This window comes from uncultured Sphingomonas sp., from assembly GCF_964243315.1.
Classification (GTDB): domain Bacteria; phylum Pseudomonadota; class Alphaproteobacteria; order Sphingomonadales; family Sphingomonadaceae; genus Sphingomonas.
Genome location: NZ_CAXTEM010000022.1, coordinates 1 through 48365, shown reverse-complemented (window position 1 = coordinate 48365; position 48365 = coordinate 1). Strand labels below are relative to the sequence as shown.

Here is a 48365-nt window from a genome sequence, read left to right as displayed (position 1 = left end):
CTGGCGCTCGGCTGGTGCACCTATGGCGTCGGCGACCAGATGAGCCATTATGCGGTCAATGCGGGCGTGCCCAAGACGCTGATCCAGTTCCTGATCCGCTGGTGCATCCGCACCGACCAGTACGACCCCGCGACCGACGCGGTGCTGACCGCGATCCTGGCGCAGGAGATATCGCCAGAGCTCGTTCCCGCCGACGCCAGCGGTGCGATGCAGAGTACCGAGACGATGATCGGCCCCTACGCGCTCAACGACTTCTTCGCGCATTACGTGATCCGCCACGGTATGGCGCCGTCGACGATCGCGTTCCTCGCCTGGCACGCGTGGCGCGACGTCGACGCGGGGCGCTGGCCCGAGGACTTCCCCGCCGATGCGCGAGTCGCCTACGACCTGCCGACGATCCGCCACTGGCTCGCCAAATTCATCGTGCGGTTCTTCCAGACCAGCCAATTCAAGCGGTCTGCGCTGCCCAATGGACCCAAGGTTTCGGCAGGCGGCGCGCTGTCGCCGCGGGGCGACTGGCGCGCGCCGTCGGATGGTATCGCGGCCACATGGCTTGATGAATTGACCGTAAACGTCCCGTAATTTCTTGCGTTCGCCAAGGGGTAGGCGCATTGTGAAGTTCTGATGACACCGCCGGCCCGGGATGGCTCACGCGATCGCCGGATCGAGGACCCATCGAATCTGTATCTGATCCACCCCGCCGCCCGCGCGCTGCTGCCGCGAGCGTTGTCGCTTGGACTCTCCGCCAATTCGGTCTCGATTATCGGGCTTTGCTGTGGCGCGATCGCCGCCCTCGCCTATTCCGGATGGGGCAATCCGTGGTTGGCGCTGATCGGTCTGGTCTTCTCGGTGGTCTGGCTGATCGCCGATGGATTGGACGGCATGATCGCGCGGGCGACCGGCACATCGAGCCCGCTCGGTCGCGCGCTCGACGGGATGTGCGATCACGGCGTCTTCGCGCTGCTCTATATCGTGCTGGCGGCGTCGATGGGTACGGTCGAGGCCTGGGCCCTGTCGATCGGCGCGGCGCTTTGCCATGCGGTGCAATCGAGCCTGTACGAGGGCGAACGCGCGCGTTTCCATCGCCGGGTGCGTGGCGAGGCGCTGACCGCGGTGCCGGTGCCCGCGGGCATGGTGCTTGTCCGCCTCTACGACCGCGTCGCGGGTAGCCTCGACCGCATCGCCATGCCGTTCGAGCGTCGGCTCGCGGCGAGCCCCGATCCGGTCGCGCTCGGCGCGCGCTACGGCGTTAGCGCGACGCCGGTGATGCGGCTGCAGTCGCTACTGACCGCCAATGTGCGGGTGTGGATGATCTTCATCGCCTGCCTGGTTGCCGACCCCCGCCTCTTTTGGTGGTTCGAAATCGTACCTCTGACGGTCATTGTCATCGTCGGACTGATGCGCCATCGCGGCGTCGAGCGGGGATTTCTCCGCGCCGAGGCTCCCCTCCCCATCCTATTGTCAAGCGAACAGGGTCATTCATGAAGAGCATCAACATCGCCATCGTCGGCATCGGCAACTGTGCGAGCTCGCTCGTCCAGGGGCTCGAGCATTACCGCGAAGGCGTCAACGATCTCGTCGGGCTGATGCATTGGGAAGTCGGCGGCTATAAGCCATCCGACATCAAGGTCGTCGCCGCGTGGGACGTCGATGCGCGCAAGGTCGGCAAGGACGTCGCCGAGGCGATCTTCGCCAAGCCGAACTGCACCGCGGTATTCGCGGCGAACATCCCCGCGACCGGCACCGTCGTGAAGATGGGCGCGGTGATGGACGGCGTCGCCGACCACATGGCCGATTACAAGGACGACCGGACCTTCATCGTCGCCAATGACTCGCAGCCCAACAAGGCCGATGTCGTCGCCGAACTGAAGCGCACCGGCGCCGACGTGCTGATGAACTATCTGCCGGTCGGCAGCCAGGAAGCGACCGAATTCTACGCCGAATGCGCGCTGGAAGCCGGCGTCGCCTTCGTGAACAACATTCCCGTCTTCATCGCGTCCAACCCGGTCTGGGCGAAGCGGTTCGAGGATGCGGGCGTTGCGATCATCGGCGACGACATCAAGGCGCAGCTCGGCGCGACGATCGTCCACCGGGTGCTTACCGACCTGTTCGCCAAGCGCGGCGTCAAGCTCGACCGGACCTACCAGCTCAACACCGGTGGCAACACCGACTTCCTCAACATGTCGAACCACCGCCGGCTCGAATCGAAGAAGATCTCGAAGACCGAAGCGGTGCAGTCGGTCGCGGCCGAGCGGCTCGACGACGACAACGTCCATATCGGGCCATCGGATTACGTGCCGTGGCAGAACGATAACAAGATCTGCTTCCTGCGCATGGAAGGCCAGCTGTTCGGCGGCGTGCCGATGAACCTCGAGCTGCGCCTCTCGGTTGAGGATTCGCCCAATTCGGCGGGCGTCGCGATCGACATGATCCGCTGCGCGGCCATCGCCAAGGACCGCGGCATCGCGGGCGTCATCGATCCGGCATCGGCCTATTTCTGCAAGCACCCGCGCCACCAGATGACCGACGACCTCGCGCAGGTCGCGGTCGAGGACTTCATCAAGGCCGCGTGATGATCACCACCGGCCTGCTTCTCGCCGCCGGTGAGGGCAGCCGGCTTCGTGACGTCACTCCGTTCAAACCGCTGTGCGCGGTGGCGGGGCGCGCACTGATCGATCATGCCCTGGACGGGATGGCGGCGGCGGGGCTTACGCGTGCGATCGTATCGCTCGGCTACGGCGCCGATGCGATCGCCGCGCACCTGGCGAGCCGCGCGTGGTCGCTGGAGGTGATGACGGTGATGACCGATTATCGCCAGCCCAACGGCGTCAGCGCGCTCGCCGCCCGTGCGCTGGTCGGCACGGAGGGCGCGGTGATGGCGATGTGCGACCACCTCGTCCAGCCGCGCCACTATCGGCGGCTGGCGAAGGCTGGCGCGGGCGAGGGATTGCGCCTCGGCATTGACCGCCGGCTGGGGCATGCCTGGGTCGACCCGCTCGACGTCACCTGCGTCGCCACGAACGGCGACGCCATCATTGCGATCGGCAAAGGGCTGGAGCCGCACGATTGCTACGACACCGGCGTGTTCGCGGTGTCCGAGCGCTTCTTCGCCGCGCTCGCCACGCTGGACAGCCCGTCGATTACCGAGGGCGTCCGGATCCTGGGGGTGGAAGGCCGGGCGAAGATCGTCGATTGCAGCGATCTCGACTGGCTCGACGTCGACGACGCGCCGGCGTTCGCGCATGCCGAAGGCTGGATGACGAAGCTCGCGGCCTGAGCCGTGACGCTGATCCTGTTCAACAAGCCCTATGGCGTGCTCAGCCAGTTCACCGACAAGGGCAGCCCTACAACGCGAGCGACGCTGTCGGAATATATAGAGGTGCCCGGAATCTACCCAGCCGGGCGGCTCGACCGCGACAGCGAGGGGTTGTTGCTGCTCACCGACGATGGCCGCCTCCAGGCTCGGATCGCTGACCCCAAGTTCAAGCTGCCCAAGACCTACTGGGTCCAGGTCGAAGGCGAACCCGACGACGCCGCCCTCGATCGCCTGCGCCGCGGCGTTCGCCTCAACGACGGCGACACCCGCCCCGCGGAAGTGGAGCGCATCGACGCCCCCGCAATCTGGCCGCGCCATCCCCCGATTCGCGTCCGCGCCGCGATCCCGGATCGTTGGCTGAGCCTCACGATACGCGAAGGCCGCAATCGTCAGGTCCGCCGCATGACGGCTGCAGTAGGATTTCCGACGCTACGGCTGATCCGCGCGAGCATCGGAGATTGGATGCTGGGCGATTTGGCGCCGGGGGCGTGGCGGGAGGGATGAATATCAGCCGTGCATCGAGCGGACACCCACTCGCGCCGTACCGAGGCGTGGTGGTCGCTCCCGCTCGGTACGAGCGATCAGCGACGCACCGACCGAACTTACCCGATATAAACGCCGGCAACGCGCCAACTGCCCTCCTCGTACGCTAGCGAGACCGTCTCCACGACGTCGTTCTTATTGGTGAAGCGCGTGCGGAATTTGACAACTTCGTAGCCGTTCGGCGGGGCGGGAAGGCTCTCCTGGCTGGCAAAGGTGCGCGACACCATCTCGCCTAGCGGAACACGCGCCTTTTCGGATGCCGCGGTCCACATCGAGACCGTGTTCAGTTTGCGGAACGAGGCACCCGTCGCTTGGTAGCTCTCGTCCCAGCGCGCCTGATCAACCAGGGTCAGCCATTTACGCGCAGCGTCGACGACCGCCGCGTTCGGGGTCTCGCGAGAGACGGTAGCTGGTTGCGCCGGCGTAGAAGCAACTTGCGGCAGCGCGGCGAGCGCAATCAGAGCGAAGGCAAGCGTCATCGAACAAACTCCTATGGTCCAGGACTGGCGGTGTGCCCGCCCCACGCCGCTATTAGGCGCCGTGCCGTGGTTCCCTCGATGCGGCGCTGCGTCTTCCCTCAATCCTTCGTCTCCAAGTGAATTGGGTGTCGATGGACCGACTTTGCCGCCTTCCGCGTCCAGCAGCATGCGTGCCGCCGCACGGCTGCTCGATACCGTCATCTTCCGCCGTGCATCGCGCAGTCGTTCGTTGATCGTATGAACCGAGACGCCGAGATTGCGCGCACTGGACTTGGCGTCGTGCCCCCGCACGATGAGGCGAAGGGTTTGCTTCTCCTTCTCGGTAAGCCCCCACAGACCTTCGTTGCCCGGCATGTTCATACCTACCGGCACCTATGTCGGAGGCGGTGTGCCGACTACCCCGAAAAATTTGTATCTCCGGGCAAGCACCACCCACCGGTCACTGCGGGTGAGGCGACGCAGGCCTCCCTCCCCCGCTTGACCCTCCCCGCCCGATCACCGACACGGCGCGCGTGATTACCCTCCCTCCCCCGCCGCTCGATCTGCTCCGCGGTGCCGCGCTGTTTCTCGACTTCGATGGGACCCTGGTGGATCTCGTCGCGACACCCGATGCGGCGGTGGTCGATGCCGATCTTGCGGCATTGATGACGCGGCTGGTCGCGGTGCTCGAGGGGCGGGTGGCGATCGTCAGCGGGCGGTCGGTCGATGGCGTGCGGGCGTTGTTCGGGGATGCGGACTTCGCGATCTCCGGCAGTCACGGGCTGGAGATCGCATGGCCCGACGGGCGGCACGATCGGGTGGAACGGCCGATGGCCCTCGACCGTATAGTCACCCGTATGAAAGCCTTCGCAACTGCACAAACCGGGGTGCTGGTCGAGGAGAAGCCGCTGGGCGCGGCGCTTCACTACCGCAACCTTCCCGCCGCCGAATCCGCCAGCACCGATCTCGCGCGTAGCCTGGCGGAAGATTCCGGTCTCCAACTTCAGACGGGCAAGATGATGGTCGAGGTCCGCGTGCCCGGCGCCGACAAGGGCACCGCGATCGCGGCGATGATGGCCGCGCCGACGCTCGCGGGGCACCGCCCGGTGTTCCTCGGCGACGACGACACCGACGAACCGGCGATGGTCGCCGCGGCGGCGCACGAGGGTGCCGGCATCCTGGTGGGCGCGACGCGGGCGACCGCGGCAAGCTACCGACTCGAGTCGGTGGCGGCCACGCGCAAATGGCTGGCAGCGGCGATGGAGCAGATGGCATGACCTCGGTGGACCTCTGGCCGATCGGCAATTGTCAGGTCAGCGCGCTGGTCGATCGCAGCGGACGCTTTACCTGGGCCTGTGTGCCGCGGGTCGATGGCGATCCGCTGTTCTCTGCATTGGTCGGCGGCGCCGAACCGGAGCGCGGTTACTGGGCAATCGACCTGGTCGATTCGGTCAGTGTCGAGCAGCGTTACCTGCGCAACACCGCGATTCTCGTCAGCCTGCATACCGACGCGTCGGGCAATGCGATCGAGGTGATCGATTTCTGCCCGCGGTTCGAGCGTCAGGGGCGAACCTACCGCCCGGTCGCGTTCGCGCGGATCGTCCGCCCGGTCGCGGGATCGCCGCGAATCCGGGTGGCGCTGCGCACGACCTGCGGATGGGGCGATTCTTGCCAGGAGCGTAATGGCGGGTCGAATCATCTGCGCATCGTGCTCGACAAGCTGTCGCTGCGGCTGACCACGACCGCGCCGATCGGGATGCTGCAAGACGAGCGCGCGTTCCGGCTGGAACGGCCGCTGCACTTCTTTTTGGGGCCGGACGAGAGCTTCAGCGGCGATCTCGCGGCTACGGTGGACGCGATGCTCCGCGACACCACGACCGAGTGGCAGGAGTGGGTCCGCGGCTTGGCGATCCCGCTGGAATGGCAGGATGTGGTGATCCGCTCTGCGATCACGCTGAAGCTGTGCCAGCATGAGGAGACCGGCGCGATCGTCGCGGCGCTGACCACCTCGATTCCGGAACATGCGGGATCGGAGCGCAATTGGGACTATCGTTACTGCTGGGTACGCGACGCCTATTACACGGTACAGGCGCTCAATAGGCTCGGCGCGCTCGACGTGCTTGAGGGATATCTCGGCTACCTCCGCAACATCGTCGACGAGGCGCGCGGCGGGCACATCCAGCCGCTGTACGGCGTGCTCGGTGAGGCGACGTTGGAGGAGCGGTTCGCGCCGGACCTTGCGGGCTATCGCGGTATGGGCCCGGTGCGGGTCGGTAACGCCGCATACGAGCAGCATCAATATGACGCGTACGGCCAGATCATCCTGTGCAGCGTCCATGCGTTCTTCGACCAGCGGCTATTCCGGCCGAGCGGTATCGAGGATTTCGAGGCGCTGGAGAAGATCGGCGAGCGGGCGTGGACGCATCACGACCAGCCCGACGCCGGCCTGTGGGAGCTGCGCACCCGGCAGAGCGTGCATACCTATTCCGCGGCGATGTGCTGGGCGGCCTGTGACCGGCTGGCGAATGCGGCCAAGGTGCTCGACCTGCCGAAGCGCTGCGCCTTCTGGCAGGAGCGCGCCGACCATATCCGCAACGTGATCGAGGAACGCGCGTGGCGGCCCGAAACCAACCGGATGTCGGCGACCTTTTCGGGCGACGATCTCGACGCCAGCCTGATCCAGCTGCTCGACCTGCGATTCTTCGAGCCAGACGATCCCCGCTTCCTCGGCACGCTCGCGGCGGTCGAGGCGGGGCTGCGGCGCGGCAGTCACATGCTGCGCTACGACACCGAGGATGATTTCGGGCTGCCCGAGACTGCGTTCAACGTCTGCACCTTCTGGCTGATCGAGGCGCTCCACGTCACCGGCCGCGCCGACGATGCACGCGCACTGTTCGAGGAGATGCTCGGCCGTCGCACTGCGGCGGGGCTGTTGTCGGAGGACATTGATCCCCATACCGGGGAGCTGTGGGGCAATTACCCGCAAACCTATTCGCTGGTCGGGATGATCAACTGCGCGGCGCTCCTGAGCAAGCCGTGGAGTTCGATCCGGTGAGCCGCCTGATCGTCATTTCGAACCGGGTATCGGCGCCGACGGGGTCGCATTCGGGCGCGCAAGGCGGTCTCGCGGTGGCGCTCGCATCGGCGCTGCGCGAATATAAGGGCATCTGGTTCGGCTGGTCGGGCGACCGCGCCGACAGCTTCACCGGCGACATCCATTTCGAACGCAGCGACGGCGTCACCACCGCGACGATCGATCTCGAAGACCAGGACGTCGAGGAATATTACAACGGCTATGCCAACCGGACCTTGTGGCCGCTATTCCACTACCGGGTCGATCTCGCTGAATATGAACGAGAATATGCGGGAGGCTATCGCCGGGTCAACGAGCGGTTCGCGGAGACGGTCTATCCGCTGGTCGAGGACGGCGACGCCATCTGGATCCAGGATTACCATATGTTCCCGCTCGGCGACGAGCTGCGGAAACGTGGGTGCGAGAACCGCATAGGCTTTTTTCTTCACATCCCGTGGCCACCGCGACGGCTGATGTCGATCCTGCCCGAGGCGCAGGCACTGGCGCGATCGCTGTTCGCGTACGACGTGATCGGCTTCCACATCGACGAATGGCTGCAATCCTTCTGCGACTTCGCGCAGCAGGAGCTGGGCGCGGTGCGCGACGGCGAGGATCTGGTGCTCGACGGGCGACGGGTGCGGGTGATGGCGGTGCCCATCGGGATCGACGTGCAGGAGTTCGTCGATCTGGCGGCAGGCACCAAGGCGCGACTGTCCTACCGCCAGATGCGCGACAGCGCGACCGGGCGCGACATGATAGTCGGGGTCGATCGGCTGGATTACTCCAAGGGACTGGAAGAACGCTTCCTCGGCTACGAACGCTTCCTCACCGAGCATCCGGAAGAGCGTAAGGAGGTGTTCCTGCTGCAGATCGCGCCGCCCTCGCGAGAATCGGTTGGGAGCTACCAGAAGATTCGTCGCACGCTCGAGGAGCTGTCGGGGCGGATCAACGGCGAATATGCCGATATCGACTGGGTGCCGATCCGCTACGTCAACCAGGGCTATCCGCGCGACGTGCTCGCCGGGATCTACCGTGCCGCCAAGATCGGCCTCGTCACGCCGCTGCGTGACGGGATGAACCTGGTCGCGAAGGAATATGTCGCCGCACAAGACCCGGCGGATCCGGGCGTGCTGATCCTCTCGCGCTTCGCGGGCGCGGCGACGCAGCTGACCGATGCGCTGCTCGTCAATCCGTACAGCGCCGAAGAGATGTCGGACGCGATCATGCAGGCGCTACGGATGTCGAAGGAGGAACGCATCGGGCGCTGGCAGAAGATGATGGCGGTGATCGAGCATCAGGACATCGGCTGGTGGCTCGACACCTTCACGACGGCGCTGATGACGCCGAAGCCGGTGCCCGCATGAACCGTTCGCGCGGCAGTGCCTCGGGCATGTCGCTGCGGATGAACGCATAGATCGCTTCGCGCACGTCGCAGCGCAGGTCGAACGCGATCGACGCGTCCTTCGCGGTCATCAGCGCGCGGACCTCCATCGTCCCGTCGGGCTTGCTGTCGGTGACTTGGCAGTTGAAGAAACGGCCGTCCCAGCGTGGGCTGGCCCGCACCACCTCCTCCACCTTGGCGCGGATGCGCGCGACGTCGGCAGCGGGATCGAGATACCAGAACACCGATCCCATCAGCGCGCTGGTGTCGCGGGTCCAGTTCTGGAAGCTGTTCTCGAGGAACTTCGACACTGGCACGATCAGCCGCCGATCGTCCCAGATCCGCACCACGACATAGGTCAGGCGGATCTCCTCGATCCGTCCCCATTCATTCTCGATGATGACGACGTCGTCGAGCCGGATGGGCTCGGTGAACGCCATCTGGATACCCGCGATCAGGTTCTTGAGCGCAGGCTGTGCCGCGGCGCCGATCGCGAGCCCGGCGAGGCCGGCGGAGGCGATCAGCGTCACGCCGATGTTGCGGACTGCGGGAATGCTCATCAGCATCAGGCAGAACACCACCAACCCGAGCAGGATCACGCCGATTCGGTAGAGGATGCCGATCCGGGTGCGGCGGCGCCGCGCACGGAGATTGTCGGCGACGGTGATGTCGAACCGCGCCTCGCCGATGTCGCGATAGGCGGTCAGTAGCGCATAGAGCACCCAGCCGAGGATCGCGGGCGAGATCAGCCCGAAGACGCGCTGCCAGATTCGGTCCCAATAAGCAGGAAGATCTAGGCTCGGCCCCGATGCCGCCAGCGCCATGCCGATCAGCAGCCAGAAGGTCGGCCAGCGCAGCCGCGCCACGAGGATGTCGTCGGTCGGCGTCTTGGTGCGCGCGGTGAGCCGCCGCATCACCGCGATCGCGATCGCGTGCGCGACGACGACCGCGAGCAGCAGGACGGCGACGCCGCCGAACCGCGCGAGCCAATCGGGGATGGCCTGTTCCAACGTTTGCATCGCAGCAGAACCCGCCTGCGCGCGGAAGGCTCCCGCGGGTTGCGTGTCACGGGTCGGTCATATGGCGGGGTTAGTGGCTGCATCACCCCTCCCCCGTTCGTTTCGAGCGAAGTCGAGAAACCCTGCCCGCCCGATGAGGCGGTTTCTCGACTTCGCTCGAAACGAACGGAGGGCTGGGGGCGACTACACCAGCTTAGGAACATCGCATGCCCGGCCCCATCTTGACCCGCCGACAGACGCTGACCAGTGTGGGTGCCGCGATGATCCTGCCGATGACGAGAGCGGCGGCGGCGAGCCGCGCGGCCAAGCCGCTGGTATTCGCGCATCGTGGTGCGTCGGCGCTGCGCCCCGAACACACGCTGGCGGCCTATGCGAAGGGGATCGCGGACGGGGCCGACTATATCGAGCCCGATCTGGTGATCACGCGCGACGGCGTGCTGGTGGCGCGGCACGAGAACAACATCGCCGACACCACCGATGTCTCGACCAAGCCGCAATTCGCGGGGCGGCGCACCACCAAGACCGTGGACGGCGAGGCGATCACCGGCTGGTTCGCGGAGGATTTCACGCTCGACGAACTGAAGACGCTGCGCGCGGTCGAACGGCTGGGCGCGGTACGGCCCGAGAGCCGCAGCTATGACGGTCAGTTCCAGCTCGTTACGTTGGACGAGATCATCGACTTCGTCGCCAGCGAGTCCGCGGCGCGCGGGCGCGTGATCGGCATCGTGCCCGAAATCAAGCATTCGACCTATTTCCGTTCGATCGGTCGCGGGTTCGAGGATGCGTTCGTCGAGCGGCTCGGCGCGCACGCCTATACCCGCACCGCGCCGGTGGAGATCCAGTCGTTCGAGACCGCCAATCTGCGCGCGCTCCGCAAGAAGCTGGGGAAGCCCGCCAATGTCCGGTTGATGCAGCTGGTCGGAGATCCCGGGATGCAGCCGGCCGACATCGCCGCGACGGGCGGCTCGCTGACCTATGGCGCGATGGCAGCGCCCGCGGGACTGCGCGAGATCGCGCGCTATGCCGATGTGGTCGCGCCGAACATTCGGGGGATCATCCCGGTCGGGGCGGACAAGCGGCTCGGTCGGCCGACGAGCTTCGTCGACGACGCGCATGCGGCGGGGCTGCTGGTGCGGACCTGGACCTTTCGGCCGGAGAACCGCTTCCTGCCCGCCGATCTGCAAGGCCCGGGCGATCCGGACGCGCGCTATCCCGCCGGGTCGATCGAGGAGATGCGGCGCTGCATCGCTTGCGGGCTCGACGGGTTCTTCACCGACGACCCGGCACTCGGGCGGGTGGCGGTCGACGGGTAGCGGGGATTTGTGCTCCTGCGGGGGCAGGAGCACGAGCGTTGCCGGTTGTGGCCCTGGGTTCCTGCGTTCGCAGGAACACCGGGTGGAGTCATCAGGTGCTAATCCACGCGGTAGTGGATCGGCTTGAAGCTGCCGTTGTTCGATTGCAGCGCGGAGCAGGCGGTCAACCCGATCACCAGGTCCATCTTCGCTTCCAGCACGATCGTGTCGCCCGCCTTGCTGAGCGGCGCCTCGACGGTGAAGGCTCCCGTCGCGCCGTCCACCGGCACGTTCATGAAGCAGTTGAATGCGACCGGGATCTGGTCCGGCAGCACGCCCCAGGGCGCCAGCGCGGCGGCGAGGTTACCGAAACAGCCGCGGTGCGGGTCGGTGTCGCCATAGATGATGCGGAACGTATCCGCCGAGCACGGCGTCAGCAGGAAATCATGCCGCCCGACATCGTCGTGGACGATCTCCAGCATCGGCGTCGAGCGGTTCGAATAGAGCAGGTCGCCGGTCGTCAGGTAGATCCGGTTGGCGTAATCGAGGGTCCGGCCGCTGGAGATCACTTCGGCGGTGTCGGCCAGCGAGTATGCCAGCAGATCCGCGACCTGCTCGCCCTGCGGATCGATCACGGTGAGCCGCTGGCCGGCCTTCAGCTCGAAGCCCGCACCGCTGCGGGGGGGGATCTCATGCGTCAATGCCGGGCTCCGTTTCCCGGCGCGCATAGGGGCATGCCCAGCCGGTGTCGATCAGCCGGCCGCTATATTGCTGCGCCTCCGATGCGCTACCGTGCCGCGCGAGCATCGGGTTCGCCGACCCGGCCAGCGCGATGTCGCGCGCGATGATCGAATCGCGGAGCTTTTCGTAGCGGCCCTGCGCGCGCAGCTGTTCGAACTGATCGTGCAGGTTGAACACCATCGCCGGGCGCTCGAAGCGGCGCGCGGGCCGGCTGGCATTGGGGTGGAGGCCCACGACGAAAAAGCCCTCGCCGCCGAAGCTCAGCGAAAAATGCGGGTCGTCCGGGTCGCTGCTGACGCGCGCATCGGGTTCCTGGCCGAACCAGGCGTCCTTATCGCTGAGCGACTGGACGCGCTGCCACAATGCACGTTCGAAGACTTCCTCGCTGAGATCGGTCGGGCCCTCGAACAGCACGACGAGCGACTGGAACAGCGCCGGGTCCGCCTTGTAGTCCTGCGCGAGCTGGTAGAGCGCGGGCCACAGGCGAAGATCGTCCCACGCCGATTGCAAGTCGCGTGCGACGACGAAGCGCATCGTGCCCTTGGCCAGCGCCGCCTTCGCGCCCACGCACGGGAAGCCCGAGTCGGTCACGAAATCGCGGAAGCGCTGGGTCAGGGGGTGATCGGTGTCCGCGTAGGCGGTGGGGGAGTCTAGAACAGGCATGGCATCGTCGAACGCTCAACCATGTGCATCGTTTCCGGGCAGCATGCCGCATTAACGTGCATCAATACGATAGCTTACTGCCGCGTTAGCCGTTTGCCGCAGCCGCCCCGGCGGGTAGCAAAGGGCATGATGATCCGACTCGCCATGCTGCTGATGAGCAGCGCCACGCCACTTGCCGCGCAGGATGTTCCCGTGGCGCCGGTGCCCGCCGTGGCTCCGACGCCGGCGCCCTCTCCTGCCCCTGCCCCTGTGGCGCTGGTGAGAGTTGTGCTGACGACCAGCGAAGGACCGATCACGCTCGCGCTGGAAAAGGATCGAGCGCCGATCACCACCGCCAATTTCCTCCGCTATGTCGATAGCAAGCGGCTCGACGGGATCGATTTCTATCGCGCGATGAAGCTCGCGCCGGACAATGGATTGATCCAGGGCGGGGTGCGGGACGGCAAGCTGCTCTACCCGCCGATCAAGCTCGAGCCGACCAGCAAGACGGGGTTGAAGCATGTCGACGGCACGATCTCGATGGCGCGCGCCGCGCCCGACAGTGCCCGGGCCGACTTCTTCATCATCGTCGGGCCGATGCCGTCGCTCGATTCGCAGCCCAACCAGCCCGGCGACAATGCCGGTTTCGCCGCCTTTGGCCAGGTAACGGAGGGAATGGAGATCGTCCGCCGCATCCTCGCTGCGCCGACCTCCCCGACTGAGGGCGAAGGTCCGATGAAGGGCCAGATGCTCGCGCCGAAGATCAAGATACTCACCGCGCGTCGCGCTCGCTGAGCGGGCGCCGCGAATGACGTCAGCGCCGCGAAGGCGGGTGTTCTTCGACGGCGGTTGCCGGCCCAACCCGGGCCCGATCGAGATCGCGCTGGTCGTCGAGGGAGAAAGCCATTTATTTCGCGATGTCGGCCAAGGCGACAACAACGACGCCGAGTGGCTGGCGCTGATCGCGGCGACGCGGCTGGCCGCGGAGATGGGCTTTACCGATGTCGAGTTCGTCGGCGACTCGGCATTCGTCGTCGGGCAGGCGAGCGGCGCCGCCAAGTGTCGCAGCGCCGGCCCGCGAGCGCACCTCGCCGCCTACCGCGACGCGATCGCCGGGTTCGCCAGCGTGCGTGTCCGGCGGGTGCCGCGTGCGAGGAACCTCGCGGGGATCGCGCTTGCGGCGCTCCACCCCCGCTGAGACTAGACCGGGCTGCGCCCGGTGAAGAGCTTGATAAGAACCACGATGACCGCGATCACGAGGATGATGTGGATCAGGCCGCCGGCGACGTTCAGCGAGAAACCCAGGACCCACAGGATCAGCAGGATGACGGCGATGGTCCACAACATGGCATGATCTCCAGCGGGGCGAACCCGACAGGGCCGCTCGCGGGAACAACAACGATGGACGGCGATGCGTTCCGGTCGCGGCCTGCTAATCGCGATCAGTTGGCGGCGAACTGCATTCTCGCGCGGCCGTCGACGGTACGGGCGACATCGACCACGCACATCGTCCCGAACGCGGGGTGTGGCCCGCACGACACGCCCGCGAAGTCGATGTCCTCCGCGAACACCAGCTTGCGATGGCCCCGGTCGGCGACGCCATCGTCGACGATCAGCTGCCGGACGACGTCGGCCGCATCGTCCGAGCCATAGGTGATGACCTCACCGACATAGATGCCGCCGCCGCGCCGCCGCACCCGCGTGCCGGGATCGGAGCCGTCCGCGCCGACATGGCCGAGCGACCCGTCGCTGGCCTGTTCGGCGCAATGGTCGATCGCGGCGGCGCGCAAAAGATCGGCGGCGGCGAGCGGACGGCGGCGGCGTTGCCCCTCGAGGAACCGCACTGCCTCGTCCACAGGAGCGACGCCTTCCTCGGTCAGGTAGCGGACCTTCATCCCCGGCGCGGCGATCATTTTCCCGTCGTAGTAGCGGCGATAGTCGCGTAGATGCGCCGCGTACCCGACGGGATCGTTGCGTACGCGATTAATCTCGATTAGTATTTTTCGTTCGAGTATCGTCTGTGCAAACAGAGGTGACGCCGAGCCGATCGACAATAGTGTTAATAAAACGCTAGCGAATTTGGCTCGCATCTCGACTCTTCCCGAGTCGCCGTTCGTGTCCCTGCGTGATGCAACTAAGACGACGGCGCGGCTTTGCTTCTGCGCGCGCGGATGCTAAGGTAGTTTTCTCGCAAATAGTTAACAACGCGTTGACTCTACTGCTTGAACTAAATGACGGATCGAACGTTGGTTCGATATCGTAACGGTTGGGTCATCAAAGGGGGCGGCATAAGATGAAGGCGGCGCTACTGAGCAAGGCAGCCTTGTGCATCTGCCCCCCGGCCATGCTGGCGACCACCGCAGCCTATGTCCCGCCGGTGCGTAAGGCAGTTCATCACGCGACTCGCCCTGCACCGAAGGCGCCGCCATCGCACACGCGGGCGCAGCGGCCGGCCGCAACTGCCGCAGCGGTGCCCTGCCCGGCTGCCTTCATCAATGCGCCGGTCGTGCCACAAGCCACGTTCGCGTCGGAGGTGCCACCCGATAGCGTCACCAGCAACTATTTCGGCAGTCCCGCGGGCGGCGGTGTCTTGGTCGGCGGTGCCGGCCCGGGCGGCGCGGCGCCGGGTGGCGGCGGCGTTCCGGGCAGTGGCGGACCGGGCGGCAGCGTACCCGGTGGCGGGGTGCCGGGCAGCGGCGCGGGCGAAACTCCCACGCCCGCGATACCCGAACCCTCGACCTGGTCGATGATGTTGCTCGGCTTCGGCCTGCTCGGCGCGGCGCTACGCAGCCGACGTCCGGCCAAGGTGCTCGTCCCTGCCCGCGCTGGCGGCAGCGGCGGTGCACGATCGAGCCGTCGTCGCCGGCGGAGCGCCAGCGTCGCGGGTGGCGGGATCCTGTGGGGCCTGCTCGAACCGGTGCAGGCGATGACCGCCGGTATCGGCGGCGGATCGAAGATGAGCTTGCTGGCGAAGGCCGCGATGTGCGTTTGCCCGCCGGCGCTGATGGTCGCCGCCGTCGCGACGGTGCCGCAGGCGCGCAAGGCGGTGTTCGCGGCGACCGCTCCCAAGGTCCCAGCGGGCGCGCCCTACGCGATCACGCCGCCGTGTGATCCGGGTATACCCGTGGTCACCGGCGTCTAAGGCCGCGGGCCTGCTCCCACTCCCGTCGCGCTTGGAAAGCCGACCTTTACGAATTCGCGCTATCCAGCCTGATCCACCGGGGCGGAGAGGCATGTGTTCGAGCGATTGGGGCGGGCGAGTATCAACAAGGTTGTGGCTGAGCCGGTGAACGATGTCGGGTTCGAAGCCGTCGCTTTCTTGGCGGAGCAGCGACTCGCGGCGACTCCGACCAATTACGAGCTTGCCTATCGCTACCGCATCGATCGCGACAGTGCGCTGGCACGTGCGGTCGACGCGGTGTTGATGGCGGGCGAGCGGCTGACCCAGGTCACTGCGGACCAGATCCGCGTCGCTCATACCCAGGCGCCGGGAGATACCGACGCCGCGCGCCAGGTGCGCCACCAGACGTTGCAGCTCGCCGATCTTGCCGCGGGCGCACTCGCGACCACCGGACAGTTCGGGCGCGACCTCAGCGGCGGGCTCGAAGAGCTCGGCAATGGCGCCGACACGGTCGCGATCGTCACCGCGATGGTCGCCTATTCGCAGACCACCGAGGCCGCCTTGGCCGCCGCGACCCGGCAAATCGAGGCGCTGCGTCAGGAAGTGGAAGCCGCCAAGGGCGATGCCGCACGCGATGCGCTGACCGGGCTGCACAATCGTCGCGGCGTGGAAGAGGAGATTCGCGGCCTGCCCGCGCGTGGACAGGCGGCGCTGGCGATCTGCGACATCGATTTCTTCAAATCGATCAACGATCGCTACGGGCATGTCGTCGGCGATCGTGTGCTCCAGCTCGTCGCGACGTCGCTCAGCAAGAGCTGCGACCCGCATCTGGTGGCCCGCTGGGGCGGCGAAGAATTCATCATCCTGATGAACGGGGTCACCGTGGACGAGGCGGCGGAGCTCGTCGACCGCGCGCGAGTCGACCTCGCGGGACGAATGGTCCGGCTGCGGACCACCGACGAGCCGATGCGGCCGATCACCTTCTCCGCCGGGGTCGCGCCGCTTCACGGCCGCAAGTTCGACGATGCGGTGAGCGACGCCGACCTGCTGCTCTACCGCGCCAAGGAAAGCGGCCGCAACAAGGTGGAGTGCTGATCCCTACCATCGTTCTGGGTCGCTTCCGGGAACAGGATCGCCGCTCGCGCGATTAGCAGCGGCGAGGCGTTACGCCTCGATCCCAGGAGCAGAATCACATGGCCGCAAACCGCCTCGACATCGATAACACCACGATCCTCGACAATGTCGACGAACGACAAGTCGAATTCGCGGGTGAAGTCGATGGCGACGAGTATCAGTTCGCGGTGCAGTACGACCTTCTCGAAGCATTGAGCGGCGATGCGCCCGAGGACGACGCGGTCGATATGTTCAACCGCTTCATCGATCCGATCAGCGATGCCGCACTGAGCGCCCTCGCCCGCGACGAATCGCAGCCGATGATCGTGGTCAGCGAAAACGACCTCGAATAGAGCAGGCCGGCTTCACGCCGCCTGCGCACGATCGCGTTGGAGCAGATCGACGAGCGCGGCGGCGGGGATCGGGCGGCTGATATGATATCCCTGCGCCATGTCGCACCCGGCCTCGCGCAGGAAGGCGAGGCAATCGGCATCTTCGATGCCCTCCGCGACCACCTTCAGTCCGAGATCGTGCGCGAGATCGATCGTCGACCGGACCATGACGCCGTCCTTGTGATTGACATGCGCATGCTGGACGAAGGACCGGTCGATCTTCAGCTCGGATAGCGGCAGCGTGCGCAGATAGGTCAGCGTCGACTGACCGGTGCCGTAATCGTCCATCGATATGCCGATCCCGAGATCGCACAGTGCGACCAACGCCGCGACCGCCGCCTCCGGATCCGCAAGCGTGGCACTCTCGGTCACCTCGAAGATCAGGCGGTCGATCGGCACGATGTCCCGGGCGAGCAGCGCGCGCACGTCGGCGTTGAAGCGGGTTGCGGTGACCAGCTTCGCGGAAATGTTGACCGCCGCGGTCAAGTCGAGTCCGATCGAGCGCCAATGCGCGAGGTCGGCGATCACGCGGTCGAGCACGAACAAGGTCAGCGGCGCGACGCGGCCGGTCTGTTCGGCGAGGGGGATGAACTGGTCGGGGCCGATGAAGCCACGGTCGGGATGACGCCAGCGGACCAGCGCCTCGACACTCGCGATCCGGTTCGGTCCGAGCGCCAGCTTGGGCTGGTAATGGACCTCGATCTGGCCGTTCGCCAGCGCCTCGTCGAGGTCGCCCATTAGCGACAGCCGGCGTTCGAGGGCCGCCAGATCGGCTACCGCCTCGCGCCAGAACACGCCCGACTGCGCGGCTTCCTCGGCCGCCAATGCCGCGCTGGTCAGGCAGGCATCGGCCACGCTCCCCTCGCCATCCGCAACGCCGATCGTCAGCGCGACATCGACCCGCCGCCCGGCGACTTCGACCGGCTGCAGCATGATCGTGCGCAGGCCGGTCAGCGTGTCGTGGATCGACTGATCGCTCCCCAGTTCGAACGCCAGCAGGCGGTCGGTCAGGCGGAAGATCGTGCCATCCGCGCTGGCGAGCCGCAGCCGGTCGACGACGCGCAGCACCAGATCACGCTCGCCGCTATGCCCGAGCACCGCGACCAGGCTCTCCAGATCCGCGATATGCGCAACCGCCAGGCGGAGCGCGGGTCGGCCGGTTAACGCGGAGACCATCGCCTTGCGGTTGCCCAGCCCGGTCTCCTCGTCGACGAGTTGCTGCTGACGAAAGCGCCCGAGAACGTGCTGCGCGTAGCGGCCGGCGAGCGTGCCCAGCAGCAGCAGCAGCCCCGACGCGATCGGGAAGACTATCGACGCGCTACGTTGGGCAACGAGGGCAGCGCCGATCAGGATCGTGATCGTGACGAGCGAAGCCACCGCGATCCGCGCCGGCGTTTTCGCGCGGAGAATGGCGCTCGCGAGCACGAGCGCGAGCAGGATCGCGAAGATTTTGCTCGCGGTCTGTGGCACGCCTGCGATCAGCGTTTCGGCGGCGAGTGCCTGGATGATCACGCCCGGGATCACGCCCCAGCGCGGGGTCGCATAGCGATCGCCCATCTCGACGGCGGTCGCGCCGACGATGACGTTGCGCCCGGCGACCATATGCGGATCGAAGCGACCGTCGCGGACCGCGATGAAGCTCAGCCGCGGGATGGTGCCGGGGTCGATCGAATAGTCGATCGGAAAGCGATCGTCGGCAGCGCCCGACCGACCCGCGACATAGGCCGACAGCGACGGGCGCGGGGTATCGTCAGTGATCGTGCCGAACGGTGCTTCGCGGATCGTGCCGTCCGTATCGGGCGCGATGCTCACCGACTGCAGCGCGACATTGTCGCGCAGGATCGGGATCGGCAGCGAGTCGATCTGGTGATCGGCGCCGGTCTCCGCCGCCTGCGACAGCGTCGCGAGCGCGACGAGGCCCGGTGATCGGCGCAGGGCAGCGGCGAAGGCCTGGTCGCCAGCGGGATCGGAGGGCGAGGAGAAATCGACGTCGAACACCACCGAGGCCGCGCCTGCCGCGCGCAACCGATCGACGAGACGTGCATGATTGTCGCGCGACCAGGGCCAGCGATCGATCGCCGCGATCGAGGCGGCGTCCATCTCGACGACGACCAGCTTGCCACTGGCGGGATGCGACAGAAGCTGGAAGCGGAGCGGATCGAGCCCGCGATCGAGCACGCCCGCGAAGCCGGAAACGCTCGCCACGCTCGCGATCGCCAGCGCGCTCAGCAGGATCAGCGCAGCGTGATGGCGCAAAGGGTTGAACGTCACTCGATTGCTCCGCCGATCATGGGCGCACGATGCCAGGACGGTCCTAAGATGACGTCAAGGGTGGGAGCCGATCAGGTACGGTCCGCTCGCTTGCCGGCGATCGTCGTCGCCGCCGAAATGTCACCGCTCGACAGCGGCTCGACGAAGCGCACGCCGAACCGCTTGTCGGTCTTCCAGGCGACATTAGCCGCACGCGTCCAGCCGCAGCACGCGAGCGCCAGCAGATTGCCGGGCGCGACCTGCGCGAAACCATGGACCAGCGCACCCTTCGGGGACACGTCGAGCACATGGACGCGGGCGGCGTCGCCCCCGCCGTGCAGCGTTGCGGGCTGGAATACCTTCAGCCGTGGCTCACTGCGGCGTGACAGCGTGCGCGTCATCAATCGTCATCCCGTTGGAGCTTGTCGAGGGCAGCCTTGGCGAGCTCGGCGGCAGCGTCGAGTGCGTCCTGAGCGGCTTTTGCGGCAGACTTCGCAGCGTCGTCGGCCGCCTGCCTCGCTTCCTCTGCGGCTCGAGCGGCTTCGTTGGCGGCGTTATTCGCCGCGTCCTTCGCTGCGTCGTCAGCCGCCTGCTTCGCGTCCTCGGCATTCTTGGCGGCTTCGTTGGCAGCCTCCCGCGCCGCATTGTCCGAAGCGTTCTTAGCAGCCTCCCTCGCCGCGTTGTCGGCAGCATTCTTCACGGCTTCCCTCGCCGCATCGTCGGCAGCGTTCTTGGCGGCTTCCCTAGCGGCATTATCTGCAGCGTTCTTGGCAGCTTCCCTCGCCGCATTGTCCGCGGCGATGTTGGCCTCTCTCGCGGCGGCGTCCGCGGCGTTGTTGGCGGCCTGTCTGGCCGCATCGTCTGCGGCACTCTTGGCGGCTTCTCTGGCCGCGTTGTCTGCATTGATCTTGGCATCTTCGGCCGCCTTGGCCGCAACGGCGGATGCATTGTCCGCAGCTTTCTCCGCATCCTTGACCGCGGCGTCTGCATTCGTAGCGGGGGCTTGAGCGAGCTTGTCCGGTTCCTTCGCGAGATCATCGGACACCGTCTTGGCATCGTCGGCGGGTTTGCCGACGATCGCACCGGCCTTGACGCCGGCGTCCGCACCGGAGGGAATTGCGGCAGGAAGCGTCGTCACTGGAGGCGCAGCCGGCGGCATGTCCACCACCGGCGTGGCGGGTGCCGGCGGCTGAGCGGTGGGCGCGGCCGGCGCCGGAGCCGTATTTTCAAGCTTGACCGACGCGACCAGCATCGCCGGGGCTGCGGCGGTGGTGCCCGTCATCATGCCGCCGGTGATCGACGCCAGGTCGATCGGCTTGGACGAAATCGCCTCGCCGATCGTCTGGGCGCCTACCTCGAAGCCGATCGGCTCGGCAGCGCCTGTTTCCGCGGGTACCTCGCTCGGCATCGGCGCCGATGCGACACTCACCGCGGCAGCGGGCGCGACGGCCCCGGTCGCCGCGGGTGCATCGGCCGGGCGTGCGGGCGAGTCGATCGTGCGCGCACCGTCGCCCTGGACCTGGAGCCGGTACAGGTCGGCTGCGCCGATCGTCGCGACCGCTCCCGGGCGGATGAGGTCCTTCGCGCCGCCGTCGAGCGTCGCGACCTCGACCACGCCTTCCACTACCTGGAGCGAGGTGCCGCTGCCATCGACGGTGACCGAGAAGGTGGTGCCCTTCACGACGGCGGCGAGGTACGGCGTCTTGACCGCGAAGTGCGGCACCTTCAGCTTTTCGATCCGGAATATCGCATTGCCGATGTCCTGGACGATCCGGGTGAAGCCGGTCGCCTCCTGCACCAGCGGTACCGAAACGCGGCTGTTCGCGCTGACCGTGACGAAATCGCGATCATGCACCAGCACCGCGCGCGCGCCCGGCCCGGTGACGACCGCATCGCCGGGCGCCAGCACCGCATTGCGTGCGGCCGGCTTGATCTCCGTGCCACGCCGCACCGACACCGCGCCCGCGGTCTCGGAGATGCGCCAGATCTGCGACTGCGCCAGCGCGGCGCTGCTCGTCGTTGCGAGCATCACGGCGGCACACAGGCCCGCGACGGATTTCAGCATAAGACACCCTTCCTTAGGCGTCTGGCTTACGATCTTAGTGCGAACGACTTCTCACCGAAGGTCGTTAACGCGCGCTGAGGTTGATCCAGGTCAACGCACTACCCGCGCGATCAGACGAAGTCGCGGTCGTCGGTCGCTTCAAGCGTCCATTGCCGGTCGTCCTCAAGGCCGAGCGCCGTCAGCCGGCCATAGCGGTGCGCGCCGGTGTCGAGCCCGATGCGATTGGCGCCGAGGCGCACGGCCGGATCGATCGTGTGGCCGTGGACGATGATCTTGGCATGGCGGCGGCGGCTGCCGAGGAAAGGTCGGCGGATCCACAGCAGATCCTCCTCGACCTGCTCGTCGAGCGCCACGCCAGGGCGGATCCCGGCATGGGTGAAGAAATAGTCGTCGAGTTCATAGGACGCGGGCAGCGCGTCGAGCCAGTCTATCATCTCGGGCGCGACGCAGCGGCGCACCGTCGCCAGCAGGCGCGCGGGATCGTCGCTCTCCAGCTCGACCGGATCCGCACCGAGCCCCAGCAGCGTCGCCACGCCTCCGAACCGCAGCCACAGCGCGAGCGCGGCGGTGTCGCCGTGCCAGGCGGCGACCATCGACGCCTCGTGATTGCCCTTCAGGATCACCAGCCGCGGATCGGCGCAGCCGGCGAGCGCCAGCAACAGCCCCGCCGATGCGGGTCCGCGATCGATGAAGTCGCCGAGCAGGACGATCCGGACGTCCGCCTCGTCGCGGGCTGCCGAATCCGCCTCGATCCGGTCTAGCAGCTGCTTGAACAGTCCCGCCTCGCCGTGGATGTCGCCGATCGCGTAGACGCGCCTGCCCGGCCCCAGGCTGGCGGGGCGCGTACGGCGCGCGATTAGGGGCCACTGAATCGACATCGCGCCTCGAATAGGTGCTCGAGGTAAAAATCCAATAGCGCGTTGCGGCGATCAGTCGTGCAGCGAGCGGCGGAAGGTTTCGGGCAGCAGGATCAACCCGACGATCGCGGTGAGCGCGCAGGCGACGATCGGATACCAGAGGCCGTAATAGATGTCGCCGGTGGCCGCGACCATTGCGAAGGCGGTGGTCGGCAGGAAACCGCCGAACCAGCCATTGCCGATATGATAGGGCAGCGACATCGACGTGTAGCGAATCCGGGTTGGGAAGAGCTCGACCAGCAGCGCCGCGATCGGGCCGTAGACCATGGTCACGTAGAGCACCATGATCGCAAGGATCGCGACAACCATCGGCCGGTCGATCCGCGCGGGATCGGCCTTTTCCGGGTAGCCGACTCCGGCGAGCGCGGTGCGTACCGACGTGCCGAAATCCTTGATCTGCGCCGCCTTGGCGGGGCCGGTCACCGTGGCGGGGTCCACCACCGGTATTGTGGTCGCCCCGATGCGGATCTGGGCGACGGCTCCCGCGCGAGCGGCAATGTTGGCGTAGGAGATGCCCGCCTTGGCGAGGAACGACTTGGCGATATCGCACGAGCTGGTGTCGAACTTGTTCTTGCCGACCGGGTCGAACTGCACCGAACATTCGCCCGGGTCGGCGACGACCGCGACCGGCGACGCCGCCTGCGCGGCATAGAGCGCGGGATTGGCGGCACGCGAGAGCGCGTGAAACAGCGGCATGTAGGTCAGCGCCGCCAGCGCGCAGCCCGTCAGGATGATCCACTTGCGCCCGATCCGATCGGACAGCCAGCCGAACAACACGAAGGCGGGCGTGGCGATCAGCAGCGCGATCGCGACCAGGATGTTGGTCGTCGCGCCGTCGACGCGCAGGTTCTTTTCGAGGAAGAACAGCGCGTAGAATTGGCTGGTGTAGAACACCACCCCCTGCCCCACGACCGCGCCGAACAGCGCGATCAGCACGATCTTCAGGTTGCTCCAGTTCGCGAAGGCTTCGGTCAACGGCGCCTTCGACGTCTTGCCCTCGTCCTTCATCTTCTGGAACACCGGGCTCTCTTCGAGCTGCATCCGGATCCACAGCGACACCGCCAGCAAGGCGATTGAGACCAGAAACGGGATGCGCCAGCCCCAGGTGGCGAACGCCTCCTCGCCGACCAGCGTGCGCACGCCGATCACGATCAGCAGCGCCGCGAACAGCCCGAGCGAGGCGGTGGTCTGGATGAAGCTGGTAAACAGACCGCGGCGATGCGCGGGCGCATGTTCGGCGACATAGGTTGCGGCGCCCCCATATTCGCCGCCGAGCGCCAGCCCCTGGAGCAGGCGCAGCACGACCAGCGCGATCGGCGCGGCGACGCCGACCGAGGCGTAGCTCGGCAACAGCCCAACCAGGAAGGTCGACAGACCCATGATCGCCATCGTCACGAGGAAGGTGTTCTTGCGCCCGACGACGTCGCCGATTCGCCCGAAGACCAACGCCCCGAACGGCCGCACCGCGAACCCGGCGGCGAAGGCGGCGAGCGCGAAGATGAAGCCGGTGGTCTCGTTCACGCCCGAAAAGAATTGCGCGGTGATGATCGTCGCGAGCAGGCCGTAGAGATAGAAATCATACCATTCGAACACCGCGCCCAGCGACGAGGCGATGATGATCAGCGGCTGGCTCTGCTTGCCGTGATCGAGCGCGGTGGCGTGCGTGGCGATGATGGCGTCCTCTCGGTTTGTTTGGTCTTAGAGCGGAAGTCGTCGCCGTCCGCTAGCGGACGCAGCGGAGCGGTTCACTTGAAGGCGCGAAGAGGACAGGGTTCGCGTGACCCAATCCTCTGCAGCATTCAATCCGCAAATTACTTATCCCACCTCCAGCACCACCTTCTTCAGGTTCACCGAATCCGGCCCTGCGAGGATGTCGAACAGCCCCGGCTCCACCACCTCTTCCAGATCCACGTTCCACATCCGGAATGCCGCAGGCCCGAGCAGGAACTTCACCGTCCGCCGTTCGCCGGGCTGCAGCGTGACCCGCTCGAACGCTTTCAGCTCCTTCACGGGACGGGCGACCGACGCGACCTGGTCATGGACGTAGAGCTGGACGACCTCGTCCCCTGCCCGTGCGCCGGTGTTGGCGACGTCGACCTCGACGGTGACCGATCCTGCGACGCCGATCTTGGGCGACGACAGCCGCGGCGCGCCGATCTCGAACTTGGTGTAGCTCAGCCCATGACCAAACGGGAACAGCGGCGCGGTGCTGGCGAACAGATAGCCACGGCCGGTGGACGGCTTGGCATTGTAGTACAGCGGCACCTGCCCGACTTCGCGCGCGACCGTCACCGGCAGCTTCGCACCCGGGTTGATCCGGCCGAACAGCGCCTCGGCCATTGCGGTGCCGCCCTCCTGCCCCGGATACCAGCATTCGAGCACCGCGTTGGCGCGCGACACGACGCCCGGCCAGCTCGGCGGGCGGCCGTTGATCGCGGCGACCACGATCGGCTTGCCGGTCGCCTTCAGCGCGTCGAACAGCGCGTTCTGGTCGCCCACGAGATCGAGCTCGGTGCGATCGCCGAGATGGTTCGCCGCGAAGCCTTCACGGCTGGTCTGTTCGGTATCGCCGATCGCGAGGATGACGATGTCGGCGCTTGCCGCCAGCGTCGCGGCTTCGGCGATCATCTGTCGGTTGCGTGCGGGATCGGCGAGGCGGACCTCGTCGTCGGAACGATCGTCGCCCTCGACGATGAGCGCGCCCGGCGCGTGGAGCACCGTCGCGCTATTGCCGACCAGCGCCTTGATCCCGGCAAGCAGGCCGATCGCATGGCGGGGTTCCGACGAATAGCCGCCCAGCCGCGCGATCTCCGCATTCGGCCCGATCACCGCGATACGGCCCGTGGCGGTCAGCGGCAGCGTGCCGTCGTTCGTCAGCAGGCACATCGACTTGCGCGCGGCCTCCAGCGCGAGCGCCTGCGATTCGGCATTGCCGGTCAGCCGCGCCGCGGCGCGTGCGTCGGCGAACGGAGCCTCGAACATGCCGGCGCGGAACTTGAGTGTGAGGATACGTGCGCACGCCTGATCGACTGCGGCTTGCGCCACGGTGCCGGCGCGAACCTGATCCGCGAGCGTGCGGAAGGCGATGCCGTCGGGGAGTTCGCTGTCCACGCCCGCGGCGATCGCGAGGCGCGCGGTGTGACGGCGGTCGGCGGCGATGTGGTGGATGCGCTCCAATTCCTCGACCGCACCGTAATCGCTGACGACGACGCCGTCGAAATGCCATTCGCCGCGCAGCACCTTGCCGAGCAGCCAGCGATTGGCATGCGAGGGCACGCCATCGATCTCGTTGTAGGACGGCATCACCGCCGCGATCCGGGTGCGTTCGACGACCGCGCGGAACGGCGGGAAGAAGGATTCGCGCAGCTCACGCTCGGCGATCGGCGCGGGGGCGATGTTGTTGCCGGCCTGAGGCTGGCCATGCCCGGTCATGTGCTTGAGCGTCGCGAACACCTTGCCCGGCTGCAGCGTCGCGCTTTCGCCCTGCAGGCCCTGGACCGCGGCGACGCCCATCTCGCCGCACAGGAACGGATCCTCGCCGAACGTCTCCTCGATCCGCCCCCAGCGCGGGTCGCGCGCGATGTCGACGACGGGGGATAGCGTCAGGTGGCTGCCGTGCGCGCGGACCTCGCGGCCGACCACCGACTGTACGCGGCGCATCAGATCGGGATCGAAGCTGCCCGCCAGCCCGATCGCCTGCGGGAACATCGTCGCGTCGGGCGCCATATAGCCGTGGAGCGATTCCTCGTGGAAGAGGATCGGGATACCGAGCCGGGTCGAGTCGCGTGCCCAGCGCTGCGCGGCGTTGACGAACGCGATCGTCGAGGCGCCGCCACGCCAGCGCGCGCCGGTGCCGCCGGCCACCTCCGACACCTGGGGACCGCCACGGCGATCCGACGGACGGGTGATCTGCCCGATGCCGTTCGGGTAGGCGGCACTAGCCTTGGCGGGATCGAAGTCGAGGCCGCCGGTGACCATCACCTCCGATTTGGTGCCCCACAGCGCGATCATCTGCGCAACCTTCTCGTCGAGGGTCATCCGCGCCATCAGGTCGCGAACGCGGAGATCGACCGGCGCCCGCGGATCCTTGTAGATCGTCGGCACCCGCGTCGCGGCGGGGAGGAAGGCGAGCATCGACGCGCTCGCAGCCAGCCGCAGCAGATCGCGGCGGCTGGTCGCCCCGCGGCACGTCTTGATGTCGGCCAAACCCTGATCCTCTCTCTCGACGTGGCATTGCTCCTGCCGCCGTCCATATGTTAGCGATATCATGGTTGAGGGACGCCACGGCTGTCAACGCCGTGCTGCCTCACGAGGAGAGTGTATGCGAAAAACGGCTTTGATCGCCAGCCTGTTGCTGGCGTTGGCAAGCGGCACTGCCCATGCCGACGATGGTTACCGCCTGTGGCTTCGCTATGCCGAAACGAAGGCGCCCGGCGATGCGGTCACGGTGCAGGGATCGTCGCCGATGCTCGCTGCCGCCGCCGCGGAAGTGCGACGCGGCCTGCCCGCCGGTGCGGGTCCGGTGCTGCTGGCCACCGCTGCCGATCCACGTGTGGCAGCGTTGCGGCTGCCGGTCACGCGGCTCGGCGAGGAAGGCTATCTGGTCCGTTCGGTGCGGATCGACGGACGCGCCGTGACCCTTGTCACCGGCAACGGCGATCGCGGCATCCTTTACGGCGCCTTCGCGCTCCTCAGGCATCTCGACAGCGGCGGCGCCGCTGGCACGGTCGATCTCGTCTCCGCGCCCAAGATCAAGCTGCGGGTCCTCAATCATTGGGACAATCTCGATGGCCGGGTCGAGCGCGGCTATGCGGGGCAGTCGATCTGGGACTGGTGGAACCTGCCCGACGACCGCGACCCCCGCTATGTCGACTATGCCCGCGCCAATGCCTCGATCGGGCTAAACGGCACTGTCCTGAACAACGTCAATGCAAAGGCGGAGAGCCTGACCCCGCGCTACATCGCCAAAGCGGCGGCGCTTGCGGACATCTTCCGACCCTATGGCATCAAGGTCTATCTGTCGGCGCGCTTCTCCGCGCCGGTCGAGCTCGGCGGGCTGGCGACCGCCAATCCCAAGGACCCGAAGGTCGCCGCGTGGTGGCGCGCCAAGGCGGACGAGATCTACCGCGCGATCCCCGACTTCGGCGGGTTCCTGGTGAAGGCGAACAGCGAAGGCCAGCCCGGCCCGCGCGATTACGGCGCGAGCCACGCCGACGGCGCGAACATGCTCGCCGCCGCGGTGCGCCCGCATGGCGGCATCGTGATGTGGCGCGCCTTCGTCTATGCCGACACCGACCCGAGCGATCGCGCCAAGCAGGCCTATGACGAGTTCAAGCCGCTCGACGGTCAGTTCGCGGACAACGTCATCGTCCAGGTCAAGAACGGCGCGATCGACTTCCAGCCGCGCGAACCGTTCCATCCGCTGTTCGGCGCGATGCCGCGGACGCCGCTGGCGATCGAATTCCAGATCACCAAGGAATATCTCGGCTTCGCGAGCCACCTCGCCTATCTCGCACCGCTGTTCGCCGAGACGTTGGAGGCGGACACACGGGGCCGCGGCGCCCCGCTGACGGTCGCGAAAGTCGTGGAGGGCGCTCCGCAGGGGCATAAACTCAGCGCGATGGCGGGCGTCGCGAACATCGGGAATGCGCGCGATTGGAGCGGCACGACCTTCAACCAGGCCAATTGGTACGCCTTCGGGCGGCTGGCCTGGGATCCGTCGCTAAACTCCGAGGCGATCGCGCGCGAATGGGCGGCGCAGACCTTCGGCGCCGATCCACGCATCGTCGATCCTGCGGTCAAGATGATGATGAAGTCGCGCGAGGCGGTGGTCGATTATACCGGGCCGCTCGGTCTCGCCCATGTGATGGCAACCGGGCATCATTATGGGCCTGGCCCCTGGGTTTCCGAGCTGAAACGGCCGGAATGGAACCCGGTCTACTACCACCGGGCCGATCGTGCCGGAATCGGCTTCGACCGGACCCGCACCGGCAGCAACGCGGTCGCGCAATATGCGCCCGCGGTCGCGCGCCGCTATGCCGATCCGCGCACCACGCCGGAAGCCGAGCTGCTGTGGTTCCACCATCTGCCCTGGACCTACCGGCTCGCGTCGGGCGCGACGCTGTGGGAGGCGATGGTCGCGCATTACGATCGCGGCGTCGCCACCGTCGGCGAGCTGCGGCGCGAATGGGACGGCGTGCGGCCGTTGGTCGACGACGAACGCTGGACCAAGACCGCGGCGATGCTCGCGGTGCAGGAGCGCGAGGCGATCTGGTGGCGCGATGCCAGCCTAGCCTATTGGATGTCGCTGAACGGCCTGCCGTTGCCCGCCGGCGCGCGCGCGCCCGCGCACGACCTCGCCTGGTACAAGGCGCAGAGCTTCCCCGACGCACCGGGCAACCCGCAATGACCGACGACGCTCAGCACACCGGAAGGACGATCATGGAGATTTCGCGGCGCGAGGGATTGGCAATGCTGGCGGGTCTGGCCGCATCGGCCTGTGGTAGCGATGGCAGCGCCAATGCGGCGCCGATCGGCGCGGCGCCGGTTCCGGCACCGAGCCCGACGCCGACCGCCTCGCCGACTTCGGCGGTGCTCGATCCGGCAAGTCTCCAGTCGGTGGCGGCGGCAAAGGGCATGCGGATCGGCTCGTGCTTTGCGTGGAGCGAGCGCAATGCCGATCGCGGTTCGTTCGCGAACCCTGATTATGCGCGATTGCTGACCCGCGATTGCGGCATCCTGGTGCCCGAGAACGAGCTGAAGTGGCAGGCGATCCGCCCCAGCGCGACGAGATTCGACTTCGGCAAGTTCGACGCGATGATCGACTGGGCCGATGCCAACGCGCTGCCGGTCCGCGCGCACAATCTGTTGTGGCACCAGCCGAAGTGGATGCCGGCCTGGGCCGAGTCGTACGACTTCGGCGCCAATCCGCAGCGCGAGGCCGAGCGGCTGCTGGCCGAGCATATCGAGACGGTCTGCAAGCGCTATGGCAGCCGGATCCGCAGCTACGATGTAGTCAACGAGGCGGTGAACCCGGCGGACGGCGCGCTGTACCAGACCGCCTTGTCGCGCGCGCTGGGCGGGGCCGAGCCGACGCTGGACCTGGCGTTCCGAACAGCGCGGGCTGCGGCGCCGGGCGCTCAGCTGGTGTACAACGACTATATGAGCTGGGAGCCGGGCAACGCCAATCACCGCGCCGGCGTGCTGAAACTGCTCGGTGGCTTCAAGAAGCGCGGCGTGCCGGTCGATGCTTTGGGGGTGCAATCGCATCTCGTCACGCAAGGGATCGACGCGCGCGCCACCGCGACTGCGCTGACCGGCGAATGGCGGCGCTTCCTCGATGCGGTGACCGCGATGGGCTATGGCCTGGTGATCACCGAACTCGACGTTCGCGACAATAGGCTGCCTGCCGACGTGGCAGTACGAGACCGGGCGGTTGCAGACTTTACGCAAGCATATCTCGACGTCATGTTCTCCTATCCGGCAGTGCGCGACGTGCTGCTGTGGGGAATGAGCGATCGGTACAGCTGGATCGAAGGCTTCGAACCCCGCAGCGACGGCGTGCGGCGCCGGCCGTGCCCGTACGACGACGCGTTCGTCGCCAAGCCGATGCGCGCGGCAATCGCCGCCGCCGTCGCCGCGGCGCCGGCGCGGAGCTGACCACATTCGCCGGACCGCGCCACAGATGCGCGGCCGGCTTCACAGGAGAGGACGATGAAGACAATCCTGATCGCTGGCGCGATGCTGGCGACGATCGCACCGCCGGCAAGCGCCCAGACTGCGCCAGCCCCCGCCCCCTCTCCCGCGGCCGGCGGCAACGTTCTCGATCGGGCGATCAACCTGCCGGGCACGAACTGGTCGGTCTACGGCCCAAACCAGAAGACGAAGATGGGCACCGCCAAGGGCGTTCCGGGCGAGCAGGCGATGCGCGTCGAGATCACCGCCAAAGGTGCGAACCCCTGGGATGTCGGCGCAATCTCGCCGATCCAGAAGGCCATCGCCGCGGGCGATACCGTGCTGGTCGCGGTCTATCTGCGCGCACCCAATCTGAAGGAGGGCGAAACCTCGGATATTTCGTTTCTGGGCGCGACCGAGGCGGCCGAGCCCTATGGCAACATCGCCGCGGGCAGCGTCACGATCAACAACCAGTGGAAGCTCTATTATGCCTCGGGCAAGTCGCCCAAGGCGCATGCGCCGAACACCGCGCGGGTCACCGCCCACCTCGCCAATGCCAAGCAGGTTGTCGAACTCGGGCCTGTCTTCGTGCTCGATTTCGGACCGAACTACGATCCGGCAAAGCTGCCCAAGAACTGATCGGGAGTCAGCGCGCCGCGCGGGCGAACGGGCCGATCATCGTGCCCGTGAACCCGCCTGCGCGCGCGGTGCTGAGGATCGTGCCATCGACGTCGTGTGCGACGGGGCGCCAGCCACCTTGCGCGAGCGCGTAATCGAGATCGTAGCGCCCGCCCTTGGCGGTAATGCGCAGCCGTACCGGTGCTGGCGACGTGATCGGGACAAGGGCCAAGGTGCGCCCGATCGCGGGCTCGCCGCCGGCGGAGCGGGCAAAGGCACGAAGCGCGAGGCGGCCGCGATCGCGGGTCAGCCCGACACCCAGGAAGTGATCGTCGTCCTGCACCGCCGCGAGACCCGCCTCCGCGCCCTCGGTCGGATCGAAGGTGATTGAGGTGGTTACGACGGCATCGCTATGCGCCTGCCGCCGCGCGACGAAAGCGGGGTGATCATGCGCGCCGATCGCTTCGCCGGGCGCGATCGACAGCGCGCCGCCTTCGACCCGCCAGCGCGGCTTCGCGGACGCGCGCATCGTCATCCAGGCGAGACCGAGCGCGCGGCCGTCGAACTCGTCGCGGACGGTGAAGCTGCCGGTCATCGGCGGGGCGGCCGGTCCGCGCGGCAGTGGCGGCGCCTTCGCCACGCGCGGGATCGCCCGACCCTGCGCGAGGATCGTCGGCCAGCCGTCGCGCCACGTCACCGGCAGCAGGAAGGTCTCGCGGCCGATATTGTAAAGGTCGCCGGTGTAGGGACGAGTCGCGAGGAAGGTCGCCCACCAATCGCCATTCGCAAGCTGGACCAGATCGGCATGACCCGCCGACGTAATCGGCGCGGCGCGAGCGGGATCGAGGTCGCGCTGGGTGAGGATCGGGTTCACGCCCGGGGGTGCGGGGCGGTACGGGCCATCAGGTCGATCGGCGCTGAACACGACCTGGCTGTGCGCGACCGCAGTGCCGCCCTCCGCCGCAGTCAGATAATATTTGCCGTAGGCGCGGAGGATATGAGGACCTTCGATCCAGACGGGCCGCGCCGCCGGATCGACGCCGCCGTCGACGATCATCCTGGGATTGCCGAGCATCTTCAGCGCAACGGGATCGAACCGCTCGACCCACAGCGCGCGATGTCCGTCGTAGCGAGGTTTGCCGATCGGCGCGCGATTGTTGACGATCCAGGCGCTGCCGTCGTCGTCGAAGAACAGCGACGGATCGATACCCTCGACGCTCGGCAGGAACACCGGGTCGGACCACGGTCCGCGCGGGTCGCGCGCGGTGATCACGAAATTGCCGCCGCAATCGACGCAGGTGGTGACGATGTAAAACCGGCCGGCATGATAGCTGATGTCGGGCGCGAAGATCCCGCGCGACATGCCGAGCTTCGCGAAGTCTAGCTGCTTCGGGCGATCGATCGCGTTGCCGATCTGCCGCCAATGGACGAGATCGCGGCTGTGGAAGACTGGGATGCCGGGAAACCACGAGAAGGTCGAATTGATGAGATAGAAGTCGTTGCCGACGCGGGTCACGCTCGGATCGGGATAATAGCCTGCGAGCACCGGATTGCGATAGCTTCCCCCCGGCACCGCTGCGCCATCAATGCCGCGATAGTCGACCCAATCGAACCGGGCGGCACGATCGACCGGGGCGGCGCCGAGCAGCGCGAGCGAACCGAGCGAGGCGATGATCTGGCGGCGGCGCATCGGCACATCTCCTGGTTCCTGCGCAATATCGATAGCGCTATCAAGTCGAGCGACTATGGCGGCGCGGCACGCGTGGCAAGCTGCGGCGCACGATTCGGGAGGACAGGATGATCGCGACGATCGCATCGCTTCGGCGTCACGGGCTTTGCCGCTGATGGCCCCGCTCCTGCTCCTCGCCGCGGCGATCAACCTCAACCAGCTCGGTTATCTGCCCGGCGATCCCAAGCGCGCGATCGTGGCCGATGCCGCCACTCGGCCGCTCGCCTGGACCGTGATCAACGAGCGCGGCGGCGTGGTGCTGCGCGGCAGCAGCGTGGTGCGCGGAGCCGACGACGCGTCGGGCGACCATGTCCATCAGATCGATTTCGGCTCGGTCAAGCAGCCGGGAACCTATCGGATCAGGATCGGCGACGCGACCAGCGGCCAGTTCCGCGTCGGCCGAGCGGTCTACGCCCCCCTTGCCCGCGACGCGCTCAATTTCTTCTACCAGCAGCGCGCCGGGACGCCGATCTTGGCCCGCTGGGCGGGCGCGCGCTGGGCACGTGCGGCGGGACATCCGCGCGAGGTGGCGCCGTGTTTCTCGGGACCGGACGAGCGCGGCAACCGCTGGCCGGGATGCGCCTATACGCTCGACGTCACCGGCGGCTGGTATGATGCGGGCGATCACGGCAAATATGTCGTCAACGCCGGGATCGCGGTGTGGACGTTGCAGAACCTCTACGAGGCGAAACTTGCGCGGCGCCTGTTCGCGGATGGCCAGGCGCGCTTGCCGGAAGCAGGGAACGGTCGCGACGACCTGCTCGACGAGGCGCGGTGGGAGGTCGAGTGGCTGCTGCGGATGCAGGTGCCCGCAGGCGCGCGGGTGGCATTGCCGACCGGCGGCCAGGACCCGCGCGGCGCGCTGAAGCTGGTCGAGGTCGACGCCGGCGGCATGGCGCACCACAAGGTCGGCGACCGACGCTGGACCACGCTCCCTACAATCCCCGCCGAGGATCGCGAGCCGCGCCTGCTCTACCCGCCGAGCACCGCGGCGACGTTGAACCTAGCCGCGGTGACCGCGCAGGCGGCGCGACTGTGGAAGACGATCGATCCGGCCTTCGCGGCACGCTGCCGGGCGGCGGCGGAGGCGGCGTGGCAAGCGGCGATCCGCAACCCCGCGGTCTATGCGCCCGAGAGCTTCACCGGCAGCGGATCCTATGGCGATACCAAGCTCGACGACGAGCGGGCTTGGGCCGCGGCCGAGTTGTTCGCGACGACGGGTGATGCCGCGTACGGGCGTGCGTTGCCGACCGGCGCGGCGAGCGAGCCGAATTGGGGCAGCGTCGGCACGCTGGGCACGATCACGCTGGCGACCGCGGACGGCGTGCCGGCGGCGATCCGCGATGCGGCACGAGCGGCGATCATCGCGGCCGCGGACGGCTTCCTCGCCGAGATCCCGCGCACCGGTTACGCTATCCCCTTCGCATCGCAGCGTTATTCCTGGGGGTCGAACTCGACGATGCTCAACCGGGCGATGCTGCTCGGGCTGGCGGGGCGCTTCACCGGCGCGGCCAAGTACCGTGCGGGTGCGATACACGCGGCGGATTACATCCTCGGCCGCAATCCGCTCGGGCAGTCCTATGTGTCGGGCACGGGGTGGAAGCCGTTGATGAACCCGCATCACCGCTTCTGGGCGCATCAGCTCGATGCGAAACTGCCCCCGCCCCCGCCGGGCGTGTTGTCGGGTGGACCCAACAACACCGCGATGAGCGACCCGATCGCGAACAAGCTGAAGGGCAAGTGCGCGCCGCAACGCTGCTGGGCGGACGACATCAATGCCTATGCGTTGAACGAAGTGGCCATCAACTGGAACGCGCCTTTGGTCTGGGTGGCGGCGTATCTGGATGGTGAGGTGTAGTAGGTCGTCAGTTTGGGTCAGCGGCGCGCGAGTGTCGTCAGCAGGTAGTTGCGGATCCGCTCGGTACGGTCGGCACTCGCCGGGCCCAATACGCCCTGCGCAGCGGGCGGCAGGTGCGCGGCCGCGGCGCCGGCCTCGTCGTCGAAGATGTAGTGATCGAACCAAGCGCGCCAGCCGGCTCGTTCGGCGGCGGGCCGGTCGCGCACCGCCATCAGCGCATGGACCAATGCGTGAAACGGCGAGGCGCCCGCGTCGACGGTCCACCAGTAGTTGCACAGCACGTTGAGCGTTCCGAACGACTGGACGTGGTGCCACCAGATCGCGGGCATGAACAGCGCGTCGCCGGGCCCGAGATCCGCCACCAGCGCGTGGTCGAGCGCGTCGGCGTAGCGCGGGTAGCGATCGAGATCGGGCGCGAGCGGATCGACCATGCTCGCGGGCGGACCCGCCATCGTCCGGTCGAGCGGGCCGATATATAGATTGCCCACCTGGTCAGGCGGGAAGACGGTGAAGCGGCGCTGCCCCGCGACGACGCAGGCGAGATTGCTCGATTCATCGAAATGCGTCGCGGTCTGGGTCGCGTTGCCGATCCACAGTCGCGGCGTCGCGTCGCCGAGCGGAAGATCGAGCGAATTGGCGGCGGACCAGCCAGGCAGATGTTCGGGCGCGGTTGCGGCATTGGCGTAGAGCGTGTGGCACTCGCCCGCGGACAGCGTTGCCAGCTTGAGCAACTCGCCGAGCAAGGCGCCGAGCGGCGCATGCTGGCGGTGGAAGTTGAACCCCTCCAGCGCCTCACCGCGATAGAAGAACCGTCCGCGCTGTTCGGGATCGGCGATCAGGATCTCCAGCGGCCGGCCGCCATCGCCGAGCGTGGCGAGGTAGCGCGCGATCGACTCGTCGCCGCCCGCCGCTGCCGCGACGCTCAACCAATGCGCGACCTGACCGCGCAGGATGATCGGCGTCGACCGCGACGCGACCTCGGCCGCGAAGGTCGCGGGGTCGACCGCGGCGCGTTCGTCGACCCGGCGATCGGTGGCGGCTGGATGGTCGATCTTCATGATACGCGTAATAACGAATGCCGTGGCGCGGCGCCACACCGTCGCGGGCGCCATGCCTCGCAAGCGCTTGCGATTGCGCCGACCCGAGTTAATGATAGCGCTAACGAACTAGACGGGGGCGGATCGATGAGCAGGCATTGGCCGACGGCGTTGGCGGGATGGCTGTTGCTTATCACCGCCGCCGATGCACGCCAGGCCTCCTCGTCGCCACCGACAAATGGCTGGACCGCAAGCTGGGGTTCGTCGCAGATGGTCCCCGAGGGCGAGAACGTCCTCCCCGCCGATCGCGCTGCCAACGTCACCTTGCGTCAGGTGGTGCGGCTTTCCGCTGGCGGCAATCGCATCCGCCTGCGCCTGTCGAACGCGTTCGGCACCCGACCGCTGACGATCGGTGCGGCGCACGTCGCGCTCGCGTCGGCGCCGGGCACTGCGGCGATCGTGGGCGGAGAGCGCCTGACCTTTGCGGGCGGAAAGTCCGCGGTCATCCCGGCAGGCGCGGAGATCTATTCGGATCCGGCCACGCTTGCGGTGCGTCCGGGCGCGGACCTCGCGATCAGCCTCTATCTCGCCGATGCCGCCAGTCCGCAGACCGGGCATCCCGGCGCGCGCGCAACCAGCTTCGTGCTGGCGGGCGAGCATGTCGCCGACCGGACACTCGCCGGCGCGACGACGACGACGCGCTGGTACGCAATCGCCGACGTCGAGGTAGAAGGCGGTGCGGGCACGTTGGTCGCGATCGGCGACTCGATCACCGACGGCTATGGGGTCAAGCCGGAGCGCAACAGCCGCTGGACCGATGTCCTGGCGAGGCGGCTGCGCGGCGATGCGGCGACGCGGGACATCGGCTTGGTTAATGCCGGGATTGGGGGCAACCGGGTGCTGCTCGATGGGCTCGGCCCCAATCTGCTCGCACGGTTCGATCGCGACGTGATCGCGCGCAGCGGGGTGCGGTGGGCGATCGTGCTCGAGGGTGTCAACGATCTCGGCGTGCTGACCCGCGACGCACCCGCCACCCCGGCGCAGCATGCCGCGATCGTGGCGCAAGTGATCGCGGGGTATCGCCAGATCGTCGCCCGCGCGCATGCACACGGCATCAAGGTGATCGGCGGCACGATCATGCCGTTCGTCGGTAACGACTATTATCACGCCGGTGCCGAGACCGAGGCGGATCGACAGGCGATCAACCGTTTCATCCGCAGCAAGGGCGCGTTCGATGCGGTGATCGATTTTGACCGGATCATGCGCGATCCCGCCCGTCCCGATCGGCTGCTGCCCGCCTATGACTCGGGCGATCACCTGCATCCGTCCGAAGCAGGCTACAAGGTGATGGGTGAGGCGGTGCCGCTGACGCTGTTTGCCGACGGGGCGATCGCGTTCGAGACCGGGCCGACGATCGCGCTGACCTTCGACGATATTCCGGTGCATGGTCCGATGGTCCCAGGGGAGACCCGACGCGACGTCGTCGGGCGGATCGCCGGAGCGCTTGCCGCCGCGAACGCGCCTGCGCTCGGGTTTCTCAATGCGAGCGTTGCGCCGACGGATGCCACGGACGGCGAGGCCGCGATCGCGGCGTGGCGCGCGGCTGGGCTGCCGATCGGGAACCACGGCTTCACCCATGCCAATCTCGACACGGTAGGCGCGGCGGCGTTCGCCGATGACATCGTGCGCAACGAAGCGAAGCTGGCGCAGGTGGCCGGCGACACGGACTGGCACTGGTTCCGCTATCCCTATCTCGCCGAAGGACGCGATCCGGTTGCGCGCGATGCGGTCCGCCGGACGCTGAAAGCGCGCGGATACCGGATCGCCGCGGTGACGATGGGTTTTGCGGATTACAACTGGAACGAGCCCTATGCCCGCTGCGTCGCCAAGCGCGACAAGGCGGGGCTGGCCATGCTCGAGACCGCGTGGCTCGCCGATGCGCGGACCGCGGTGCTGTCGTCGCGGGCGCGGGCGAAGGCGCAGCTCGGGCGCGACATCCCCTACGTTCTGCTGATGCATGTGGGCAGCTTCGACGCGCATATGCTGCCGCGGCTGCTCGATCTGTACCGGACGATGGGTTTTCGCTTCGTCCCTCTCGCGCAAGCCGAGGCGGACCCCTATTACGCGTCGGCGATCGACCCTGCGCTGTCCGGGCCGACCGCCTCGCTGGCGGCTTCGCCCGATACATTCCCGCTCGCCGGCCCACCTGCCGGCCTGTGCAACTGACTGGAGAACGACGCGTGACCTTTGGCTTCGACCCCGCTGACGCACTCGGACCCGATTGGCGCGAGGGGCGTTGGATCGGCCGCATCGATCGTGGTGCGGGCCCGACCCCGGTCCTGATCGAGAACGGCGTCGTCCACGACATGGCGATGATCGCGCCGACCGTGGCCGAGCTGGTGTCGCGCGGCACGATGGACGCGAGCACTGGAGAGCCGATCGGCGACCTCGACGCGCTGGGGCTGAGCACCGGCGGTATCCCGAAGCTACTTAGCCCGATCGACTTCCAGTGCGTGAAGGCGGCGGGCGTGACCTTCGCGACGTCGGCGCTGGAGCGCGTCATCGAGGAACAGGCGCGCGGCGACGCAAGCGCGGCCGCATCGGTCCGCGGGCGGCTCGAGGAGCGGATCGGCGGCGGGCTCGCGCGGGTCGAGCCGGGCACCCCCGAAGCCGCGACGTTGAAGGCGGCGCTGATCGAGGAAGGGCTATGGTCGCAATATCTCGAGGTCGCGATCGGCCCCGATGCGGAGATCTTCACCAAGGCGCCGATCCTGTCGACGGTCGGCTGGGGTGCGGAGATCGGGGTGCGGTCCGATTCGACCTGGAACAATCCCGAGCCCGAGGTTGTGCTGCTCGTGGCGCCGGACGGGCGCGCGATCGGCGCGACGATCGGCAACGACGTCAACTTGCGCGACTTTGAGGGACGATCGGCGCTGCTGCTCGGCAAGGCCAAGGACAACAACGCGTCCTGTGCGCTGGGCGCGTTCGTCCGGCTGTTCGACGATCGCTTCACGATGGACGATGTCCGCCGCGCGCAGGTCACGCTGCGGATCGAGGGCGAGGACGGCTATGAGCTCGACGGCGTCAGTTCCATGGACCAGATCAGCCGCGATCCTGACGAGCTCGTCCGCCAGGCGCTAAGCGAGCATCAATATCCCGACGGCTTCGTGCTGTTCCTGGGCACATTGTTCGCACCCACCAAGGATCGCGACGAGCCAGGCCGTGGCTTCACCCACAAGCCTGGCGACACGGTGTCGATCGCAACGCCGGGGCTCGGCCGGCTCATCAATCGCGTGACCACGTCGAAGGCAGCGCCGCCCTGGGAGTTGGGCGTCGTCGCGCTGGTGCGCAACCTCGCGGCGCGCGGGTTGCTCGCAGCATGACCGAGACCCAACAAGCCGCGGCCGGCCGCGCGCTCTACCCGTCCCTTCGCGACAAACGCATCATCGTCACCGGTGGCGGGTCGGGGATCGGCGCCGGGCTGGTCGAGGGCTTCGTCGCGCAGGGCGCCCGCGTTGCGTTCGTCGACGTGGCGGAGGCGGACAGCCGCGCGCTGGTCGATCGGCTCGGCAACGGCACCGGGCATCGCCCGATCTTCCACCGGCTCGACCTGACCGATCTCGATGCGCTGGGCGGCGTGTTCGCGACGATGATCGACGAACTCGGCGGCGTCGACGTGCTGATCAACAATGCCGCCAACGACGATCGCCACACCGTCGAGGAAGTCACGCCGGCCTATTGGGACCAGCGGATGAACGTCAATCTGCGCCATTTGTTCTTCGCCGCGCAGGCGGTGGTGCCGACGATGAAGGCGAACGGCGGCGGATCGATCATCAACTTCGGGTCGATCAGCTGGCACCTCGCGCTCGCCGACCTGATCCTCTACCAGACCGCCAAGGCCGCGATCGAGGGTTTGACGCGCAGCCTCGCCCGCGATCTCGGCCGCGACGGCATCCGCGTCAACGCGATCATTCCCGGCAACGTCCAGACCCCGCGCCAGGAGAAATGGTACACCCCCGAGGGCGAGGCCGAGATCGTCACCGCGCAATGCCTCGACGGCCGCATCCAGCCCGCGGACATCGCGGCGATGGCATTGTTCCTGGCGTCTGACGATGCCAGGATGTGCACCGGACATAATTACTGGGTGGATGCCGGGTGGCGCTGAGATGATCGAGGTACGGCAGGTCTGCTCGCTTGGCGCGACGCTGGGCGAAGGCCCGGTTTGGATCGACGACGCCCTGTGGTTTGTCGACATCAAGCAGCATCTGGTTCACCGCTTCCGCCCTGCGACCGGCAGCCTCGACAGCTGGACCGCGCCTGCACAGGTCGGCTGGGTGCAGCCGCTGGCGGACGGCGGCATGCTGGCGGGATTGCAGACCGGGCTCCACGGGTTCGACCCCGATAGCGGCGCGTTCACGCCGCTGGTTGCGGTCGAGCCGCACGCGCCGGGCAACCGGCTGAACGATTCCTGCGTCGATCCGGCGGGACGGCTGTGGTTCGGGTCGATGGACGATGGCGAGAGCGCGCTATCCGGGCGGATCTACCGCGCCGATGCGCGCGGCATCGCGCCGGTGGTGGACGGCATTGCGATCACCAACGGACCCGCGGTCGCGCCGGACGGACGGACGCTCTATCACTGCGACACGCTGCGCGGCACGATCCACGCCTGCGAGATCGGCGACGACGGGGCGTTGATGGAGTCTCGTGTGTTCGCGCAGGTCGACCCGGCGGTGGACGGCTATCCCGACGGACCGATCGTCGATGCCGAGGGGCATGTCTGGGTCGGGTTCTTCTCGGGGTGGTGCGTGCGCCGCTATGCGCCCGACGGACGGATGGTCGCGGAGGTGCGGCTGCCGGTGGCGAACGTCACCAAGATCGCGATCGGCGGCGCGGATGGGCGGACCGCCTATGCGACGACGGCGGCGAAGGGCCTGAGCGATGAAGATCGCGCGAAGCAACCGATGGCGGGCGATGTGTTCGCGTTCGATGCGGGGGTCTCGGGGCAGCCTGCGCATGCGATTGGGGCGTTCGGGCTGACGCTGCTCTGACCGGAGCCGTTGGGCTCAATCCAGCCTAATACTTGGTGGTACTGAGTACCCCGTTTCCAATCCGTCATCCCCGCGCAGGCGGGGATCCATACTGGCTGACCTCGGCCTTTGAATAGCATCGCTAGCTAATCTGGATCCCCGCTTCCGCGGGGATGACGAAAGGAGTTGTCGTGGAGATGACGGCGTGAAGGGGCGACGCGTCCAACGACGCGCCGCCCTGCCCGGTCAGCCTTCCATGTCCTCGAGCTCGCGACCGCGGGTTTCGTTGACCATCGCCTTCACGAAGAAGAACGAGATCGCCGCGAAGATCGCGTAGCCGGTGTAGGTGACCGCAAGGCCCGGCGACACCGCCAGCGACGGGAAGCTCACCGAGATTGCGGCGTTCGCGATCCACTGCGCGAAGCCAGCGACCGCGAGGCCCGAACCGCGGATCTGGTTCGGGAACATCTCGCCCAGCATCACCCACATCACCGGGCCCCAGCTGGCGTTGAAGAAGATCACGTAGAGATTGGCCGCGACCAGCGCGAGGACGCCGTTATTGCCAGGCAGCGACACCGATCCGTCCGCCGCGGTGATCGCGGTGGAGAAGGCGTAAGCGACCGTCGCAAGGGTCACCGCCATACCGGCCGAACCGACGAGCAGCAGCGGCTTGCGGCCGATCTTGTCGACCGTGGCGATCGTGAACAGGCACGCCGCGATCGACAGCACGCCCGACAGGATGTTGGTCTGCAGCGCGTAATCCTCGGAGAAGCCGACCGCCTCCCACAGCGTCGCGCCATAGTAGAACACGACGTTGATGCCGACGAGCTGCTGGAAGATGGCGAGGCCGATGCCCGCCCACAGGATCGGACGGATCTTGCCGGTGCGCTTGTCGACGAGGTCGGAGAGCTTGGGCTTGTGATGGTCCGCGGCGAGCGAGTTGCGGATCTCGACGACCTTGCGGTCCGCCTCTTCCGATCCGAACAGCCGGGTGAGCACGGTGTGTGCCTCGGCTTCACGGCCCTTGGTGACCAGGAAGCGTGGGCTTTCGGGGATCACGAGCAGCGCGAAGAAGTAGATCGCGGCCGGGATCGCCTGGAGCCAGAACATCCAGCGCCATGCCGCATAACCCAGCCAGAAGTCGGCGGTCGACCCGCCGGCGTAACGGGCCAGCGCGAAGTTCGCGACGAAGGCGCCGGTCAGGCCGGTAATGATCATGACCTGCTGGACGCTCGACAGCCGCCCGCGGATCGACGCCGGGGTGACTTCGGATATGTAGACGGGCGAGATGACGCTCGCGGCGCCGACGCCGAGACCACCGATGATCCGCGCGAAGATGAAGACGCCCGAGCTATCGGCGGCACCCGCCAGCAAGGCGCTGCCGAGGAACAGCACCGCGGAGATCATCATCACGTTGCGACGACCGATCGCGTCGGCGAGGCGACCCGCGCCGAATGCACCGATCGCGGAGCCGACCAGAATCGCGCCGACATTGACGCCGATTCCGAAGCGGCCGAGATCGAAAGCTGATTCGAGCCCCTTCTGCGTGCCGTTGATGACGCCCGAATCATAGCCGAACATGAACCCGCCGATCGTCGCCACTGCGACGATCGCGGTGATGAAGCCATGATTGACCATGTCTCCTCCGGTTCCTGCTCCGGTGGCCCCCGCCCCGGTAGCTCTCGTCGTGTCCGTCATGCTTCCTCTCCCTTGTGCCGTTCGCGCCGGCTTAATGATTGTGACGCTTAATGATTATGCCGGGGCGTCTCTTCCGCGATCCGGCGATACTTCACCGCAAATTCGAGCACTGCGCCGTCGGCGAGCTGCCCCGTCTTTTCGCGATAGAGTTCTTCCCATGGCGTCTTGCTCGGCGGCACCGCGGGCATCGGTTCGCCACGGCGGCGTTCGATCTCGGCGTCGTCGACCAGCGCGTTGCAGCTTCCCGCCTTCAGGTCGATGCGGATGATGTCGCCGGTCCGCAACCAGGAGAGTCCACCGCCGATCGCGCTTTCCGGGCTGGCATTGAGGATCGACGGGCTGTCCGACGTCCCCGACTGGCGACCGTCACCGAGCGTCGGCAGCGCCATGATGCCGCGCTGGATCAGGTGATCTGGCGGCTGCATGTTGACGACTTCTGCCGAGCCCGGCCAGCCGATCGGGCCGGCACCGCGGATCACGAGGATCGAATTCTCGTCGATGTCGAGCGCGGGATCGTTGATCCGGTGGTGGTAGTCGTCCGAGCCGTCGAACACCACGGCGCGTGCCTCGAACACGTCCTCGGCACCGGGACGCTGGAGGTAGCGTTCGCGGAACGCCGGCGAGATCACGCTGGTCTTCATGATCGCGACATCGAACAGATTGCCCGACAGCACCAGGAAGCCCGCCTGCTCCTTCAATGGCTGATCGAAGGTGCGGATCACTTCGCGGTCGCTCGCGTTCCGGCCGGTCAGGTTCTCGGCAAGCGTGCGGCCGGTGACGGTGAGGCAGTCGCCGTCGAGCTTCCCCGCGCCGAGCAACTCGGTCATCACCGCGGGGACGCCACCCGCACGGTGAAAGCGTTCGCCGAGAAAGCGGCCCGCGGGCTGGACGTCGACCAGCAGCGGCAGGTCGTAGCCATGTTCGGACCAGTCGGCCGCAGTGATCTCGATGCCGGCATGGCGCGCCATCGCGTGGATGTGCGGCTGTGCGTTCGACGAGCCGCCGATCGCGGTCACGACGCGGATCGCGTTGAGAAAGCTCTCGCGGGTGAGGATGCGCGAAGGCTTGAGATCCTCATAGGCCATCTCGACGATGCGGTGCCCGGTCTCGTACGCGAACTGCCCGCGTTCGCGGTACGGCGCGGGGATCGCGGCGCAGCCGGTCAGCGACAGGCCGAGCGCTTCGGCGACCGCGTTCATCGTCGAAGCGGTGCCCATCGTGTTGCAATGACCCGCCGACGGGGCGCTGTCGGTGGCGCGCTGGAGGAACTCCTCCTCGGTGATCTCGCCCGCGGCGAGCTTGCGCCGCGACCGCCAGATCACGGTTCCCGATCCCACCAACTCCCCCTCGTGCCATCCGTCGAGCATCGGCCCACCCGACAGCACGATCGCTGGAATATCGACGGTCGACGCCGCCATGATCCCTGACGGCGTCGTCTTGTCGCAGCCGGTGGTCAGCACCACGGCGTCGATCGGATAGCCGTACAGCGTCTCGACGAGCCCGAGATAGGCGAGGTTGCGGTCGAGCGCCGCAGTGGGACGGCGGCAATTCTCGAAAATCGGGTGGACCGGGAACTCCATCGCGATCCCGCCCGCGTCGCGGATGCCATCGCGTACGCGGCGCGCGAGATCGAGATGAATGCGGTTGCAGGGCGACAGATCGCTGCCGGTCTGCGCGATGCCAATGATCGGGCGCCCTGACCGCAATTCGGCGGGAGTCAGGCCGTAGTTCATGAAGCGCTCGAGATAGAGCGCAGTCATGTCCGATCGGGCGGGATCGGCGAACCAATCTCGCGAGCGAAATGCACGGTCCGGTCGACTGGTCACGCGAGACTCTCCTGCCGGACGCGACTTGTCATGCAGCCTGCCGATAAGCTGTTATCGCTACCATCTTATCACCGCCCGTCAAGCGCGGCGCGTGGGTGGACGCTGGCGCGGAGCGGCATCTGATTGGCGGCGGATCAGGGTGTAGTCGAGCGTGCGATGGCGCGCGCCACGGTCGATGGCCTTGCCGGCGCGGATCGCCGATACCAGCAGTTCCACCGCGGCGCGCGACATGTCGGCGATCGGCTGGTGGATCGTCGTGAGCTCGGGCCAGATCGCGGTCGACAGCGTGGTGTCGTCGAACCCGCAGACCGTCAGGTCGCCCGGCACGTCGAGCCGACGTCGATGCGCGACCGCGACCGTCGCCGCGGCCATGTCGTCGTTCGACGCGAAGATCGCGGTCGGGGGATCGTCCAGATCGAGCAACTGTTCCGCGGCATCGAGACCTGAGCGATAGGTGTATAGCCCGTGGGTGATCAGCGCCTCGTCGAGCGGTACGCCGATCTCGCGCAGCGCATCGCCATAGCCTTCGAGCCGGCGCGCGCTGGCGGAAAGATTGGGGTTGCCGGTGATGAAGCCGATGCGGCGATGGCCGAGCGCCATGATGTGCCGGGTCATCGTCAACGCCGCCTCGCGGTCGTCGATGCGGACCGCGAGCTGCTCGCTCGCAGGAAATCCGGACGCGACGACGACGGTCGGGATCTTGGCGGCGGCGAGCAGCGCCAGCACCGCCTGCGCTTCGCATAGCGGCGGCGGCAGGACGATGCCGTCGATCCCGCCGTCGATCAGATGCTTGGTGACCTCAATCTCATGCTCGCCGAGTTCGCATTTCTCGACGATGATCTGGATGTCGCTTCGAGCCGCCTGGTCGAGGCTGCCGAGCAGGAATTCGCTGAGGAAGCCCGCGCTGGGATTGCTGTAGAGCAGCCCGATCCGGGTCTGCCCCGCCCCCGCCAGATTGCGGGCGGCCGGATTGGGGGCGTAATTGAGCGCGGAGATCGCGGTGTTGACGGCGTCGCGGGTGGCCGGGCGGACGTTGCTCTCGCCATTGATGACCCGCGAGACCGTCATCGGCGACACCCCCGCCCGCCGTGCGACATCGCTGATCGTGGGGGCGCTGCCGGCCCGACGTGACGGCTTGTTGATGACAGGCGCAGGTAGATCCATGGCTGTCGATTAGCGCAACTCGACCCCGCGGCAAGTGGCTGATCGCGGTGAACCAGCTTTTATAGGTGCGAAAGCCTTGCTCCATGCCAAAGCCTATGCTTTATGGTAGCGCTATCTAAGCCGCAGATGCGGCGCGAAGATCTCATCAGAAGATCGTCCAGGAAAGGATCACCCTTGAAGCGCGTTCCCAGCCGAGTCGCCATCGCCGCCCTGCCGCTTGCCCTTATCGCGGGCTATGCGGTGGCCCAGACCGCCGCCCCGAAGCCTGCAGGCACCAAGGCGGAAGCGCTCAGCCCCGAGGGCAAACGCTATCTGGCGCAGCCGCTGGTCACCGAAATCTACGCCGCGGACCCGTCCGCGCATGTTTTCAACGGCAAGATCTACGTCTATCCGAGCCACGATGTGGATGCGGGCATCCCCGACGACGATCTCGGCAATCAATATGCGATGCACGACTACCGGGTGCTAAGCATGGACCGGATCGGTGGCCCGGTGACGGTGCATCCGGTTGCGATCGACGTGAAGGACATCCCCTGGGCGTCCAAGCAGACCTGGGCACCCGATGCCGCGTACAAGAACGGCACTTATTACCTGTACATGCCGGCCCGCGACAAACAGGGCGTGTTCCGGGTCGGCGTCGCGACATCCAAGTCGCCGACCGGCCCGTTCAAAGCCGAGCCCGAGCCGATCCGCGGCAGCTATTCGATCGATCCCGCGGTGTTCACCGACACCGATGGCGCGAGCTATATGTATTTCGGCGGCATCTGGGGCGGTCAGCTCCAGCGTTGGGCGACCGGCACCTACAATCCGAACGGCGGCGACACCGACCTGAAGCAGGACGACAAGCCTGCGCTGGCGCCCAAGGTCGCGCGGATGACCGCGGACATGAAGCAGTTCGCCGAGGCACCGCGCGACGTGCAGATCGTCGACGAGGCGGGCAAGCCGATCCTCGGCGGCGATCATGATCGCCGCTTCTTCGAGGCATCGTGGTTGTTCAAGCGCGGCGGCAAATACTACTTCACCTATTCGACGGGCGACACGCACTTCCTGGCTTACGGGATCGGCGACACGCCGTACGGGCCGTTCCGCTACACCGGCAAGATCCTGTCGCCGGTACAGGGCTGGACCACCCACCATTCGATCGTGCAGTTCAAGAACCGCTGGTATCTGTTCTACCACGACACTCAGCTGACCAATAAGAACCACCTGCGGTCGGCAAAGGTCACCGAGCTGTTCTTCAATCCCGACGGCACGATCCGCCCGATCGATCCGTTCGTTAAGTAGGCTGCAGCCGGATGTTTCTTGGGATCGACATTGGTACGTCGGGGGTGAAGGCGGTGGTGCTCGACGAGGCGGGCGCAGTCGCCGGTCAGGGCACCGCCGCGCTCACCGTGCAGCGACCGCAGCCGCTATGGTCCGAACAGGATCCCGAGAGCTGGTGGCGCGCGACCGTCGCCGCGGTGCAGGCGATCGACCCCGACGTCCGGCGCGCGGTACGCGGGGTCGGGCTTGCCGGGCAGATGCACGGCGCGACGCTGCTCGATGCAAACGACCGGCCGCTCCGCCCCGCGATCCTGTGGAACGACGGCCGCAGCTTCGCCGAATGCGCGGCGCTGGAAGCCGCAGTACCGGACCTTCGCGCGATCGCGGGCAACATCGCGATGCCGGGCTTCACCGCGCCGAAGCTGCTCTGGGTACGCGAGCACGAACCCGATATATTCGCGCGGATCGCCACGGTTCTGCTGCCCAAGGACTATGTTCGCCTGCGGATAACCGGCGACAAGGCGTCGGACCTGTCCGACAGCGCAGGCACGCTTTGGCTCGATGTGGGCAAGCGGCAGTGGAGCGGCGAACTGCTCGCCGCTTGTGGGCTGACCGAAGGACAGATGCCGGCGCTGTTCGAAGGCTCGGCGATTACCGGCACGCTGACCGCCGAGGTCGCGGCACTCTGGGGCATGCCGCAGGTGCCGGTCGCGGCCGGCGGCGGCGACAACGCTGCGGGCGCGGTCGGCGTCGGCGTGGTGCGCGACGGCGACGCGTTGCTGTCGCTCGGTACGTCGGGCGTGATCTTCGTCGCGACCAAGGACTTCCGGCCCAACCCCGCGCGCGCGGTCCATGCCTTCTGCCACGCGCTGCCGGGCATGTGGCACCAAATGTCGGTGCACCTGTCGGCGGCATCGTGCATCGATTGGGTCGCACGGATCACCGGTACTGCGGGTGCAGCGGACCTGTTCGCGCGTGCCGAGGCCGCGGGTCCGGCGAGCGGACCGGAGATATTCCTCCCCTATCTCTCCGGCGAGCGAACTCCGCACAACGACGCGGAGGTCCGTGGCGCTTTCCTCAACCTCGACAACGACACCGATGCCGGGCGTTTGTCGCAGGCGGTGCTGGAAGGCGTCGCCTTCGCGCTCGCCGACGGGCTCGACGTATTGCGCGAGGCCGGCACGACGGTGGAGCGGCTCGCGGTCATCGGCGGCGGTGCGCGGTCGAGCTATTGGGGTCGGGTGATCGCTGCGGCGATGGAGGTCGAGCTGGTCTATCTGCAAGGCGGCGAAGTCGGCCCGGCGCTCGGCGCGGCCAGACTGGCGCAGCTTGCGGTCGACGGCGGCGACCCCGCAACCATATGCGTCGCGCCACCGGTTTCGCACACCGTCTCGCCCGATCCCGCGCTCGTCGCGGCACTGGCGGGCAAGAAAGCCGCATTCCGCCAAGCCTATCCCCGCATTGCTCCAAGGAACTCCTGATGTCCGACTTCTTCGCCGATATCGCACCGATCGCCTATGAGGGCCCGGATAGCCGCAACGAACTCGCCTATCGTTTCTACGACAAGGACAAGGTCGTTCTGGGTAAGCGCATGGAGGATCACCTCCGCTTCGCCGCCTGCTTCTGGCACACCTTCTGCTGGCCCGGCAGCGACGTGTTCGGCGGCCCGACGTTCAACCGCCCTTGGCACAGCGGCGCGAACGACAGCGCCGCCGCCGCGCAGAAGCGCGAGGTCGCGTTCGAGTTCTTCCAGAAGCTCGACGTCCCGTTCTACTGCTTCCACGACGTCGACGTGATGGCCGATGCGGAGAACGTGACCGAGCATCGCCGCTTCTTCGCCGAGGCGGTCGACCATCTGGAACAGCTCCAGGCTTCGTCGGGGCGCAAGCTGCTCTGGGGCACCGCCAACCTGTTCAGCCACCCGCGGTTCGCAGCCGGCGGCGCGACCAACCCCGATCCGGAGGTGTTCGCGTTCGGCGCGATGCAGGTCCGCGACGCGCTCGAAGCAACGCACCGGCTGGGCGGCCAGAACTATGTGCTGTGGGGCGGTCGCGAAGGCTATGAGACGCTGCACAACACCGACATGAAGCGCGAGCTCGACAATTTCGGGCGCTTCCTGAGCCTGGTCGTCGAGCACAAGCACAAGAT

40 protein-coding genes and 2 pseudogenes are annotated in these 48365 nt (G+C 67.2%); 25 read left to right on the top strand and 17 right to left on the bottom strand.

Going from position 1 to position 48365, the window contains the following annotated elements; translation table 11 throughout:
* From nadE to ACFE77_RS08700, 5 genes and pseudogenes are all read left to right on the top strand, one after another.
* Nucleotides 1–582 (top strand): annotated as a pseudogene (nadE, locus tag ACFE77_RS08720) (NAD(+) synthase); the annotation flags it as partial.
* Nucleotides 583–624: 42 nt separating this feature from the next.
* The gene (locus ACFE77_RS08715; protein WP_375421243.1) at nucleotides 625–1485 is read left to right on the top strand and encodes a CDP-alcohol phosphatidyltransferase family protein; all 861 of its coding nucleotides are present in this window, start codon (nucleotides 625–627) and stop codon (nucleotides 1483–1485) included.
* Nucleotides 1482–2573 carry an inositol-3-phosphate synthase gene (locus tag ACFE77_RS08710; RefSeq protein ID WP_375421242.1) on the top strand — a complete coding sequence of 364 codons (1092 nt, stop codon included), beginning with the start codon at nucleotides 1482–1484 and terminating at the stop codon, nucleotides 2571–2573. Before ACFE77_RS08715 ends, ACFE77_RS08710 begins: the two co-directional genes overlap by 4 nt.
* Complete coding sequence (locus ACFE77_RS08705) at nucleotides 2573–3277, top strand: NTP transferase domain-containing protein (RefSeq protein ID WP_375421241.1); 705 nt, start codon at nucleotides 2573–2575, stop codon at nucleotides 3275–3277. The genes ACFE77_RS08710 and ACFE77_RS08705 overlap by 1 nt, the downstream gene beginning before the upstream one ends.
* A gap of 3 nt (nucleotides 3278–3280) precedes the next feature.
* Entirely contained in the window at nucleotides 3281–3820 is a 540-nt protein-coding gene (locus ACFE77_RS08700; RefSeq protein WP_375421240.1) for a pseudouridine synthase, read from the top strand.
* A 98-nt stretch (nucleotides 3821–3918) separates the two neighbouring features.
* On the opposite strand, the gene ACFE77_RS08695 is transcribed toward ACFE77_RS08700, so the two are convergent.
* On the bottom strand, nucleotides 3919–4698 hold the full coding sequence (locus ACFE77_RS08695; protein ID WP_375421239.1) for a DUF4019 domain-containing protein: 780 nt from the start codon (nucleotides 4696–4698) through the stop codon (nucleotides 3919–3921).
* A gap of 152 nt (nucleotides 4699–4850) precedes the next feature.
* Here ACFE77_RS08695 and otsB point away from each other — a divergent pair, with 152 nt between their 5' ends.
* From otsB to ACFE77_RS08680, 3 genes are read left to right on the top strand one after another with little or no spacing between them, the layout of a single operon-like run.
* On the top strand, nucleotides 4851–5594 hold the full coding sequence (otsB, locus tag ACFE77_RS08690; protein ID WP_375421238.1) for a trehalose-phosphatase: 744 nt from the start codon (nucleotides 4851–4853) through the stop codon (nucleotides 5592–5594).
* Nucleotides 5591–7372, top strand: a complete 1782-nt coding sequence (locus ACFE77_RS08685; protein ID WP_375421237.1) for a glycoside hydrolase family 15 protein — start codon at nucleotides 5591–5593, stop codon at nucleotides 7370–7372. The genes otsB and ACFE77_RS08685 overlap by 4 nt, the downstream gene beginning before the upstream one ends.
* Nucleotides 7369–8754 carry a trehalose-6-phosphate synthase gene (locus ACFE77_RS08680; protein ID WP_375421236.1) on the top strand — a complete coding sequence of 462 codons (1386 nt, stop codon included), beginning with the start codon at nucleotides 7369–7371 and terminating at the stop codon, nucleotides 8752–8754. Before ACFE77_RS08685 ends, ACFE77_RS08680 begins: the two co-directional genes overlap by 4 nt.
* Here the strand turns inward: ACFE77_RS08680 and ACFE77_RS08675 are convergent.
* Complete coding sequence (locus ACFE77_RS08675; protein ID WP_375421235.1) at nucleotides 8714–9790, bottom strand: mechanosensitive ion channel family protein; 1077 nt, start codon at nucleotides 9788–9790, stop codon at nucleotides 8714–8716. The two genes, ACFE77_RS08680 and ACFE77_RS08675, sit on opposite strands and share 41 nt — an antisense overlap.
* A gap of 206 nt (nucleotides 9791–9996) precedes the next feature.
* Between ACFE77_RS08675 and ACFE77_RS08670 the strand changes: the two genes are divergently transcribed.
* Nucleotides 9997–11103: a glycerophosphodiester phosphodiesterase gene (locus ACFE77_RS08670; protein ID WP_375421234.1), complete on the top strand. Its 1107-nt coding sequence runs from the start codon at nucleotides 9997–9999 to the stop codon at nucleotides 11101–11103.
* A 98-nt stretch (nucleotides 11104–11201) separates the two neighbouring features.
* On the opposite strand, the gene ACFE77_RS08665 is transcribed toward ACFE77_RS08670, so the two are convergent.
* Nucleotides 11202–11783: a DUF1989 domain-containing protein gene (locus ACFE77_RS08665; RefSeq protein ID WP_375421233.1), complete on the bottom strand. Its 582-nt coding sequence runs from the start codon at nucleotides 11781–11783 to the stop codon at nucleotides 11202–11204.
* Nucleotides 11773–12486 carry a guanitoxin biosynthesis heme-dependent pre-guanitoxin N-hydroxylase GntA gene (gntA, locus tag ACFE77_RS08660; protein ID WP_375421232.1) on the bottom strand — a complete coding sequence of 238 codons (714 nt, stop codon included), beginning with the start codon at nucleotides 12484–12486 and terminating at the stop codon, nucleotides 11773–11775. The genes ACFE77_RS08665 and gntA overlap by 11 nt, the downstream gene beginning before the upstream one ends.
* A gap of 126 nt (nucleotides 12487–12612) precedes the next feature.
* On the opposite strand from gntA, the gene ACFE77_RS08655 reads away from it, so the two are divergent.
* Nucleotides 12613–13260: a peptidylprolyl isomerase gene (locus ACFE77_RS08655; RefSeq protein ID WP_375421231.1), complete on the top strand. Its 648-nt coding sequence runs from the start codon at nucleotides 12613–12615 to the stop codon at nucleotides 13258–13260.
* 13 nt (nucleotides 13261–13273) lie between these two features.
* A complete protein-coding gene (locus tag ACFE77_RS08650) occupies nucleotides 13274–13663 on the top strand; it encodes a reverse transcriptase-like protein (protein WP_375421230.1) in 390 nt (129 codons plus the stop codon).
* A gap of 2 nt (nucleotides 13664–13665) precedes the next feature.
* On the opposite strand, the gene ACFE77_RS08645 is transcribed toward ACFE77_RS08650, so the two are convergent.
* Together ACFE77_RS08645 and ACFE77_RS08640 are read right to left on the bottom strand one after the other, a co-directional pair.
* Nucleotides 13666–13812 carry a lmo0937 family membrane protein gene (locus tag ACFE77_RS08645; protein WP_375421229.1) on the bottom strand — a complete coding sequence of 49 codons (147 nt, stop codon included), beginning with the start codon at nucleotides 13810–13812 and terminating at the stop codon, nucleotides 13666–13668.
* Between the two features lie 95 nt (nucleotides 13813–13907).
* Nucleotides 13908–14378, bottom strand: a complete 471-nt coding sequence (locus ACFE77_RS08640; protein WP_375421228.1) for a CAP domain-containing protein — start codon at nucleotides 14376–14378, stop codon at nucleotides 13908–13910.
* A 380-nt stretch (nucleotides 14379–14758) separates the two neighbouring features.
* Here ACFE77_RS08640 and ACFE77_RS08635 point away from each other — a divergent pair, with 380 nt between their 5' ends.
* The 3 genes from ACFE77_RS08635 to ACFE77_RS08625 all read left to right on the top strand — a co-directional run bounded on the left by ACFE77_RS08635 (nucleotide 14759) and on the right by ACFE77_RS08625 (nucleotide 17052).
* The gene (locus tag ACFE77_RS08635) at nucleotides 14759–15607 is read left to right on the top strand and encodes a PEPxxWA-CTERM sorting domain-containing protein (RefSeq protein WP_375421227.1); all 849 of its coding nucleotides are present in this window, start codon (nucleotides 14759–14761) and stop codon (nucleotides 15605–15607) included.
* A gap of 132 nt (nucleotides 15608–15739) precedes the next feature.
* Entirely contained in the window at nucleotides 15740–16681 is a 942-nt protein-coding gene (locus tag ACFE77_RS08630; RefSeq protein ID WP_375421226.1) for a GGDEF domain-containing protein, read from the top strand.
* A 98-nt stretch (nucleotides 16682–16779) separates the two neighbouring features.
* The gene (locus ACFE77_RS08625; RefSeq protein ID WP_375421225.1) at nucleotides 16780–17052 is read left to right on the top strand and encodes a DUF1488 family protein; all 273 of its coding nucleotides are present in this window, start codon (nucleotides 16780–16782) and stop codon (nucleotides 17050–17052) included.
* Nucleotides 17053–17064: 12 nt separating this feature from the next.
* On the opposite strand, the gene ACFE77_RS08620 is transcribed toward ACFE77_RS08625, so the two are convergent.
* From ACFE77_RS08620 to ACFE77_RS08595, 6 genes are all read right to left on the bottom strand, one after another.
* A complete protein-coding gene (locus tag ACFE77_RS08620; protein ID WP_375421224.1) occupies nucleotides 17065–19362 on the bottom strand; it encodes a putative bifunctional diguanylate cyclase/phosphodiesterase in 2298 nt (765 codons plus the stop codon).
* A gap of 71 nt (nucleotides 19363–19433) precedes the next feature.
* Nucleotides 19434–19742, bottom strand: coding sequence for a PilZ domain-containing protein (locus tag ACFE77_RS08615; RefSeq protein ID WP_375421223.1), 309 nt, complete (start codon nucleotides 19740–19742; stop codon nucleotides 19434–19436).
* Nucleotides 19742–21406 carry a FecR domain-containing protein gene (locus ACFE77_RS08610; protein ID WP_375421222.1) on the bottom strand — a complete coding sequence of 555 codons (1665 nt, stop codon included), beginning with the start codon at nucleotides 21404–21406 and terminating at the stop codon, nucleotides 19742–19744. The genes ACFE77_RS08615 and ACFE77_RS08610 overlap by 1 nt, the downstream gene beginning before the upstream one ends.
* Before the next feature lie 110 nt (nucleotides 21407–21516).
* Nucleotides 21517–22284, bottom strand: coding sequence for a metallophosphoesterase (locus ACFE77_RS08605; RefSeq protein WP_375421221.1), 768 nt, complete (start codon nucleotides 22282–22284; stop codon nucleotides 21517–21519).
* 51 nt (nucleotides 22285–22335) lie between these two features.
* Nucleotides 22336–23997 (bottom strand): MFS transporter, encoded by a 1662-nt coding sequence (locus tag ACFE77_RS08600; protein WP_375421245.1) that lies wholly within the window; start codon nucleotides 23995–23997, stop codon nucleotides 22336–22338.
* A gap of 141 nt (nucleotides 23998–24138) precedes the next feature.
* Entirely contained in the window at nucleotides 24139–26457 is a 2319-nt protein-coding gene (locus ACFE77_RS08595) for a glycoside hydrolase family 3 N-terminal domain-containing protein (protein WP_375421244.1), read from the bottom strand.
* 187 nt (nucleotides 26458–26644) lie between these two features.
* On the opposite strand from ACFE77_RS08595, the gene ACFE77_RS08590 reads away from it, so the two are divergent.
* From ACFE77_RS08590 to ACFE77_RS08580, 3 genes are read left to right on the top strand one after another with little or no spacing between them, the layout of a single operon-like run.
* Entirely contained in the window at nucleotides 26645–28732 is a 2088-nt protein-coding gene (locus ACFE77_RS08590; protein WP_375421220.1) for an alpha-glucuronidase family glycosyl hydrolase, read from the top strand.
* Nucleotides 28729–29982, top strand: coding sequence for an endo-1,4-beta-xylanase (locus ACFE77_RS08585; RefSeq protein ID WP_375421219.1), 1254 nt, complete (start codon nucleotides 28729–28731; stop codon nucleotides 29980–29982). The genes ACFE77_RS08590 and ACFE77_RS08585 overlap by 4 nt, the downstream gene beginning before the upstream one ends.
* A gap of 54 nt (nucleotides 29983–30036) precedes the next feature.
* Complete coding sequence (locus tag ACFE77_RS08580; protein ID WP_375421218.1) at nucleotides 30037–30636, top strand: hypothetical protein; 600 nt, start codon at nucleotides 30037–30039, stop codon at nucleotides 30634–30636.
* A 7-nt stretch (nucleotides 30637–30643) separates the two neighbouring features.
* Here ACFE77_RS08580 and ACFE77_RS08575 read toward each other — a convergent pair whose 3' ends face one another.
* Nucleotides 30644–32305, bottom strand: a complete 1662-nt coding sequence (locus tag ACFE77_RS08575; RefSeq protein WP_375421217.1) for a glycoside hydrolase family 43 protein — start codon at nucleotides 32303–32305, stop codon at nucleotides 30644–30646.
* Between the two features lie 154 nt (nucleotides 32306–32459).
* Between ACFE77_RS08575 and ACFE77_RS08570 the strand changes: the two genes are divergently transcribed.
* Nucleotides 32460–34202 carry a glycoside hydrolase family 9 protein gene (locus tag ACFE77_RS08570; RefSeq protein WP_375421216.1) on the top strand — a complete coding sequence of 581 codons (1743 nt, stop codon included), beginning with the start codon at nucleotides 32460–32462 and terminating at the stop codon, nucleotides 34200–34202.
* Nucleotides 34203–34219: 17 nt separating this feature from the next.
* On the opposite strand, the gene ACFE77_RS08565 is transcribed toward ACFE77_RS08570, so the two are convergent.
* Nucleotides 34220–35260 carry a cupin-like domain-containing protein gene (locus ACFE77_RS08565; RefSeq protein ID WP_375421215.1) on the bottom strand — a complete coding sequence of 347 codons (1041 nt, stop codon included), beginning with the start codon at nucleotides 35258–35260 and terminating at the stop codon, nucleotides 34220–34222.
* A 126-nt stretch (nucleotides 35261–35386) separates the two neighbouring features.
* Here ACFE77_RS08565 and ACFE77_RS08560 point away from each other — a divergent pair, with 126 nt between their 5' ends.
* From ACFE77_RS08560 to ACFE77_RS08545, 4 genes are read left to right on the top strand one after another with little or no spacing between them, the layout of a single operon-like run.
* Nucleotides 35387–37465 carry a GDSL-type esterase/lipase family protein gene (locus ACFE77_RS08560; RefSeq protein WP_375421214.1) on the top strand — a complete coding sequence of 693 codons (2079 nt, stop codon included), beginning with the start codon at nucleotides 35387–35389 and terminating at the stop codon, nucleotides 37463–37465.
* 14 nt (nucleotides 37466–37479) lie between these two features.
* Nucleotides 37480–38622: a fumarylacetoacetate hydrolase family protein gene (locus tag ACFE77_RS08555; RefSeq protein ID WP_375421213.1), complete on the top strand. Its 1143-nt coding sequence runs from the start codon at nucleotides 37480–37482 to the stop codon at nucleotides 38620–38622.
* Entirely contained in the window at nucleotides 38619–39404 is a 786-nt protein-coding gene (locus ACFE77_RS08550; protein WP_375421212.1) for an SDR family NAD(P)-dependent oxidoreductase, read from the top strand. The genes ACFE77_RS08555 and ACFE77_RS08550 overlap by 4 nt, the downstream gene beginning before the upstream one ends.
* A gap of 1 nt (nucleotide 39405) precedes the next feature.
* On the top strand, nucleotides 39406–40287 hold the full coding sequence (locus ACFE77_RS08545) for an SMP-30/gluconolactonase/LRE family protein (protein ID WP_375421211.1): 882 nt from the start codon (nucleotides 39406–39408) through the stop codon (nucleotides 40285–40287).
* A gap of 225 nt (nucleotides 40288–40512) precedes the next feature.
* On the opposite strand, the gene ACFE77_RS08540 is transcribed toward ACFE77_RS08545, so the two are convergent.
* The 3 genes from ACFE77_RS08540 to ACFE77_RS08530 all read right to left on the bottom strand — a co-directional run bounded on the left by ACFE77_RS08540 (nucleotide 40513) and on the right by ACFE77_RS08530 (nucleotide 44954).
* On the bottom strand, nucleotides 40513–41964 hold the full coding sequence (locus ACFE77_RS08540) for a sugar porter family MFS transporter (RefSeq protein ID WP_375421210.1): 1452 nt from the start codon (nucleotides 41962–41964) through the stop codon (nucleotides 40513–40515).
* 47 nt (nucleotides 41965–42011) lie between these two features.
* On the bottom strand, nucleotides 42012–43790 hold the full coding sequence (locus ACFE77_RS08535) for an IlvD/Edd family dehydratase (protein ID WP_375421209.1): 1779 nt from the start codon (nucleotides 43788–43790) through the stop codon (nucleotides 42012–42014).
* 78 nt (nucleotides 43791–43868) lie between these two features.
* Complete coding sequence (locus tag ACFE77_RS08530; protein WP_375421208.1) at nucleotides 43869–44954, bottom strand: LacI family DNA-binding transcriptional regulator; 1086 nt, start codon at nucleotides 44952–44954, stop codon at nucleotides 43869–43871.
* Between the two features lie 126 nt (nucleotides 44955–45080).
* Here ACFE77_RS08530 and ACFE77_RS08525 point away from each other — a divergent pair, with 126 nt between their 5' ends.
* The 3 genes and pseudogenes from ACFE77_RS08525 to ACFE77_RS08515 form a co-directional block, all read left to right on the top strand.
* Complete coding sequence (locus ACFE77_RS08525) at nucleotides 45081–46238, top strand: glycoside hydrolase family 43 protein (RefSeq protein ID WP_375421207.1); 1158 nt, start codon at nucleotides 45081–45083, stop codon at nucleotides 46236–46238.
* Nucleotides 46239–46249: 11 nt separating this feature from the next.
* A complete protein-coding gene (gene xylB / locus ACFE77_RS08520) occupies nucleotides 46250–47698 on the top strand; it encodes a xylulokinase (RefSeq protein ID WP_375421206.1) in 1449 nt (482 codons plus the stop codon).
* A pseudogene (locus ACFE77_RS08515) lies at nucleotides 47695–48365 on the top strand (xylose isomerase); the annotation flags it as partial. The gene xylB and the pseudogene ACFE77_RS08515, both read left to right, overlap by 4 nt.

Coding starts and splice junctions, on each gene's coding strand:
- ACFE77_RS08525 (WP_375421207.1), top strand. CDS start 45,081: ATGCGGCGCGAAGATCTCATCAGAAGATCGTCCAGGAAAGGATCACCC.
- xylB (WP_375421206.1), top strand. CDS start 46,250: ATGTTTCTTGGGATCGACATTGGTACGTCGGGGGTGAAGGCGGTGGTG.
- ACFE77_RS08675 (WP_375421235.1), bottom strand. CDS start 9,790: ATGCAAACGTTGGAACAGGCCATCCCCGATTGGCTCGCGCGGTTCGGC.
- ACFE77_RS08615 (WP_375421223.1), bottom strand. CDS start 19,742: ATGACGCGCACGCTGTCACGCCGCAGTGAGCCACGGCTGAAGGTATTC.
- ACFE77_RS08645 (WP_375421229.1), bottom strand. CDS start 13,812: ATGTTGTGGACCATCGCCGTCATCCTGCTGATCCTGTGGGTCCTGGGT.
- ACFE77_RS08595 (WP_375421244.1), bottom strand. CDS start 26,457: ATGCTCGCCTTCCTCCCCGCCGCGACGCGGGTGCCGACGATCTACAAG.
- ACFE77_RS08670 (WP_375421234.1), top strand. CDS start 9,997: ATGCCCGGCCCCATCTTGACCCGCCGACAGACGCTGACCAGTGTGGGT.
- ACFE77_RS08705 (WP_375421241.1), top strand. CDS start 2,573: ATGATCACCACCGGCCTGCTTCTCGCCGCCGGTGAGGGCAGCCGGCTT.
- ACFE77_RS08655 (WP_375421231.1), top strand. CDS start 12,613: ATGATGATCCGACTCGCCATGCTGCTGATGAGCAGCGCCACGCCACTT.
- ACFE77_RS08570 (WP_375421216.1), top strand. CDS start 32,460: ATGGCCCCGCTCCTGCTCCTCGCCGCGGCGATCAACCTCAACCAGCTC.
- ACFE77_RS08610 (WP_375421222.1), bottom strand. CDS start 21,406: ATGCTGAAATCCGTCGCGGGCCTGTGTGCCGCCGTGATGCTCGCAACG.
- ACFE77_RS08650 (WP_375421230.1), top strand. CDS start 13,274: ATGACGTCAGCGCCGCGAAGGCGGGTGTTCTTCGACGGCGGTTGCCGG.
- ACFE77_RS08710 (WP_375421242.1), top strand. CDS start 1,482: ATGAAGAGCATCAACATCGCCATCGTCGGCATCGGCAACTGTGCGAGC.
- ACFE77_RS08530 (WP_375421208.1), bottom strand. CDS start 44,954: ATGGATCTACCTGCGCCTGTCATCAACAAGCCGTCACGTCGGGCCGGC.
- ACFE77_RS08575 (WP_375421217.1), bottom strand. CDS start 32,305: ATGCGCCGCCGCCAGATCATCGCCTCGCTCGGTTCGCTCGCGCTGCTC.
- ACFE77_RS08565 (WP_375421215.1), bottom strand. CDS start 35,260: ATGAAGATCGACCATCCAGCCGCCACCGATCGCCGGGTCGACGAACGC.
- ACFE77_RS08685 (WP_375421237.1), top strand. CDS start 5,591: ATGACCTCGGTGGACCTCTGGCCGATCGGCAATTGTCAGGTCAGCGCG.
- ACFE77_RS08640 (WP_375421228.1), bottom strand. CDS start 14,378: ATGATCGCCGCGCCGGGGATGAAGGTCCGCTACCTGACCGAGGAAGGC.
- ACFE77_RS08635 (WP_375421227.1), top strand. CDS start 14,759: ATGAAGGCGGCGCTACTGAGCAAGGCAGCCTTGTGCATCTGCCCCCCG.
- ACFE77_RS08590 (WP_375421220.1), top strand. CDS start 26,645: ATGCGAAAAACGGCTTTGATCGCCAGCCTGTTGCTGGCGTTGGCAAGC.
- ACFE77_RS08545 (WP_375421211.1), top strand. CDS start 39,406: ATGATCGAGGTACGGCAGGTCTGCTCGCTTGGCGCGACGCTGGGCGAA.
- ACFE77_RS08695 (WP_375421239.1), bottom strand. CDS start 4,698: ATGAACATGCCGGGCAACGAAGGTCTGTGGGGGCTTACCGAGAAGGAG.
- ACFE77_RS08540 (WP_375421210.1), bottom strand. CDS start 41,964: ATGACGGACACGACGAGAGCTACCGGGGCGGGGGCCACCGGAGCAGGA.
- ACFE77_RS08550 (WP_375421212.1), top strand. CDS start 38,619: ATGACCGAGACCCAACAAGCCGCGGCCGGCCGCGCGCTCTACCCGTCC.
- ACFE77_RS08580 (WP_375421218.1), top strand. CDS start 30,037: ATGAAGACAATCCTGATCGCTGGCGCGATGCTGGCGACGATCGCACCG.
- ACFE77_RS08585 (WP_375421219.1), top strand. CDS start 28,729: ATGACCGACGACGCTCAGCACACCGGAAGGACGATCATGGAGATTTCG.
- ACFE77_RS08715 (WP_375421243.1), top strand. CDS start 625: ATGACACCGCCGGCCCGGGATGGCTCACGCGATCGCCGGATCGAGGAC.
- gntA (WP_375421232.1), bottom strand. CDS start 12,486: ATGCCTGTTCTAGACTCCCCCACCGCCTACGCGGACACCGATCACCCC.
- ACFE77_RS08625 (WP_375421225.1), top strand. CDS start 16,780: ATGGCCGCAAACCGCCTCGACATCGATAACACCACGATCCTCGACAAT.
- ACFE77_RS08605 (WP_375421221.1), bottom strand. CDS start 22,284: ATGTCGATTCAGTGGCCCCTAATCGCGCGCCGTACGCGCCCCGCCAGC.
- ACFE77_RS08560 (WP_375421214.1), top strand. CDS start 35,387: ATGAGCAGGCATTGGCCGACGGCGTTGGCGGGATGGCTGTTGCTTATC.